Consider the following 57,671-nt stretch of genomic DNA (forward strand, 5'->3'; position numbering starts at 1 on the left):
AACTAAACCTTGGGCTAATGTAAACTTCATGAGTTCAACCCAGAATTGTCTGGTAGCGTGTTTTTTCATAAATTTGTAAAAGGTTAATGATTCTTTTTGAGGAACATACATCCCTGAGAAATACCTTTGGCGAGCGATGTCTCAGTGGATAAACCTGTCGGTAGTGGCCTGGCCTCTACCGATTTTTTTGCGGTAGCGGGCGTTTGCTAGGATTTATACGTCATAAATTTTTGGGTTAAAATTTAATACTCTATAAAGTTGATAGACAAAGTAAGCTATTATTTTTTTGATTCACAAAAATCTATTGTAACCGGCGATAAAAATCAGGCGTTCAGCTGCATCCCCTTCCACTGATGACGATTTGCCCATCCACAATTTCGTAGCTTGATGCAATCGTCCTACACAGTACGTCCAGCTTTTCATAGAGTGTTTCGGTTGAAAAAGTGGCGGTTATTTTACAGGAGCGCAGATTTTGCTCATCAAACACGATGGCAATGCCGTAGTTTTTTTCAAATTCGTGCAGCAGCACCGGCAGTGGTACTTCGTCGTAGCGCTGTTCCATCAGGGGAGCCTGCGTGTCGAGTAAAACCGGATTGGCCACGAGGGTTTTGGATAATGTTTGTTGCTTTTTCTCAAAAATTGCCGCCTGATTGGCCGTCAAAATTACCCCGGCGACTTCCTTATTTTCGGGCTTTCGGTTGGGATCTACGCGATAAACCGACACCTTGCCGGAAAGTACCTGTACCGTCATTTTTTTGTCCTGCTCGTAGGCGCTCACTACAAATCGCGTACCCAGTACTTTGGTTACCATTTCGCCGGTTTGTACCATAAACGGTCGCTGTTGGCGATTGACCGAAAAAATGGCCTCACCCGACAAATACACCTGCCGAAAATTGCCTGTAAACTGAGAAGGATACCTCAAATTACTCTTTGGCAACAGCATGACCTCCGTTCCGTCGCTTAGCCGCAGCCGCAGCGGTTGCTGCGTCGGATTGTGGGTTTCTACCAGCCGATTGTTCAGTGATGTGGCAGGAAAATGACCCGAAAAGTCGGATGTTTGGCGAGGCGACAACCCCCAATACAAGCCTGCGGCAAGTGCAAGCATCGCGGCAAGTCCGGTCAGGTAGCGCACAAGCGGGCGACTGTTGCTGCTGTTGCTGTCATCCTCCGGTGATTCTTCGGTAGTAAATTCACTCGTTGCCCGGCTCAGAAAAGTTTCCACTTCCTGACGAATCTCGCGGACGCTCAGCGGCTCTTCGGCTACGTGTGCCGCCCGAATGAGCTGCTCGGCCCGCTCAAATTCTTCTTTTCGTTCAGGATATTTTTCAAGAAAATTAAGCCAGAAAGTCTCGTGAGACGCCTGCCCCTGCACCCAGGCACGAAAATCTTCGTTCTGCACAAAGTCTTCTATGGTGTAGTCTTCGTAATTTCTCATGGGTTGTGTTTCTTTCTTAGTTTACCTGCCAGTATGATCCATTTCCGGCTTTTTTATACCCCATTTTACCAACTATAAAAAAAATATAAAAGACTCACAAGCCACTGTTTGCGCAGACTTTGCAGCGATTTTTGCATCAAATTATAGACCGATTGTCGGCCAAGATTCATCACCTCGGCGATTTGTTCAAAGCTTAGATTTTGATAGAACCGAAGGTAAATCAGTTCTTTTTGGCGAGCCGGAAGCTGATTCATGCCCTGTTCGAGTTTTCGCAACTGATAGACTTCATGCTCTTCGTCGATGAGGCGGAGGTCGGACGAGAACTCTACCGAAAAGCAGTAGTCTTCGGATAGGTCATGATTGAAGAAATGGCTTTGCTGTGTTTTTTCGCGCAGGATTTTATTTTTCAAAATTACCAGCAAATAGGAGCGCACATTTTCAACGGGCCGAATGGTATCCTGAATTTTCCAGAGCGTCAAAAATGTTTCCTGAATACAATCTTTCACAAATTCCCGGTCGGAATGCAGCCGCATGCCCCAGTGAAATAAATCAGGATAAAACGCCTGCATGAGACTTGCCAGAGCGTAAATGTCTCCGTTGCGATATTCCTGCCATAACTTTTGTGTTTCCTCCGTTGACAGTCTTTTGGGCATACCGTTTCAATTCTGTGTATAGGTATGAGAGGGATTTTTTGGAAACTTAACCCATGGATTTAAAAATTTTTTCATAAAAAATAGAAATATAAAATGAAATCGGCCCGAATCACAGGGCTGAGTCGGGCCGATCTTTTTAAATGAGAATGATTTTCAGGCAACTACATGCCTGCAATCGTGAAGGAAACTTTGTCTTTTGCTTTCAAAGTTTTGCTCGTCAGGATGATCCGCTGCACGGGGTGGCTGTCCCATTTGGTTTTGAAACTTCGGTATTCCATGCCTTCGGTAGAAGGGAAATCGCTGCTCGCCGTCCATTTTTTAGGATCATAGCGCAGCGCAAATACCTGCTTGCCAGGCGTAGTGATGCGCACGAGTCCGGGGTTGGACACATCCACTTCGCTGATGGTCATAAAAATCTGCTGCAACGATTGGGGCGCCTGCGTGAGGCTATATTCATCGGAAATTTCAACTTGATTTTTTGCACGGTTCAACGTTACCGTTCGGTTCCAGGTGCTTAGTCCGGCCTCGGGCGGGTACGCTTTTGCAATGTTCATGCGCAGCGAAGCCGCCTGATTGGTGATGCTGCTACGTACATCGGTGGCTTCAAAAGTGCGGCCTGCTTTTTGACCTATACCGTTGATAATGGGTAAATTATGATAGTTTGACTGCGTAAACCAGAGCTCGTAACGCTTCGCCGAAAACGTGCGGGCGGTGTAGTTGCCCCGACCGGCGTCAATAATGACCGGCTCGCCTTTGGAGTACAGCAAAAAATCGCCCACATCGTTATGGTTATGGCTTTCGGCATTATGTCCGCCATGCGTGGCCAGAAACAAATCCGTGTCCACATCGCGGGCGGTCAGCACCTGAATATCCGCCAGCCACGCATCCGGCACTTTGTCGTATGCAGGTAGCGGTGCACCAATTTTGCTGGCAGTCAGCAGATTTTCGATGGATCTGAATCGGTGAAAACCCGTGACGGCAGTCGCCCGTTCGGGAAACTTTCCGACGGCCCATTTGGCCATTGTCACCATCCGCTCGTCGCCAAGGGCTTTGCCAAAGCGATAGAGCAACAGGCCATCCGGAATAAGTTTTGGGTCGGCGTCGGCGAAGTTTACGAAGTAATTTCCATCAATATGTACTTTGTAAAAATACGCGCCCATGTTCTGAATGAGCGGGTGGTCGTAAATTGCAATCTTGTTTTTGGTAGCCGCACTGAGTAATTCCAGGCAGTCGAACACACTTGCCCCGGCGGCGGTCCAGTAGCTTGGGCCTTCGTCGCAGCCGCCGTCATCGCCCAGGCTGTTGAGGTAGCGATCCATATTTACCATTGATGTATGAATCATCATCGCGCGGCGGTTGGCGTCTTTTTCCAGTAGAAGCGTAGCCGACATCCAGTTCGACATAATCCACGGATTCCAGTTGTTGACTGGGTTTTTCTGACTGTTCCAGCCGTAGTCATCCCCATGCGTGAGCATCGGGGTAAACAGCCGTTGATTGGTTTCGTGGTAGATTCGTTTGCGAATCAGCGGGTTGATTTTATCCAGTTTTGCGCCCATAAAATAATCGGCCAAACCCAGCACCGCGGCGGTTTCGGCAGCAAACAGATCGACCCGGTGGTTTTGGACATCGGGCAGGCCCGTACCCGAAATATGCGCCGGTACGCCCCAAAAGCTTTCTTCACAAATGGACCAGATTCCGTTGAGAATTGCTTCTGTAAAACGCCCTTTGTCTTCCATACTTTCGGCAAGGAGCAGTTCCATCAGAGTATTTCGTTTGTCAAAAGAAATACCGCTGTGGCGCTCGCGGTCGCCGGAACGAACGTAATCCAGCGAAACCGACGCCGAAATAGGTTCAAAAACATAGCTCAGGCGTTGCTCTCCGGTCTGAATAATTTTTTTAATAATTGAATCCGGCACTGCCGCACGCCATTCTGCTGCCGTAGCAGGGTAGGGCTTGTAGTCTTCCCGGGCCGTGAGTGATTGCTTAACCTGATCCAGCGAATATTTCTGAGCCAGGATGTTGCGCGGGGTGATTTGGGCCTGTGCAAAAGAGCCAAACAGGATCAGCAGGAGTAGAATTGAATACTTTTTCATTAAAAATCAGGGGTTAGGAAAAGGAGTTTTTATTGAAAATGACGAACTGAAATTCTGGATTAAGAGGCTTATAATTCCAGTAAAATATCAGTTACATTAGAAAGTAATTTCACTAAAAAAGCTACCCAAAAATCCAGAACACTGGTTTTGAGTAGCTTTTATTAAATCAGGAAAGTGCTATTCCCAGCCGGGGTTTTGTTTGATGGCTGGATTTTGCGCCAAAGGACCGAGCGGAATGGGCCACAGGTAATGCTTTGCTTCGTCGAATACAGGATTATCCCAGTCTGTGCCTTTGTATACGTCGATATACTCCTTACCTGAGACAGGGTCGATAGAAGATTGCATGGTTGTTGGGCTAAACCGGGCCTTGTTGGCCTCACTCCACCGCATGCCGTAATCTTTCTTCACCAGCTTTTTACCCATTTTCCAGCGTTGCAGGTCCTGATAGCGTAGTCCTTCGACGGCCATCTCGATCCGGCGTTCGCGGCGAATCTCAGCAATGAGCGGTGAAATACCATCTTCTACATAACGGGGATCCACAGGGATATTGCCCAGGATCATGGGAGGCATAGCTACGCGGTCGCGCAACCTATTGATTGACATATCCAAATCAGCCTGAGAGATGGTTCCCAGTTCGGCCATTGCTTCTGCATAAATCAGCATGCCCTCCGCTAAACGCAAAATGACGGCAGGCGATTCACCTTGATTGAAGGCTTTACCAATTAGATCATCTGCGTTATAATTTTTGATAATGTGATAGCCCGTTGACGTTTTTACGCCACCTCCTGGAAAACCTTCCAGTCGAGGGTAGGTGCGTCCATCATTCTGGTCAAAACGATACTTTGCGGTTTCAGCAGGATTCAATACGGTTTGACTGAGACGTGGGTCACGATTTTCAAATACATCTTCCAATTTCTCGTCGCCCTTATATAAAGGTGAAAGTGAAATGGGCAGCCCGTCAGTACATAGGTAATCGTCTACAAGACTTTTGGTAGCTCCGCCGGAATATTCGCGGAAATAGCTCTGCACGTGGTTGTTCAAAACGCCATTTTTATATCTCCGCCAGGCGATTACCTCCGGATTTCCCGTCAGATCCAGCGCTCGATGATACGCATTATAGTCATTCTGAGGATCACCGGTTTTGTACAAACGATATGGTCCTTTTTCTATTAATTCTTTTGAAGCTTTGGCGGCTTCTTCCAGCCACATCTTCGAGTCGCCGATGTTATGATACTTATTAAAAGTACCTTCAAACAGACAGATGCGTGCCTTTACGAGCAAAGCCGCCCAGCGATTCAAGCGGCCGGGTGCATTGCCATCGCCCCAGTTGGCGGGAAGGTTTTCAGTAGCAAAGGTCAGGTCGGCCAGTACTTTTTGCATAGCTTCCGCACGAGGGGTGCGGGCGGCAAAAAGCTCTTCGGAGTCGACGTTCAGTTCACGATCTACCCAGGGCACATCGCCGAACTTGGTAACTTTTTCTCCATAAAACCATCCCCGCATCAATCGGGCTTCGGCAATGTACTTATTCTTGGTTGCCTGCGGAATAGCCGCCTTGTCGTAGTTGGCCAAACCCACGTTAATGGCCCGCACGAAGTTCCAGCCGCTGTAAGAAAACCACTGCTCGCCGGAGTTTGGCTGATGCTTGCCTGCCCGGACCTGCTGGAAACGATTGTGGCGGGGATGTCGCGGAGCGAGGTTATCTGTAAATTCATCCTGACTCCAAATGGTGCCAAAGTGACTATTGAAGCCGTCGGCATGCCCATGCAAGATAGGCACATTTATATCATCCCGAATGATGTTATACAAGCTATTGTTGTATACGGCCAGGTCATTTTCTGTATTCCAGAAGGTTTCGTTCGTAATTCGATCCAGCGGGTATCTTTCCAAAAACTCATCATTGCAGCCGCTTACCAAAAAGGTAATTACCAGTGCGAAACTGAATTTTAATAGGTTCGTTTTCATAGAGTATTTTAGTTATTTATTGATTCAGTTATCTTCCAATAAAAGTCTGATAGCCAATCATATATATTTAAAATGACACATTAATTCCCACGGTGCCAATCCGCTGCATGGGGTACTCAATTACCTGAGTTTGGATGGTTTCAGGGTCCAGTGGTTTACGGATTTTGGAGAACTCAAACAGGTTCATTCCCGCAACAAATACCTGGGCTCTGCTCATACCAATTTTACTGAGCAGGCTCGTTGGCAAATCATAGCTCAGGGTGATGTTCTTGGCCCGCAGATAGGCCGCATTTTGTACGTAACGAGATTGCGGCTGAACATTTTTCTTGTCATTGGTCGAGATGTGGGCTGCCGGGAAATACGCATTAGGATTCTCCGGTGTCCAGGTATCTGTAATATAGTAGCGCTCTACGTGCCCTGCATTGTAGGGGTAAAACCAGGTCCAGTTGCCATTATCAGGCAGGTAATCAACCTGGCCAATGCCCTGGAAGAAGGCCGTGAGCCGGAAATCCTTGTAAGACAGGCTTGTGTTGATACCAAAGGTAAACCGTGGAGTTGAATTGCCGATGATTCTCCGATCTCCGGGATCGGCCAACGTGCCAGCACCGGGGGTGATTCTGCCATCGCCATTCAGGTCGGCATATTTAATATCTCCGGCCCGCCAGTTGTTCCCCAGTGCCGACTGATTGGCATGATTGGTTACTTCGTCGGCGGTCTGGAAAATGCCTGCTGTTTCGTATCCCCAAATTTCACCCAATTTCTGGCCTACATAGTAGCGATTGCCGGTGGGCAGCGCTCCTGATGGATTTTCAAACTTGGTAATAGTTGCCTGAGCATCAGCCAAAGCCAGCGTGACGTCATAGTTCCAGTCAGCGTTTATTTTATCACGCCAGGTTAGTGAGAGTTCCCAACCTTTTGTTCGCAAGTCAGCAGCGTTTTCTCTTGGTGCTGATGTGCCCAGAATGTCTGGATACGTAACGTTCATGAGCATGTCCTTGGTGTCACGCGTGTAGAGGTCAAAGGACATATCCAACCGGCTTCTCAGCATTGTAAGGTCGATTCCAATGTTTTGAGAAGTCACAGATTCCCACGTCAAAGAGGGACTGACGAGGCCGGCGGCTGAAACAAACGGGATACGCACATCGGCAAACATATAGGGAGATTGCCCGGTGCCCATAGAAGATACATAGGGATAAAAATCGTTTCCAAGGAGTTGGTTACCCAAAGTTCCATACGATGCCCGAATTTTCAGGTTGTCCAGCCATCCATTGGTTGCTGACATGAATTTTTCATTGCTGATACGCCAGCCTGCCGAAAAAGAAGGAAAGAAACCAAAACGGCTATCTTTTGGAAAACGGGACGTACCATCGTAGCGGCCGTTGGCTTCAAATAGATACCGATCGTCGTAGTTGTAGGTTAAGCGATAGAATACACCGCGCAAGGATACATGTGATTTGGCACCACCGGTTTCCTGCACACCTGTGGTGGCATTAATATCGGTAATAAGAGGTGTGATCAACTGACGTGCCCGGGCAAATACCTGCCGGTTCAGGCCTTGCTCCTGATTAAATCCAACCATTGCCGAAATAGTGTTCTTACCAATCTTTGGCAGATCGTACTGCGCGTAGGCATTCAGAACGTAGTATTGATCATACCGATTTTGGTTTGCAATCCAGTCGTCTCCACTAAACCCGTTACTAATTGGATTTGCCGCTTTCAGGTCATTGGATACAATGTTTATCTTGCTCTGTACATCCTGATACATCTCGTTAAAGATGTTGTAGGAGAAATTTGACACTACCTTAAAACCAGTAAAAGGTGTGAGCGTGAGCCCCTGAGAAAGCCAAACGTCATTTCGGGTGAAGGTTTCCCGTCCACCATCTTCAAGGTATGGGAAGAAGTTTGTTCCCCCAAAATACATCCCGATGTATTGCGCATATTGGTCGCGGTCGCCGGGGGTGTTGTAGTAGGGCAGGTCAGGAAACTGAATGGGCTGAATGGGATTGACCCGGGCAAGAGAATTGATATTCACATCCCAGTTGTAGAAGTGCGGTTTGTCGCTATTCTGTGAGTTAAAGACAACTCTGTTGTCGAGACTTAACCATTTGTTAACCGCAAAATCGGCCTTTGCCAGAAAGTTATAACGCTTAAAGGTTTCGTTATTCGTTCGGAGGTAACCGTCCTTGCTGAAACGACCGAGCGAGACCAAAAACTTTGCCTTATCACTACCACCCGATACAGAAAGATCCTGCTGATTGGTAGGTGCATAATCAGTCATGATTCTGTTCTGATAGTTATTGAAACCATAGTATTGCAGCGCACCATTGACTACGCCCCACTCATTGGCGGGGATGGGGTTTTCAGAGAATTTCTTCACTGCCTCCACAAACGTAGGATCGTACGAAGGGTTGCCGCTTGTACGAATGTTGGCTGCATTCCGGGCCTGCACAAACTCGTACGGATCGGTAACAACGTCCATGTTAAAAATGGGCTTAGCCATGGAAAGCTGAGAGCTGAAATTGACGTTTACTTTACCTGCTTTCCCACTTTTGGTAGTAACGAGTACCACGCCAAAAGCTGCCCGGGCGCCGTACACAGCAGCCGCTGATGCGTCTTTGAGCACACTGATACTTTCGATGTCATTTGGATTGATCCGGTTAATATCCATCGGTACATTGTCTACCAAAATCAGCGGCGAACCACCATTAATCGATTGAAAGCCACGGATGTTGAAAGTTGTTGCCTGAGCCGGATCGCCATTACGGATGCCTATGTTCAGGTTAGGAATCACGCCTTGTAGCCCCTCGCCGGCATTGGCGATTGGTCGATTTTGCAGCCGTTCGGCTCCCGCAACGCCTACCGCACCCGTCAAATTTACTTTTTGCTGAGTACCATAGCCTACAACCACCACCTCACTTAGAACCTTATCTTCAATAGTCAGGCTTACATTGACAATGTCCTGACTACCCACTACTATCTCTTTTGATGCATAGCCTACAAAACTAAAAACAAGGGTGGTGTTATCATTAGGAACGTCTAATTGAAACTGTCCTTCCGAATTAGAGGTCGTTCCACGGGTGGTTCCTTTAATTACGACACTTACTCCGGGAAGACCATCGCCATTTTCGTCACTGACTTTTCCCCGAATCATTCGCTTGGGGTCAGGGGCTGAAAAAACATTGTCCCTATTGGAAGCCTCTGTTTTACTTCTACTAAGCACAATCACCTGACTGGAAGTAGCCTCAAAGCTAATATTCAAAGGGGTGAGCAATTCGGTAAGCACAGCAGAAAAAGACTTGTTTCGGGCCGAAATTGAGACCGTGCGATTGGCCTGAATCAATTTGGAACTAAATACAAATTTTACATCTACCTGCTTTTCAAGTTGGGTCAGGACCTTACTGATCTCAACATTCTGCATTCTCAACGAGATCTTTTGATTGAGAATATTTTGCGCTGCGATTTCGGTTGCGTAGGAACTTCCCAAAACCAAAATCGATAGCATAAACTGAGTGGCTGTCAGACGCATGATCCTTCGAAAATTTTCAAAGTCGTGTACTTGTTTTTTCATAATTTTGATCGTTTTGTTAAGAGTTAGAAATGCTGGCAAAACATCCCTTTCTGATGCTGGTATAGGCACCGGGAAGTTTCGTTTTTAGGAGTCGGTAATGCGGGAACATTACCGGCTCTTTTTGTTTTTTACTACCTGTTCAAGTTAAGTTTTAGATGAAACATTAAACTAGCTTTTACAACCGGTTCCGTGGATAACTATTTGACCATCAATTATTTCGTATTCCGACTCTACGGCTTTGCAGATCACGTCCAATTTTTGATACAGCGAAAGCCCGTTTAAATTGGCAGTAAGCGGACACGAAAACATCAAATCTTCATTGTAAATAATATCGACTCCGTAGGCTTTTTTTAGCAGGAAAAAAACCTCACTTACAGGCCGATCCTCAAATTCAAATTGTTGAAATACCGGATTGGATGTGATGATCGTAGGTTCTTTTACCAGGCTCTTTACCATTCGAATTTCACTGCGGCTAAAAACAATCTGTTGATTAGGCGTTAAGATAACTCCCTGACGTTCTCTGATATTGGTGCGTTTTTTTTGTGGTTTGTTGCCTTCCATTGAAAATACCGATACTCGTCCGGTTTTTACTTTCACCACAATCTCTTTTGATTCATCGTAGGCCCTGATCCAGAAGCTTGTCCCTAATACTTTGGTCACGAGCTCCTGCGTATAGACCCAAAACGGACGTTCCGGATTTTTGGCAACTTCAAAAAAAGCTTCGCCCTGTAAATGTATCTCCCGGAGATTTTTTGCGAAAGGTTCAGGATATCGAATTCGACTTCCTTTTTGAAGATGAATTTTTGATCCGTCTTCAAGATTAATGACAAGAGGTTTTTCCGTAAAATTTGATTTTTCCACCAATCGCCCTTCCTGAAATAAAGGCAGATTAGTTTGTACAGAGCCATCTGTTTTCTGAGGATTAACAGGCGCAGTAAAAAACCAAACGAGACCGCCAAGTACTATAAAAGCAAAAAGAATGGCCGGTACCCTAATGCCAGTAGAATAAACTATGGAGCGCCTGATGGATGAATTTCTTCTTTGAAGTTTTGGAGATGATGCCGATAAACGGCTCATCGTTTGCTGAATTATGCCGTCAATTTCCAGTTTAGTTAAAGAATGTTCTGATACGGAAAGGGCATTGACTATTTCCCTTGCCTGCTGAACCCGCAAGCGAAGATCCTGATTTTTGGCTAACCAATTGTTCCACTCTTCATCACTTTCCCGCGTAGGCTTGAGTACCCACTGCCGGAAGTATTTATCCCACACAAAATCTTCGGAACTGTAGGTTTTGTAATGATCCATTTTCTCTTGCTTGTACCTATAAATGGGGTTAGACACAAGAATAGAATAGATACCATAAAAAATGGAATTATTTTATGATTATTTTAAATCAGGAAAAAAGTATCTTTATAAATGGTTGTAATACAGCATAATACAAGAAAGCAAATGAGATAAAAAAAAGCGTCTTTCCACTGCTTTCTAAGATGCTTTATCGCGATTTGGAGAAGATTGGAAACAGTTTGGGGGGTGATCTGCATAATCTCCGAAATTTGTTCCCGAGATAAATCCTGATAAAATTTCAGGTAAATCACCTCTTTTTGACGAGCGGGGAGCTCATCCAGTTTTTTTCTAATATTTAAACTGAGAAGCTGACTGTTCTCATGATGAATATAGTTTTGTTCAACGGAGAACTCGACATCAAAAGTGATGTCAGTTTCATGCTCAAAACGACCTTGTTTGTGTGAGGCTCTGTGCATCATTCGACGAAGCGAAGCCATCAAATAAGGTCTAACGATGATGTTCGGATTTAAATGATCGCGATGCAGCCATATGTACAGAAATAGATCCTGAATGATGTCTTTGACAAATTCAGGATTTTTTGAAAACTTCTGACCGTATTGGTATAAAGCGTTGATATGGAGCGCCATTAAGCGTTCAAAAGCAGGAGAATTACCCCGCAACATTTGCTTCCAGAGAATTTGATCCTCAGAAGATGTATCGGGAGGTAATCCTGTTTCTTTCATGGTATTCGGGTTTTAGAAGTGGCACTCTCCTTTGGCACGAACTGTTATTTCATTTACTGCATTTTTTAATTAAAGGAATGGAGGAATAACATATACTTTGAAATAAGTAAAATATTAAATAACTATCGGTTAATTAAATCAATGCGCTTCGAGCCAGTTCATGCCAACACCGATGCCCGTTTCCATCCGAACCTCCATCGGCAGGGCGTTTCGCATCAGATCATCTACCCGACTTTTCACGAGGTCAAGTTCGTTGCGGTGCACGTCAAACACGAGTTCGTCATGGACTTGCAGAATCATGCGCGAGCGGAGGTTTTCGGTTACAATAAACTCATGAATATTGATCATTGCCAATTTGATCATGTCTGCCGCAGAACCCTGAATCGGTGCGTTAATGGCATTTCGTTCGGCAAAACCGCGATTCGTCTGATTGCGCGAATTAATGTCCGCCAGGTAGCGGCGACGTCCCAAAATCGTTTCGACGTACTCACGCTGCCGGGCTTCTTCCACGATGCGGTCCATGTATTCTTTCACAGCCGGAAATTCTTCAAAGTATGCCTTAATAATGTCGGAGGCTTCTCCTCGGGGAATACCCAGCCGTTGGGCAAGACCGAAGGCAGAAATGCCATAAATAATCCCGAAATTGACCATTTTAGCCTTGCGTCGCATCTCCGAAGTAACGTCTTCCAGAGGTACTTTAAATACTTTGCTGGCGGTAGTTGCGTGAATGTCGCGGCCCTGATTAAAGGCTTCGATCATGCTGGGGTCGCCGCTGAACGCTGCCATAATTCGTAGTTCGATTTGGGAATAATCGGCCGATAAAATCAAAAATTCTTCTGAACGGGGCACAAATGCCTTCCGGATTTCCCGTCCGCGCGGCGTCCGAATCGGGATATTTTGCAGGTTTGGATTGGTGGAACTCAGACGCCCCGTTGCCGTAACGGCCTGATTATATGAGGTATGAATACGTCCGGTTCGTGGATTAATCAAGAGCGGCAGCGCATCTACGTAGGTAGATTTTAGTTTTTGTAATTCTCTGTAATCCAGGATTTTCCGGGCAATATCGTGTTCAGTTTCCAGCGCCGACAAAATATCTTCACCCGTAGCGTACTGTCCGGTTTTGGTTTTCTTTGGATTTTTAATCAGGTTCATTTTTTCAAACAAAACTTCCCCTAACTGCTTGGGAGAGTTGAGGTTGAAAGAAACGCCGGCCTGCGCAAAAATATCGTTTTCCAAACTCCGAATATCATTTTCCAGCACACCCGACATTTGAGCCAATGCCTCCGTATCGAGCCGTACGCCCTCGCTTTCCATGGCTGCCAGTACTTTTACAAGCGGCATTTCAACCCCTTCAAAAAGCTTGGTTGCGTTTTTGGTGGCAAGTTCGGGGAGTAAAATCTGATGAAGTTGGAGCGTAATGTCAGCGTCTTCGGCGGCATATTCTTTAATTTCTTCCACGGCTACTTCACGCATGTTGCCTTGTTTGGAGCCTTTTTTACCAATCAGCTCTTCAATCGAAACCGGCTCGTAGCGCAAATAATGCGCCGCCAAACGATCCATTCCGTGGCGCATTTCGGGTTCGAGCAGGTAGTGCGCCAGCATGGTATCAGACAATGGCCCGCGTACGTCAATGCCGTAGTTGCGCATGATGAGCAGGTCATATTTGATGTTTTGCCCGATTTTGAGAATCTCCTCATTTTCAAATACCTTCCTGAACCGCTCAACAATCGCCTGTGCTGCCTCAGCGTCAGCGGGAACAGGTACATAAAATGCTTCGGTTGGCCGATACGCAAAGGCAATGCCCACGAGTTCGGCACTGAGCGCATCGAGCGAGGTAGTTTCGGTATCGAAGCAAATAGCCTCCTGTTGCAAAAGGTAATCGGCCAGGCTGTCCATAAGTTCGGGCGTGTCCACAACCTGATAGCTGTGGTAGGTCGTAGCAATGTTCCGAATAGGGCCGGTGGTTAGTTGGGCATCTATTTCCGGTTCAAAATCCGGGTGTGCAGCCACCGTCGGCAAACTTGCCTGAGTTGCGGTTTTGATGCCGCCGCCAAACAAATCGAGCTGTCCCTGCGCTTGTGACGTCGCCTGTTTGGCCGACTCCGCTACGGGTTCTTCTCCCAAAACCCGTTTACGTAAAGTTCTGAATTCCAGCTCATCAAAAAGTTCGCTCACTTTTTCACGATCCGGTGCTTCGTAAAGAAGTGCGTCGGCATTAAAGTCAATGGGTACTTCCAGATGAATCGTGGCGAGTTGTTTGCACAGCAGCGCCTGTTCCGCATTTTCACGAATTCTCTCCCCGAGTTTTCCGGGAATTTCGGCGGCATGTTCAATCATATTTTCGATGCTGCCGTACTGCGCAATTAATTTCTGTGCGGTTTTTTCACCTACGCCCGGCACGCCCGGGATGTTGTCCACCGCATCGCCCATCAGTCCCAGAATATCAATCAGCTGATCAATGCGTTCGATTTTCCATTTGTCCAGAATTTCGGGAACGCCCAGCTTTTCGACGCCTTTTCCCATAAAGGCCGGCTTGTACATATAGATGTGTTCTTCCACGAGCTGCCCATAGTCCTTGTCGGGAGTCATCATAAAAACCTCGAAGCCTTCGCGTGCTGCCCGCTTGGCGAGCGTTCCGATGATATCATCGGCTTCGTAGCCATCGAGGTGCATGCACGGAATATTCATAGCTTCCACAAGTTTCTTTACGTACGGAATCGCTACCGTAATATCCTCCGGCTGCGCCTCCCGCTGCGCTTTGTAGGCCTCAAACTGCACATGCCTGAACGTTGGTTTTGAGGTATCAAAAGCAATGCCGATATGGGTGGGTTTTTCTTTTTGTAAAACTTCCAGAAGTGTATTGGTAAAACCAAAAACAGCGCTCGTGTTGAGACCGGTTGAGGTAATACGAGGTGTTTTTATAAAGGCAAAATGGGCCCGGTAAATGAGCGCCATAGCATCCAGTAAAAATAATTTGCGGGTAGGTCTTGACATAGTCGAAATGAGATAGAACAAACAGCACCGTAGGGCTGCTTCTGCGTAGTTTAATTGTCAAAGATAATGCCTCCGTCCCAAAACCCGCAGCAAGGTGAAGAATTTGACGCAAATCAATTTGGTTATTCTCGTTACATTTTTTGCGAATGTCTCATCAAATCAGGATATTCGGGCGAATTTTATGATATGACAGCAGTGAAGACAAAAAAAATGACAAAACAACTACTTTTAGGTAGCCTGGTGGCTATTTTGTTTGCCTGTATGAGCGCCTGCGAAGGACCGCAGGGACCTGTTGGCCCGGCAGGTGATCCTGGCTCACAAGGCCCGGCCGGCGAACAGGGGCCCACCGGAGCTACCGGAACGGCCAACGTGATTTATTCACCATGGGCACGGGCAGGTTCCTGGACTGCAACAGATTTATACGGTGTAAATCGCTTTTATGTAGATATTTCGGCGCCTCGTTTGTCGCAGGAGGTTCTTGACCGTGGAGCAATTTTGGTGTACGTAAAATTAACAACCGAAAATAATCAGGTACGGCAATTACCCGTAACGGTTTATGCGCAGTTTACCGAAGAGCTTCTTGATTTTTCACTCGTGGTAAATAGAATCCGCGTTTGGTCGACGCCGATTAAACCACCGATTGCCCCTTCCCCAAACAATGAGTTTCGCTACGTACTCATTCCGGGAGGATTGGCCGGGCGAATCAACTACGAAAAGTTAAGCTACGAGGAAGCAAAAGAAATGTTTGGATTTGAGGATTAATCCTACGCATAAAAGCCCGTAAAGATTTTGGATCCTTACGGGCTTTATTTTTGTTAAAAGACGAAATTAGGATTTGATTTCTTTCAAATCATTCAGCCAAACCGTTCCTCCCGGAAACGTAAAACTCAAACGTCTTTCAATTCCGCTCTGTGATTGTTGTACTCCTGTCAACGGATAACCCGTTGTGTCATAGATCGTTCTTTTTCCTTCGTGTTCAATCACCAGTCTTTTTTCGGCGGCGTAGTACGAGTATCTTGAATCATTCTGACTTCCTTTAAAGGTCGCAGCAACTCCTTCTTTATCTGTTGTGTGGGTACGTTCTGTTTCTTCTTTTGGCAATGAGGAAATCAGTTGTGCCAATTCGGTACAAAGTGCGTTTACTTTGTTTTTTAAGCCTGAATTAAACATATCGCCAATCATAACCATGCCATTTTGCCATTGTCCCATTCCGCCAAGTTCGGGGATTGAGAACTGCACCTGACGACCACCGGAAAGTTGTAATCCGTTAAGCAAAGTCGAAATTGTGGTTTCGCTTACGCCATGTTTTGCGGCCATAGTTCTGATTATTTCTTCTTTTGTTTGTTCCATTGTAAACCTGTGTATTTGTTTTATAAACAGGAAAATAGAAAATAATCGTGCCTGACAGCCTCTTGTGGATGTGTTGGTCAGTATTGACAGGTAAGTGGTGAAAATCAGGAAAAGGAATCAGCCGCAAAACGACGCCGGGCCTTATTCGCGATAGCCGATGTAAAATAGAAATGCCTGATCGTCAGGATTATTGTAGTTGACAAACAACACCGGGGAGGTTGTATCCTTTACTTTTTTGCCTTCAAACTTCGGCCACGTACGAACCGTCACGTGACCAATTTTTTGATCCTGATAAAAAAGTACCAATGAGTCAGATTTTGGTTCGACCTGTACTTTTGAAAGCGACATCGTACGTTTGTTGGGAATAAAATCGGTACGCGTGAGTTGGTAACTGCCGTCGCTTTCTTTACGAATCGTTAGGGTTGGTAGTTGCCGATCGTCCGAGATTGCCACACAGCTTGGATCCAATATTCCGTTGGTTCGGTAGGTTCCGGCAAGACCTCCTGAATCAGGCAGAGGTTGGTCCTGCGTGCAGCCTGAGAACAAAAGTACTGCCAATAAAACACTGCTGTACAAGTTTTTCATGAGTAAATAAGGTTACAAGGTTATGTTACTCAGGATACAGCCCGTGACAGAATGGTTGGAATCCGGCCTTAGAATTCTCCGAATTGGCTATACATTTCTTTCAGTTTTGGGTCGCGTTCGTTGCTCCGAATATCTTTCCGAATGGATGTAACGCCCTGAATGTCCGTCAGCAATCCGAGTACCTGATACGCACCAAAACGTACGAAGTACGAAGGACTGTTGCGCGCGAGACTTTCGAGTACCGGAATACTGCGGCGTTGGATTTCGGAGGGCGATTTGATAAGATATTTTCCAAAAACCTGCAAGAAATTATAGCGATCCGAAGGATTCATCTTGTCCATTTTTTCCAAAAACCACTCATAACGATCAGGAGATGCGATGCTTGCGTAGTAGTTTCCAACGGCGGCCACAATGGCATCGTTGGGTGAGTTCTCAAAGCGGGCTGCGATGTCGTTGGCATCGCCGGGCTTGCCAATTAAGTATGAATCGAGAGCCACCGAAACGACAAGGTACGATGTGTCGTTGAGCGCTTCGCGGAAGAGCGGGTCGTTGGAATTATCACCAAAGGATGCCAACGTCAGGATTGCTTCTGCCCGAACCTGCGAGTTCGGATCAATACGTGCCCGGCTTTGAATGGCGCGTTCGGCTTCTACAAATTCGAGCCCGTCGTATTCTGCAAAGTTAGAAACCGCCATTTGCCTGATTTTCCAGAAAGGATCCGTCATTGCTGTCAGCATCAGGTGCCGGGTGGTGGAGTCGATGAGCTTTCCTTCCAACTGGGTCATTGCCTCATATTTTGATAAAAAAGTGGAGGCATTATAAAACTGAAAAATAGCTTCCTGACGACTTTTGGGGTGGTCAATTGTGCCAAGCAGCTGACTTTCCGCATCAAAAATCACGAGGTCAGGGCGGTATTTTGCCGGAAATTCGAGCGTTTGCCGGGCCTTATTTATCACCACATCGTAGCGGGTTTTAATGCTATCCACCCAAATATCTACTTTCAGCGGAAGGCGATAAACCGTAGTTGCAAGCGTATCCTGAAGCTGTGAGATTTTGAGCCGTACTTTCTGATTGGCAGCCGAAAATTCCTGCTCTACTTTCAAAACGGGATGGCCGCGTTGCATAAACCATTGATCAAAAAACCAGTTCAGATCTTCGCCGGTAACTTTTTCAAAAGCCATGCGCAGATCATTTATTTCGGCGGTAGCAAAGCGGTGTTCTTTCAGGTAGTTTTTCAAAGCCAGAAAAAAAGCATCGTCGCCCACATAGTTGCGCAGCATGTGCAAAATCCGTCCGCCTTTGGAGTAGGAATGACTGTCGAACATATCTTCCCGATCTTTATAAAAATACCGGATCATCGGCACCATTTTCTGATCGGCTTCGCCCAAATATTGTTTCAATTCCTGTAAGTTTTGCCAATCGGCTTCATCTTTTCCAGAATAGTACTCGGCCCAAAGATATTCTGAGTAATTTGCAAAAGATTCATTCAGAGGGAGTTGTCCCCATTCTTCGCAGGTGACCAAATTCCCAAACCAATGATGAGCCAACTCGTGGGCAATTACTGCATCTGAATTTCCGTCTACAAGCGTGCGGGTGTCGGCCTGTACGCCTTCCTCGTGTATGGTAGCCGTTGTGTTCTCCATAGCGCCTGCTACAAAATCGCGTACGCTGATTTGAGCATACTTTTCCCAGGGAAATTCAACTCCGAAAATATTGGAAAAAAAGGCGATCATTTCGGGCGTGCGGCCAAAGATAGCTTTTGCATCCGCTGCATATTTTGGCTCTACATAGTAGCTCAGTTCCAGGCCGTTGGGCATCATTTCGCGCGTAACGGCAAAGTCACCCACAGCAAGCATCGCCAGGTAAGGCGCATGCGGCAGCGACTGTTTCCAGTGATCGGTGCGGGAGCCATCGCCATTGTCAACGGACCCTATCATCAGGCCATTTGATAAAGTTTTGAACGTAGAATCTACGGTAATATAAAAATCATGAATAAACTTCTCATTGGGGCTATCGACGGTAGGAAACCAGCACGAATTGGACTCGGTTTCGCCCTGCGTCCAGATTTGCCGGGGTTTGCCTTCGTCCAGTCCGTCGGCATTTATAAAATACAACCCTTTGTCGTTCGGGTGGTCATCCGGCTCGCCACGGGGAAGTTCGTTTGGTTTGGCTACGTAGTCAATTTGTACGTACAGCGTTTCTTTTCGGGTATACGCCCTGCGAAGCTGAATGTTAAGTTTCCGTCGGTCATAGGTATATTCGAGCACATCCTGAATGGGTTCACGGATGGTCTGATTCGTCAAAGAATCGTATCTAACGAGCGTGTCTATTTGATAAATAGCCTGAATATCAAAACCTTTGGCATCCAGTTCCAGTCTGTTTTGGGGATAAAAATAAGGCTTGAACGTCAATACCGCCGTACCGAGAACGTGCTGCCGGAGCCAGTCAAAACGCAGGTTGAGTTTTGTATGAAGAATATCGTTTTTGAGCGTGCGGGCAGGACGGTAAGGCCCTTGCGTACTAACCGAACCCTCGACCCGCCGAACGGTGTCAGCAGGAAATTCCGAAGGGAAAGGAGTCGTTGCCTGTGCCGCTGTGGTCAGGCAGACGAACAGCAGGCAGGTAACCGATTTTATTTTTGTTGATGTAAGAAAACTAGTCATAGAGTAAACATACTTTTCCGGTTAGAGGAAGAAACTCAGCATACTATTTACCTCATCCTCCGGAATTATTTGATTAAAATAACACTCAAAAATACAAAGGAAAGCTGAGTAATTTTTTATCTACACAAGCAGAGAGGTATTGGTGGTTTTTGCAGCCCGTCGGGCCGGTATAAATGAAACCTTAATTGTTATCAAAATAATAATCAGAGTGGTTACCAATAAATCTTTCCACACAAGTTTTACGGGATAGGCATCAATCAATGAACTAACGGTTCCCATGGAAACGAATCCGTACTTTTGCTGCAACCAGCAAATGACAATGCCCAACCCTAAACCCAGCGTGGAGCCGGAAAGCGCAACGATACCACCGATTGTCAGAAAAATCTGTCTGACCTGCGAAGCCGTAGCGCCCATCGCATAAAGCATTCGGATGTCTTCCTTTTTTTCAATGGCCAGCATACTCAACGAAAAGAAAATGTTGATGGCAGCCACCAGAATAATGAACGACAAAGTGACAGTAACGAAAAGTTTTTCTACGCGAATGGCGCGCAGCAAATCGGCGTTCAGTTCATCACGGTTTTGCACGACGAGCGTGGGGCCCAACAACCGGGTAAGGGCCTGCTGTACCCGATTGGCAGAAGCAGTAGGAGCAATCTGAATTTCCAGAGCTGTGCGTTCGTTGCCATATTGCAAAAGCGGGGCAACCACCGACAAGGGCGCCAACACAAAATCATCGTAGCGGCTTTCAATAAAAAAAGTGCCGCCGGGACGGATCGAAGCCTGATTAAAGGCTTCGGAGGACGTAAGATTCAGCGTTCGGCGGTCGTTGCGGGGGTACCACAATTCGAGCGGAACCAACAGGTCATTCATTGAGATCAACAGGGCATTCCGAACACCCTCCGAAATAACGGCGTAGGGCGTGCCATTTTCGCCAAGCAGCTGAAGACGGCCTTCGATCATAGCGGTGTCGAGTTGTCCGCGTTGTTCAAAAGTACTGTCCACGCCTTTCAGCCTGACCACCATTTGGTTGTCGCGGTAGCGGGCCAAAGCATTGTCTTCGATTACCTGCGTGACGGTAGAAATGCCTTCAATCGTCTGAATTTGCCTGACCAGAGAATCCGACACGGCAAACCGCCGTCCCTCGCGGGGCGTGATTTTGATGTCGGCATCGAAGGTTTTGAAAATTTGGCGGTTGAGTTCCTCCATGCCATTAAAGACCGACAGCACCACGACCATCGCCATAGTGCCTACGCCCACGCCCAACATCGCAATAAGAGCAATGATGCTGATAAAGCTACGTTTGTTGTGCGAAATGAAGTAACGGCTTGCGATCCGAAAAGGTAAATTCATGTTCCTCTAACGAATGGCTTACCTGGTTTCGTCTTCTTCGGTTTCGTCGGCAGGCGGGATCACCAAATCTGCGAAAAGCGCATCCATTTTGGCGGCATATTCAGCGGTGTCGTCAAGATAAAATTGCAGCTCGGGAACAATCCGTAACTGATGCCGAACGCGTTCAGCCAATTTCTGACGAATAAAGCGGGTATTTTCTTCGACCGCTTCGTGTAGTATTTTTTTATTTTTATCAGGTAAAAAACTGAGATACGCGCGGGCAATTCCCAGGTCAGGCGTCATCCGAACGGCCGTGACCGTCACAAACGCTCCATTGATAATGTGCCGGGCTTCGCGTTGAAATATCTCTCCCAGGTCTTTCTGGATTTGGCGGCCTACTTTTTGTTGTCTTTTTGATTCCATGCTACTTTCTTTTCAAAGAAAATGAACCTTGTACTTTTCAAGCGAAAGTGTCACGATTCTATTTTCTCTTCCCCTAATCGGGATGATTCATACAAATATCCGTACTTATTTTGTTTTTGTGGAAAAGGGCAATGTAATTTCGTAAAACTATTTGCCTTTACCAGTTAACCTTCATTTGCTTTGCTGAGTTTCTTTCGAGTCAATGCCACCTATCAGAATATCAGCCTTGTGCTATTTTTTGTGCTCCTTCGTTTACCATTTCTATGGAACGAAGTGCCGCTGCTTATTCCAGAACTGAGCTGGATGCTGGTAGGCGAGCAAATGAACCGGGGCTTCATGCTCTACCGCGATATTTGGGACAATATGAGCCCTTTTTCCGGGTTGGTTTACTGGTTGATCGACTCGCTGTTTGGCCGCTCGCAGGTAGTATTTCAGGCAGTTGCGGCTGGGTTGTCCATTTTTCAAATCCTGTATTTCAACTACGTATGTCTGTCACGCGATGTGTTTTCGGAGCGCACCTACATTCCCGGAATGATCTACGCGTTGTTTCTAAATCTTTCTTTTGACCTCGCCACGCTTTCGCCAATGCTCATGGCGTCTACATTTTTGCTGCTGGCGTGGGGAGCCTTGATCAAAATTCTGGAACGGCGGCAGGTTACCAACGAAATTTTTGAGCTTGGTATTTATATCGGAATCGCCACCTTGTTTTATCTGCCCGCCGCTCTTTTTATGGTTTGGGCGTTTGTGTCGCTGCTTTTTTACACAGGTGCCACGCTTCGGCAGCACGTCATGGGCTTTTTTGGGTCTATATTTCCGTTGCTAATGGTCGTGCTGTTTTTTTACCTCAACGACGGAGTCGAAAGTTTAAACCGCAACCTGCTCACCTCTGTTTTTCAGGTTCGTCAATACGATCTTAATGATTTTTCATCGCTGATTATTTCTCTTCTTTTACCACTGTTATTGGGCGGACTGGGATTTTTCAGGATGCTGACAAGTTCAAGGCTTGTGACGTATCAGTCTCGTATTCAGCAGAGTATGGCCGCATGGTTCATCGTGGCAGTGCTCATGATCCCGCTCATGCCGTATCTGGCTCCCATGCAGTTTATTGTTTTTGTACCAGTCGCCGCTTTTTTTGCGACCTATTATTTTCAAAGTTATAAAAAGCGCTGGCTGGCTGAGCTCTTGTTTTTATTTGTGTTGGGCGGCATCACACTCATTCAGTATCAGGGTTTGCTGGCGCTTGATCCTTACCTGACCCTGGGCCGCCTGGAAAACCTGCGAGCCAAAGCCGCCGCACTTCCTCCCGAAATTAGTCAGAAAAGGATTTTGGTGATTGGGGAAGATAAAGGAGAATACCTCAATAATTTTACCGCCACTCCGTACCTCAACTGGGATTTGGCACGCTATGACCTCGAAAATCTGGATAATTTTGATAGCGTGATTCACATCTATGACAACTTTCGGCAGGATCCTCCGGACTATATTATTGACAAAAAGAATATAATGCCCCGGCTTTTTGCCAGGGTTCCGGCCTTAAAGAAACGCTATAAACTCAGCCGCTGGAAAGGTATTTATGAAAAAATTGGCTAGTTCAGCAGGCAATTTTACTTACACGTGTCTGATGTCGTCCGCCTTCAAAATCGGTCGTTAAGAACGTCTTTACGCAGTCAATAGCCGTTGCGAGTTCAATAAAACGGACCGGCAAACAGATGATGTTGGCGTTGTTGTGTTGTCTTGACAATTCGGCCAAAACCGCCTGCCATACCAACGCCGCCCGAATGCCCTGATGCTTGTTGGCCGTGATACACACCCCCTGACCACTGCCGCAAAGCAATACGCCCAATTCGAATTCGCCGGATTCAACGGCCAATGAAACCGGATGCGCAAAGTCTGGATAATCGGCTGAATCAGCGCTATGTGTGCCAAAATCTTTTACTTCGTAGCCATTTTCCCGAAGCCACGCGACGATCGGTTCTTTGTAGGGAAACCCGGCATGATCTGCTCCGATTGCAATTTTTCTCATTGTTTTTTTGTTAAGTACTACTGCCCTGATAACAACAACCGGGCGATTATCGTTAGTATTGTCCCTTCTGAGGGTAACATCCGCAAAGGTAATAGCTAACATTTTAGTACTCCTAAATTTATTACAAGATGAGAGAAGATATAAAACAAAATCTGGAAGCAGAAGCACTGGATATTTCCTTAATAAACCCGGCAATGCCGGAAGACGACGCCCGCATCAAAGAGGCTTTTCAGGATCGTGACTGGAACGAAATCAAAAGTGCTGATTCGTGGGTGATTTTTAAAGTGATGGCGGAGTTTGTAGAAGGCTTTGATAAACTGGCCAAAATCGGTCCCTGCGTGTCTATTTTTGGTTCGGCACGCACCAAAGCAGATAATCCGTACTACCTGATTGCGGAGGAAATTGCCGCAAAACTCGTCCGTCATGGCTATGGCGTCATCACGGGCGGCGGGCCGGGAATCATGGAAGCGGGAAACAAAGGCGCCTACGATCAGGGCGGCAAGTCGGTGGGTCTGAATATCAAACTGCCTTTTGAGCAGCACAGCAACATCTATATTGATCCCGACAAAAACATCAACTTTGATTTCTTTTTTGTTCGTAAAGTAATGTTCGTAAAATATTCGCAGGGCTTCATTGTCCTCCCCGGCGGTTTCGGAACGCTTGACGAACTTTTTGAAGCACTCACCCTGATTCAGACCAAAAAAATTGGCCGTTTCCCGATCATACTCGTAGGCCGTACGTATTGGTCAGGTTTGATGGACTGGATCAAAAGTACCATGATGGAGGGTGAGAATAACATCAATCCCGAAGACCTCAAATTGTTCAGTATTGTCGATACGCCTGATGAAGCCGTGCGGGTTATTGATGAGTTTTACTCTAAATACCTGCTGAAACCAAATTTTTAATTCAGGTAAGAGTTTATTGAATTAAGTAGAAATTCCCCTCACTCCGCTGGGGATTTTTTTTGTCCTAAAACGAAAGGTAAGGCGCAATCTTACGCAGTGTGTTTTCATCCAAAATATGAATCGCTTTCATGGATTCAGGCGATGCAAAGGGGCCGTGCTGCTCACGGTAGCGCACAATAACTTCACAAAGTTTACGATTGCGCAGGTATGGATGACGCGCCAATTCGGCGGCGCTTGCCTTATTAATCGGGATCTGCCTTGGCGGACTGACCACGCGGGCAAGGCGACGAAGTTCGGAAAGAGAAAGAGAGTCCATACCATATAGTTCAGAATATTGAGAAGTTGCATGAAATCCGCCCAAAGCATCCCGGAATTTTATGATTCGAGCGGCTCGTGTAGGGCCAATTCCTTTCAGCTGAGAGAGTTGAGCTGTATCTGCCTGATTAATATCGAACGGAATCAGATTTCCTTTCTTTTTGACAAATGCAGGTTCTGCCTTTGGTTCTGAACGAACCTCGCCTTCGCTTGAAGAGCCAAAAGTGCTCAAATCTATTTCCGAAGTAGGAATGCTGATGTAGGGTTTCAGTTGCGAATACAGCGCAGGAGGGAAATCATAGATACGCTGTACATCTTCCGGACGCTTGAATTTCCCGCCTTTTTTGCGATAGTTGTCCATCCGTAACGCCAGAAATCGCGGAATTCCCAAGTCCATCAAAGCTTCAACTGATGCCTGATTTGGGTCAAAAAATGTAAGATGAATTGCTTTTTCCGGTGAATTGGAATTGGGTTGGCTGACTCCATAGGATTTGCCTTTGGCTGCCATAGGTTCAGGCAGCAAGGCCGCGGCGCTGTCGAGGCTCTGAATAGAAAAAGGAACTGACGCATCCTGAAAACGGGCAAGGATCAGGTGCTTGACTCCCAACGGCAGCAGTAAACAAAACATACTGACGACGATCAGCAAGAGCGCACCACGGGATTCTTTGGGAGAAATGCCGAAAAAATCTTCCAGCAGGAGGAGAACTTTACGTACCATAAAAGGAGGGGTAAGGCCGGGGAATAAATCAGAACCTTTGTAACGATGTATAAAAATACTTCACAAAAATACGGGTTGCGGACAAATTGCCTAATTTTGCGACGGTTTTGGGCTCAAAAGGTTGCTCTGAACCCTCTTTTTTTTACTGATTACTAGAATTTTATACGTATGAGCCAGGATTCTGCTTCCTCCACCGCCCGTCCCGCTGTCGGTACATCCCTACAAGATATTATTGGCCACGCCAAAGAATACGGATTTGTGTTTCCTTCTTCCGAAATTTATGACGGCCTGCAAGCTGTGTATGACTACGGCCAAAATGGGGTTGAATTAAAAAATAACCTCAAAAATGCCTGGTGGAAAGCAATGACACAACTTCATGACTCGATTGTCGGAATTGATGCAGCCATTTTTATGCACCCCCTCACCTGGAAAGCCTCCGGGCACGTGGATGGGTTTAATGACCCGATGATCGATAACAAGGATTCCAAAAAGCGTTACCGGGCCGATCAGCTGCTGGAAGGGAAGGCTGAGCAATATGCCGCCGAAGGTAATCCCGAGCAGGGGCAGGCCCTCCTGACCGAAATGGGCCGGCTGCTGAGTGCCGAAGATTTGGCCGGCGTACGTGAGCTGATTATTGCCGAAGGAATCAAATGCCCCGTGTCGGGTACGGCCAATTGGACCGAAGTGCGGCAGTTTAACCTGATGTTTAGTACCCAAATCGGCTCTGTAGCCGAAGATGCCAACATGATTTATCTGCGGCCCGAAACGGCGCAGGGGATTTTTGTCAATTTTCTGAATGTTCAGAAAAGCGGACGCATGAAGGTTCCCTTCGGGATTGCTCAAATCGGCAAAGCATTCCGAAATGAAATTGTGGCCCGTCAGTTTATATTCCGTATGCGGGAATTTGAACAAATGGAAATGCAGTTTTTTGTACGCCCCGGTACCGAAATGACCTGGTACGAGGCCTGGAAAGAAACCCGCATGAAGTTCCATAAATCGATTGGCCTGCCGGCTGAAAAACTCAAATATCACGATCACGACAAACTGGCGCATTATGCCAATGCCGCCGTTGATATTGAATACGAGTTTCCGTTTGGGTTTAGAGAAATTGAAGGAATTCACTCACGCACGGATTTTGACCTGCGCAATCATCAGGAACTTTCCAAAAAGAAACAGCAATACTTTGACGCAGATCTTGACGAAAACGGCAAGCCTTATGGCAATTACATTCCGTACGTCGTAGAAACTTCCGTAGGTGCTGACCGTTTGTTTCTGGCAGCGTTCTGCAATGCCTACACCCGCGAAACTACCGGCGAGGGTGATTCGCTGAAAGAACGTACGTATCTGAAACTGCATCCGGCTTTGGCGCCTTTCAAAGCCGCTGTGTTGCCTTTGGTCAAAAAGGATGGACTAGCTGAAAAAGCGCAGGCAATTGCAGCTTCACTCAAATCTTCGTTCCGTACGGTATACGATGATGGTGCGGCGATCGGAAAACGCTATACCCGACAGGATTTGATCGGAACGCCGTTCTGTATTGCGGTAGATTACCAAACGATGGAGGACGATACGGTCACGATTCGGTACCGCGATACGATGGAACAGGAGCGGGTTTCGATTAGTGAATTAAAGGAAAAAATTGGTTACGCAGTTTCGGTAGAACGAATTCTGGAAGCGATCTAAAAGACGCCCAAATTTACTACTTTCCTTTACTGGTGGTTAGACAAAAACAGAACGTTGTTTTTGTCTAATCACCATTTTTTTGTAAAAACAGGTTCATTTTTAAACCTGTAAATCGGATTTTTATAAAAAAATTTAAGAATTAACTAAAATTTTTAAGATAGATTATAACCATATTTTATTCTGAAAAAGTGCCTCTTTGTAGTATTATATTATCACTTATTTATAAATAATAACACAAAGAATTGCATATTTTCCATTATTGCGTAATAATATTTTGTTGAAAATTTAATTTGTGCTTTTTTTAGAACTTCAAAACTGGAAGATGCCAAAGCACGAACTGCTACGGAGCAAAATTCAGCCAATCAATTTCATTTTAACTTAACCAATCCTTCTTACTAACATGAAAAGAGTAGAAGCAATTATTCGAAAAACCAAGTTTACCGAAATGCAGGCCGCTCTGCACGAGGCTGGTATTGACTTTATGAGTTATTGGGAGGTTCGTGGCGTTGGAAAAGCAGTGGAAGAAAGATCCTACCGGGGCATCGTGTACGATACAAGTATCATTGAGCGAATTATGGTTACATTTTATTGCCAGGATCAATTCCTCGATCCTGCGATTAAGGCTATTCTTTCATCTGCAAAAACCGGAGAAATTGGTGATGGAAAAATCTTCGTGTCGGATGTCGAAAGAGCAATCAAGATTCGGAATGGCGAAGAAGGCACCGACGCCCTCAACTAATTTATCAATACGTTTCACCTCTCACTAATCTCTATCAAAAGAATACACTATGGAAGAGCTTTCTACAACAGTAAGTGACCTGGCGATGTCGGTCGACAATATATGGGTTTTGATTGCCACCTGCCTGGTTATGTTTATGCAGGCTGGATTTGCGTTGGTGGAAGTGGGTTTTACCCGCGCTAAAAATGCCGCCAATATTTTGATGAAAAATTTGATGGACTTTGCCATTGGCTCGCTTGCCTTTTGGTTTATAGGATACAGCATCATGTTTGGCGAAGATATTGCAGGATTTATGGGTCAAATCACCCTTTTCTTCGGTCCTGACGAGGTAGATGGTCTGCCTCAAATTACGAAACTGATGTTTCAAACGGTTTTTGCCGCTACGGCCGCAACGATCGTTTCGGGAGCAATGGCCGAGCGTACCCGCTTTGGTGCGTATTTGATTTACAGCCTTGTGATTACGCTGGTTATCTATCCGATCTCCGGTCACTGGACGTGGGGCGGCGGCTGGCTTTCTGAGCTAGGGTTTATTGATTTTGCCGGTTCTACCGTTGTTCACTCCGTTGGCGGCTGGGCGGCTTTGATTGGTGCAGCTCTGCTTGGCCCACGGGTAGGCAAGTACGTCAACGGACAGGCAAAAGCTATTCCGGGACACAACCTCGTTTTGGGTGCTTTGGGGGTGTTTATTCTTTGGTTGGGTTGGTTTGGATTTAACCCCGGCTCTCAATTGGCAGCAGCCGGAAAAGACAACGCAATTGCTATTTCACACATTTTTGCAACCACCAACCTGGCCGCTGCCGCAGGGGCAGTAGCTTCCATGATTATTTCCTGGATGCGTTACAAGCGTCCATCTCTGAGCATTACGCTCAACGGAGCACTGGCAGGACTCGTTGGTATCACGGCGGGTTGTGCCGCGGTTTCTTTGGGAAGTGCCGCAATTATTGGAGCAATCTCCGGTGTAGCCTTGGTTTTCTCTCTTGAATTTATTGAAAACAAACTCAAAATTGATGATCCCGTGGGTGCAATCTCGGTGCATGGCGTATGCGGTGCGTTGGGTACCTTGCTGGTCGGTGTTTTTGCGACCGAAGGCGGACTTCTCAATGGCGGCGGTTTTGCGCAGTTGGGTGTTCAGGCAATTGGCGTATTCTCTACCATGGGATGGGTAGTTGCTACCTCGTTCATTCTGTTTTTTGCAATCAAGAAGACCGTCGGTCTACGCGAATCGAAGCGGGTGGAAGAAGAAGGATTGGATATTTACGAGCACGGCGAGTCGGTTTACAATTCAATCTAATGTTTGATTGAGTAAAGCACTTTACTCACGTTTGAAAACTTGCGAGGGCTTTTGGAAACCGTTTCCAAAAGCCCTTTTTTAGTGAAGTGCATTTCCAATAAGTTATCTGCTTTGTTTTACTAAAAAATCATTCTTTGTAAAACACCCGGCGGACACGTTCACTAACACCCGTAAGCAGCTCGTACGGAATGGTTTTTATTCGAGCGGCCAGTTCGGTAATAGGAACTTCCCTGCCAAAAACAATAACTTCGTCGCCTTCTTCGGCGGGTGCATGCGTCACATCAATCATGGTCATATCCATGCAAATGTTGCCAACCGTAGGGCATAAAACACCATTGACACTTACCAATCCCACGCCATTCCCGAACCGTCGATCATAGCCATCCGCATAGCCCAAAGCCAGCGTAGCAATGCTCGCCTCCTGAAACAATTGCCCCCGCCGCCCGTACCCAACGGTATCTCCGGCTTTTACGTGTTTAATCTGAGAAATTGTTGTTTTAAGCGTACCGACTGTTTGTAAAAACCGTTGCTCCATGCGCGTCGCCTCCACGCCGTAGAGGCCGATGCCGATGCGGACCATGTCGAGGCGGTATTCGGGAAAACGGACAATGCCGGCAGAATTAAGAATGTGTTTGAGCGTTTGGTAGCCAAGTACCTGTTCAATCTGATGGGCGCTATGGATAAATCGCTCGTATTGCAGGCGCGAAAATGGCGTGTGTTCGCCTTCGTCAGCCCCGACCAAATGGCTAAAAACACTGTTTACCCGCAACTCAGGGTGTTCATGGAGTTGTTGCAACAGCCACGGAAGCTCAGCTTCCGGGAATCCCAGCCGGTGCATGCCCGTATCGATTTTCAGGTGAACTCCCGGCCCGTGGCCAGCATTTGAGCGGGCATGTATGTACTGAATCCATTCGGTTAGTATTTTTTTACTAAATAACTCAGGTTCAAGCGTGTATTCCCACAATACATCGAAAGCAGATGGCGAGGGATTCATGACCATGATTGGTACTTCAATGCCACTTTGCCGCAAAGCAACGCCTTCGTCTGCGTAGGCGACGGCCAGATAATCGACCCGGTTGAATTGCAGCAAACGTGCTACTTCTACACTACCACTGCCATACGCAAAAGCCTTCACCATCACCATCAGGCGGGTGTTGGCACCCACTTTGTTGCGGTAGTAGTTGAGGTTATGCGTGAGCGCATCCAAATTAATTTCGAGCACAGTACCATGCGCTTTCTGTTGCAGCCGGTGTACGATTTTCTCAAAAGAAAAGGAACGCGCACCTTTGACAAGTACCACGCTATTGCTGAGAAGCGGCAACGAGAATTGATTCAGAAAGTGCCCGGTATCCGAAAAAAAGTACGACTTTACCTCCGTAAACAGGGAGCGGTGACGGGTTATTTCGGGGCCAATGCCAACCAGTATATCCATTTTTTTTTCATGAATCAGCGCAGCAATTGATGCGTAAAGTTCTTCCGCTGGCTGCCCCGACTGCAACACATCCGAAAGTATAACCGCCCGCATGCCGCGATTTTCTTGTTGGCTCAAAAAATTTAGAGCAATGGTAAGGCCTTGTAAATCATTGTTGTAGGTGTCATCTATGACTTGGCAATTATGAATGCCTTCTTTGATTTGCAACCGCATGGAAACCGGCAGGATTTTGGCGAGACGTTCCTGAATGATCTGCGGAGAAAGGCCGTGGTCGAGCAAAAAAACCAGGCAATGCGTAAGATTTTCGAGCGTTGCCTCATTTCGATAGCTTGTTTCAAACTGATGGTTTCCCAGACTTCCTGAAAGCTGTATGAGCGTCCGGGTGTCTTCACTAAGCCACTGTACCTGAATATCCGCGTGGCTCTGCGTACTCCACGCCAGCAGCTGCATGGCAGGATTGACGGGCCGCAGAATAAGGCTAATTTCCTGATCTATTTCCTGAAAATCTTTTCGATAAATCAGTTTTTTGACTTTGGTGAAAAGCCGGAGTTTCTCCGTAATTTTTTGTTTTCTACTCCGAAATCCTTCGTCATGTGCCGGGCCAATGTTAGTAAAAATACCGACGGTTGGCGCTATGATTGGCTGCAAATGTTCCATCTCGTGCGGACGCGAAAGACCCGCTTCAAACAATGCCACGGTGTGCGTCTCGTTCATGTTCCAGACCGACAACGGCACACCGATTTGTGAATTATAGCTTTTGGGACTAGCTACCACGCGGTCGGGATTGGCCAAAAACTGCGCCAGCCACTCTTTCACGATTGTTTTGCCATTACTGCCCGTAATCCCAACCACCGGAATGCTAAACTTTTGGCGGTGCTGAGCGGCTACAAATTGCAGTGCCCGAAGGCTGTTGGCCACCACCCATACCGTGGCGTCGGTCCAGGCGTTGAGCTGAGCGGTAAGCGAAGGTGTCAGCGCTGCTTTTTCGACCACAAATTCACGGCCACCCTGTGCGTACACATCGGTCAGAAAGCGGTGCCCGTCGTGGTGTTCGCCCCGAAGAGCAAAAAACAAACTCTTGTCAGCAAAGGTGAGCTGACGGCTGTCGGTAAGTAAATAGTGCGCTTCCGTGCGAATTTCGGAAACGGGAATTTCGATTAAACTCATGAAATAAAAATTGGCATTTGGCAAAGGTAAACAAGTTTTCCGGGCAGTTTATAACCACTTTTTCCAACGAAAGTAAACGATCATTCCAAAGGTAATCAGCACCATAATGCCCCAGGTGGCATAGTAGCCGTTGGGGTTTTCCAGCTCGGGCATGTACCGAAAATTCATGCCATAGACGCCTACAATGAAGGTAAGTGGCATAAAAATAGCGGAGAAAATTGTCAACGTTTTCATGACCGAGTTCATCCGGTTGCTCACTGCTGAGAGTTGCACTTCTACCAAACTCGCCACCAATTCGCGGTAGGTGTCAAGGTTGTCTACCAGCTGAATGGTATGATCCAGGATGTCGCGGAAGTATGGAAAAACCCGTTTGGATACCAAAGGTGCATCGGGTCTGATGAGCGTGGAAACCATTTCGCGCAGGGGCCAAATGTATTTTCTGATAAAAGTTACTTCTCTTTTAAGTGTATACAGCGCTTCAAGTGAACCGGAAATTTTGTTCCCAATTACGGTGTCTTCCATGTCTTCCAGCTGATCGCCCAGTCGTTCGAGGGTTATAAAGTAGTGGTCAACGATTACGTCCATCAGGGCGTATAGCAGATAGTCGGCCCCGTGACGGCGGGTTTTTCCAACGGAGGCTTTGAGCCGCTCAATGACCGGTAAAAAAATATCACCGGAATGCTCTTCCTGAAAAGAAATCAGATAATCTCTTCCCAAAATCAGGGAAATATGCTCACCCCAGGCAGATTTTTGCGCGTCCTCATGCCCATGAATCATTTTGAGCGTGACGTACAAATGTCCGTCTTCGTAGGTTTCAATCTTTGGTTTTTGCAAGGTATTCATGACATCTTCCAGCAGCAGCGGATGCAGATGATACAGGCGTCCAAGGCTTTCGATTACATTGGATTCGTGAATTCCGGTAACGTTAAGCCAGGTTACATGTGGTTGCGCTCCTTCTACTTTGTGAATCGTACAGGCCTCCAAAGTGGAAGCAACCTCTTCCTGATAGAAAGATTCGTTGTACTCGATTCGCTTGATGAGCGTTTTGAAGTTGGTTTGCTCACCCACGTAGGTAAGCGTACCGGGAGAAGTCAGGAGCGTTTTACGCTGTTTGCGGTGATCGTTTTTTGGCATAAGGCAAAACCGGAATTAGTGAGTGTTCACAAACGGGGCAGTAAGTTCCGGCTTTAACCTTTTCAAAACCACACGTCCGGCTGTTTTTTTAATTTACCGGACGCGTGGCCTTACAATTTAATCATTGATATGATAGATCAATAAAGGAATATGTGTGTCAATGATCATCTTTTTAGTCAGGCTTGGATTGGTAAAAAATCCTTCAAGAAAGCCTCGTTCACGAGCGGCCATTACCAGCAAATCAGCCTTTATTTCATCGCAATAATTTTCTATTCCCTGAATTACGGAATCAGAATTTCTAGTTACAAAATCATCTTCCGTCAACGGAAATTCGGCCATGATTTGTGACTTGTACTGATCGTCCGATTGAATATCGGGCTGCGCATCCGAGTTTATTTTCAAAAACGTAACCCGTCCACCAAGCGACTTAAATAAAGGCAAGGCTTTCCGTAAAATATCATTTTCATCGTACTCCAATTGAGTGGCATACACGATTTCGTGAAATGTTTTGGGCGTAGCCTGCGGCGGAATAATAAGCACCGGACACGGCGCATCAAGCCCGATGCGTGTGGCCGAACTGCCAATGAGTTTGTCCAGAAAACCGCCGGTACCGGTTCTGCCCAAAACCACAAGCGTGGGTTTGAATTGCTCAATTGCCTCAAATACAGCGGGATGAATTCCGCCAATCGTCCAGATTCCATCCGCCTGATAGCCCTGCTCTTCGGCCGCAGTAACGTACTGTTCCAGCCGCTCCCGAAAACTTTCTTCGAGGTCCGGCGAGAGTGGAATCATGCCCGCACCCGACGGAACCGTCAGGTCGGGAACGGGTGGTTGATACGCATGCAAAATCAGCAGCTGCGTAGTTTCCTTATCAGCCAGCAGTTTTGCCGCTGCCAGGGCGCGGTCAGCGTTGTCGGAAAAGTCTATGGGAACGAGTATTTTTTTCATAAATTTTGAGAGTGATAAATCAGCTACAAGGTAGCAAAAACTACCGGGGATTTGGATTATGAAATTGTGAAAAAAATCATCCCTGCACCTTGATTGTCGTCAGGATTCGGAAAGAATAGTGGGCCCTGTGAGCGCTATTTCGTATGAATTCTCCACAAAGTATTTCCCTCGTCGTCGGCTACCAGCAGTGCACCATCCTGCAAAACGGTTACGCCCACCGGACGGCCATATACCTCACGTTTTTCCCGATTGGCGATAAATCCGGTCAGAAAATCTTCGCTTTTTCCGGTAGGTTTTCCGTTAGCAAAAGGAACAAAAACCACCTTGTAACCTACCATGTCGGAGTGGTTCCAGGAACCGTGCTGTCCTATAAAAGCACCGTTGTGGTATTTGGCAGGAAACGCTTTCTGATCATAAAAAGCCAAACCCAATGAAGCCGTATGCGAGCCCAGTGGTACCTCGGGCACGATGGTTTTTTCTACCAGATCGGGGCGTTCTCCTTTGAGGCGCGGGTCTTCGTGGTTGCCAAAGTAAGCATAGGGCCAGCCATAAAACCCACCTTTTTTTACACTTGTGAGGTAATCGGGAACGAGTTCGTCGCCTAATTTATCGCGTTCATTCACGGCTGTCCAGAGCGTATTGGTGCCGGGTGCCCAGTCCATTCCGACAGGATTTCGCAGACCGCTTGCATAAATTTCTTCGCCCGATCCGTCCGGATTAATCACCAGCACATTGGCTCGTCTTTTTTCTTCGTCCATGCCGTGTTCGGCTACGTTGCTGGCAGAACCGACCGATATATAAATCTTGCTGCCATCGGCATTGGCCAGCAGGTTGCGTGTCCAGTGGTTATTATAGCCACCAGCGGGCAAATCCAGAATTTTTTCACCTTTGGATTCAAGTTTGCGTTGCCCTTCCTTATACGGATACCGCAGTACAGCATCGGTGTTGGCGATGTAGAAATAATTGTTTAGCACCAGCATTCCCAAAGGCTGATTGAGATCTTCTGCAAAAACCTCCCGTACGTCGGGTTTGCCATCGTTGTTGGTATCACGCAGGAGGGTAATCCGATCCGCACTTTTTTTGGTATTCGATTCAGCCACAAACAGATCGCCGTTGGGTGCCTGATAAATCCAGCGGGGATGATCCAGGTCTTTTGCAAACAGCGTGACGGTAAATCCGTCCGGGGCAGTAGGTTTCTGATTTTCTTCCCAGCCAATCGTTTTGCTTTCTTTTCGCACCGATTCGGTGGCGTAGGGAGGTGGTAACGTAAGAGAGGCTACTTCCGTCTGCACGTTTATGGAGTCCTGGGAAGCCGCCTCTTTCTTTTCTTTGGAGTCGCAGCTGAACAGAGTGGCAGAAAGTAGAATTGCTATGGTGTAGCGCCATTCAGGAAATTTTTTCATGGGTTCCATGGGTTTGGTTAGACATGATGAATCGTTTTAACGAAGGATTTTCGTTGTATCCGAATCCGAAAAAGAATAATGCCAGTACCTTGAAACCGGGTAAGAAAAACAAAAAAAAAGACGAACCGAAGTCCGCCTTTTGCACTAATTTTTTGAGGATTAATTTCAAAAATCTATTCTTTCGTAAACTCACCAACCCCTTTAATTTCTACCTCATCGCTAACCGTGGCGGACGAAGTGCCAACCCCGAAATCAATCCGATTGATGGTTCCGGTAACTTTGAAAGCTGCCATAGGTTTTTTAGTCCGGGGGTTTTCGCGGGTGCCCATCAGAGTCATGTCCATGGTGACGGGTTTTGTTACGCCGTGCATGGTAAGATCACCGGCGAGGCTGTATTTTTTGTCAGCAACTTTTTTTACAGACTTACTTTTAAAAGTCATCGTTGGGTGCGTGGCGGCATCAAAGAAGTCAGCACTTTTCAGGTGCGTATCGCGTCGTTCGTTGTCGGTATCAATGCTTGCAATGTCGGCAGTAAGTACGAGCGAAGCGTCCGAAAAATCTTCTTTGGCGGACGTTAACACGACATCAAAATTCTTAAAGTTGCCATCCACTTCTGATATCATCAGGTGAGTAACCGTGAAGCCCAGCTTGGAGTGCGATTTGTCCATTTTCCAGGTTTGGGCAAAAGCCCCGAACGAGCCCGCCAGCAAAGCGAGAGACAGGAGTGTTTTTTTCATGTTCATCATGGAGAAGCGTTTGGTTTTGGATTGAATTTATTTCCGCTGCAAATATCAAAAAATGGAGGCAATGGTTTTTATTTATTAGACCAATCAGGCAATCTACCCGATACTTTCAGTCGTTTTCAGTTTCAATGCCAGAGTTTCCCTGCACAAATCTGAGATTCCGTTTCAGTCCTTCGAGTTTTGTACGTTTGACGGGCGAGCGTCTGAAAATTTCTTTGAAAACGTCTTCCGTAATTTCTTCCCAATCTTTATTTGTAAAGGCTGCCAAAGCAGGAGAAAGAGCGAATTCGGGCGTAGTGTGCGGCTGGGAGAAACGATTCCAGGGACAAACGTCCTGGCAAATATCACAGCCAAAAATCCAGTTTTCAAATTTTCCCTGCACTTCTTTCGGAATCGCTTCTTTAAGTTCAATGGTAAAATAGCTGATGCATTTACTCCCATCAACCACATAAGGTTCCACAATTGCGTCGGTCGGGCAGGCGTCTATGCAGCGGGTGCAGGTGCCGCAATAGTCGGTCATTGGCCCATCTGCGGCAAGTTCAAGATCAAGGATGAGCTCGCCGATGAAGAAAAAACTACCCATCTGACGGTTGAGCAGATTGGAGTGTTTGCCAATCCAACCCAGGCCGCTACGGGCCGCCCACACTTTGTCCATGACCGGCGCGGAATCTACAAACGCACGTCCCTGAACCTCGCCAATCTCGGTATGTATAAAAGTCAGAAGTGATTTGAGCTTATCTTTTAGTACAAAATGGTAGTCAGTTCCGTAGGCATATTTTGATAGTTTATAGGCTTCCGAATCCTCAGAAAGTCGCTGTTCGGGATAGTAGTTAAGCAAAACCGAAACGACCGATTGCGCGCCTTCCATCAATTTTCGGGGGTCGAGCCGCTTGTCAAAATGATTGGCCATCCAGGCCATTTGTCCGTGCTGATTCTTGTTTAGCCACTTTTCGAGCCGCGGAGCTTCTGCTTCCAGAAACTGAGCGTTGGAAATCCCGCAAAAATCAAAGCCTAAGGCGGCTGCTTTTTCCTTAATTAAGATGGCGCGCTCTTGCGCTATTTTATCGGTTTGGGTCATAACTAAATGCAAAAAGATGTAGACTTCTACGCAAAAAAAATTGCGACAATCCCAGAGAATGGTAGTTTTGTGAAATACTTGACACCCACGGGACATGCAATCCTACGAGGCCCTTCGGATTCTGCTTGACGGAATGTTGTACATGATGGCTCTTTTTTCAGTAATGAGCTTTCTGCAACAACGGAAAGCGATTTACTGGCAATATGCCGTTTATATTGTCTGCATCACTTTTACCTTCAATCTGAACGATCAGGACTATCTGAAAGTCAACTACTTACCGGGCACCAACTTTCTGATTTCATTACTCGAATCGGTTGCGTTTGCAATGTACATCAGTTTTGCCATTCAGCTGATGAATATTCAGGAAAACGACCCGGTAAGCTACCGGATTCTGCGGTACATGATTTTGGTGCTGATCCTGGAAACTGTCGTTGACTGCTTTTTATTTTCCTTTGAGTTTAGCCCCGAAATCATCAGTGGCAGCTACACATTTTTCCGGTTTATCCTGGCGGGTACGGCATTGGTCGTCCTTCCCCGGATTTTCAGATTGCGGCAGGCGGTGGTTTCCTACTTCATCATCGGAACCTTTCTGTTCGTTATCGGATGCCTGCTTGCTTTGTGGATCAACTATATACCCGCAATTTTTACCCGATCTCCGGATAGTCCGTTCAGTTTTCCGATTACTTACATGGAATTGGGCGTAGTTGCCGAAGTACTTTGCTTTACGCTCGGGATGTCGCTTCAAAACCGGGAAAACGAATTGGAAAAAATAAAGGTACAGGGGCAGCTTATTGTACAACTTCGGGAAAATGATCAGAAACAACAGAAGTTGTTGAAAATCAGGGACGAAATTGCCCGCGATTTACACGATGAATTAGGCGCAGACCTGGCAAGTATCAGCATGATGTGCCACGCGGCTGAGCAGCAATTGACGCTTAACCCGGAATTGGCCCGAAAGTCGATTCGGCAAATGGGCGAAACCGCTCGTAAAGTGATTCGGGTGATGCGCGAAATCGTTTGGAGCCTTCATTCAGCGCACGATTCGGCCGGGCAATTTGTTCATCGCATACGCGAAACCGCACAAGGGTTGTTTGATCCCAATACGACTACGCTCCACTTTGACGTCGGGCTAACCGACGCCACGATTCCATCCGTGATGCGGCGGGATCTGTTCCTGATTTATAAAGAACTGCTGCATAATGCACTCCGGCATTCGTCGGCAGCGAACGTGTATATTTCCTTCGAAATTCGTGAGCAACAGATCTTTCTGAGCGTTCGGGACGATGGTCAGGGGTTTGATCCGGAAGTTGGCTACCACGGCAATGGACTGGCGAGCATTCGGCAGCGTGCCGCTTCGCTCAACGGTCATTTGGCAATTACGAGTCATGCGTCTCAGGGAACGCGCGCAACGCTGAATTGTCCTTTGCCTGCCTAAAAAGCAACAAAATAGTAGTTTCCGAACTGTGTCAATCTGGCAGAAAAAAAGTACTGGCAAGTTTCTTTTATAGGTTAAATATAAGAATATAAATTTATCTTGATCATTGTTTTATAACGTCTTGATTACTAGTAAAATAAAATAGATAAAACTTTACTTTTCACTGAAATATTTTACATTTTATATAGATTTTGACTGACTTATGGCAGAAAATACCGAACCACAGGAAGAATTGACACAGGAACCTTCTGTACAAACTGACAATTTGGAAAACGAGCAGGCCGAGGCGGTTGCAGCGGAAGAAGTTCCCGAAATGAGTGCCGAAGAACAATTGAAAATTGAATTGGCCGAGTTAAAAGATAAATACCTGCGTTTGTATGCGGACTTTGAAAATTTCCGCCGCCGGACCTCCAAAGAAAAACTCGAATTGCTGAGCTCCGCCAATGCCGAGCTGATGAAAACGGTGTTGCCCGTTGTAGATGATTTTGAGCGCGCGATGCAATCATTTGAACTAACGACCGAAGTGGAACCGCTGAAAGAAGGCGTACTGCTGATTTATAACAAATTTTATAAGGCGCTCGAATCCAAAGGATTAAAACCAATGGAGTCCAAAGGCGAAGTTTTTGATGCTGAACTTCACGAATCCATTACGCAGTTTCCGGCACCAAGTGAAGATTTGAAAGGGAAAGTGGTTGACGAAATTGAGAAAGGGTATTTCCTGAATGAAAAGGTAATTCGCTACGCAAAAGTTGTTGTGGGCGCCTGATCACGCTTCTGAACCACACCTACCAAAACAAACGATCACGAAAGATCATCACGGTTGATCATTTACATACATGGCACAAAAAAGAGATTACTACGAAGTACTGGGCGTGGATCGCAAAGCCCCGGCAGAGGAAATTAAGAAAGCCTACCGAAAGCTGGCAATTAAATTCCACCCCGATAAAAATCCGGACGATCCTACGTCGGAAGATAAGTTCAAGGAAGCTGCCGAGGCATATAGCATTCTGAGCGATGAAGACAAGCGTCGCCGCTACGATCAGTACGGGCATGCCGGTGTTGGCAATGGCTCTGCGGGTGCTGGCGCAGGCGGGTTTGGCGGCGGCTTCTCGATGGAAGATATTTTCTCCCAATTTGGCGATATTTTTGGCGATAGCAGTCCCTTCGGCGATGTGTTTGGCGGAGCTCGTGCGAGTGGTGGGCGACGCATGCGGAAAGGTTCTGACCTTCGTATCAAGCTTAAACTTGACCTGAACGAAATTGCCAATGGTGTTGAGAAAAAAATTAAGGTTAAGCGCCACGTAGCCTGTACGACCTGTACGGGCAGCGGGGCCAAAAACGGCACGGCTCTTTCAACCTGTACAAGCTGTAACGGTTCGGGGCAGGTGCGGAAGGTAGTCAATACGATGCTGGGCCAAATGGTGTCGAGCAGCACGTGTCCGACCTGTAATGGCGATGGAAAAATAGTTACTGAGCGCTGCGATGTATGCGCGGGAGAAGGTCGCCTGATGCAGGATGATCTTATCACGCTCAATATTCCGGGAGGTGTAGGCGAAGGCATGCAGCTTTCGATGTCGGGCAAGGGCAATGTTCCTCAGCGCGGTGGTGTAGCCGGAGACCTGCTGATTGTGATTGAGGAGGAAGAAGATGACCTGCTCAAAAGAGACGGCAACAACGTGGTGTTTGATATGCACCTGAGTTTTATTGATGCAGCGTTGGGTACTTCTATGGAAATTCCGACGATCGACGGCAAGGCACGTATTACGGTAGAACCCGGTACACAGGCGGGCAAAATTCTGCGCCTGAAAGGTAAAGGAATCAAAGATCTGAATGGCTACGGCCGGGGGGATCAGCTCGTGCATGTAAATGTGTGGACCCCGCAGCAACTGTCTTCTGATGAACGCGCAACGCTCGAATCTTTGAGGCATTCGCCCAATTTCCAGCCAAAACCCGGCAAGAATGAAAAGGGTTTTTTTGATAAAATGAAAGATTTTTTCCATTGAGAAAATCCCGTATAGGTTGTTTTTAATTCTCGTTGGATTTTTACAACTACTAAAAAAGGGCCTTCGGTTTTATCCGAAAGGCCCTTTTTTGATACCCAAGATATTTAAGCAATACCTAAAAATCGACTACTACTGCTGCATCACGTTGAAACCGGCGATGTGTTTCTGAAATAGCGCATCGTATTTGGCAGCGGCTTCTTCTTTGCCTGATTCGCGGCAGGCGCTAACCACCGTTTGCAGAATGTACAGGTCAATGTTGTTGTCGCGCTGATTGGTCACTCCGTGCTCTTTGGCAAAATTCAGGTTTTCGTCCGAGCGCTTGGCCATCGTATCAGCAATGTCGAGGGCTTTTTTCTCCTCACCCAACTGGAAAAGCGGGCGGATGTAATTGGCCGAAATCTGATCGTACGGAATGCTTTTGTCGGGCATAACGGTCAGTACCTTGTTCAGAGCCAGTTTTGCCTTATCCATTTTTTGTTCGGCAATCAACTGACCCACAAGACGAAGGAATGCGATCCGGGCGGTGAAAACCGGCGAACCCAGGAACGTATTGTCGTAGTAGGTATTCGGATTGTCCAGCTCGCGCCAGGCCATTTTGGTCATCAGGTTGTTGTACATGACGTCCGAATTGACATATCCGTCTGAGGCATTGGGAACGTACACCGGCAACAAACGGTACGCATAACCTTCTACCTGCATGTACTCTTTGAGGTTCAGGTAGTTGGAGCCGGCAAGTGTCGAAGAAAAATAAATCGGACGTTTCCAGTTGTTAGTAGCGATGATGTCGAGCATGATCAAATCTGATTTATACAGATCATTCTTCCCGATGGTCCAGCTGATCGAATCGCGCAGGAAGGGAGCAATGTCGGGTTTCAGCAGATTCATTTTCTGAACACTCTCCACATCCACCGGCAAGAACAGCACCGACGAAGGCAGAATGGACGTCATATCTCCGCTTGTCAACGGCACCTGAATCGCCCGGTTTTCGGTTTTTACCAGTCCCAGATATTCTTTCAAATTGATTCCGTTTTTCACTCCCGGAATTTCGTAGAAAGGTACGATGTCATTTTTTCCGAAAATGTAATTATCATGTTCGAGTGAAATCGGCAGCGGCTCAGACTCGTAGGTTTTGCGCTTCATCTGATCAATGTACCAATCCGTACCCAACAGACTTAGGTTACAAACCCGTACATCCGTCCGGAAACCTTCTACTTCCTGAACGTACCAAAGCGGGAAGGTGTCATTATCTCCACCCGTGAACAAAATCGCATTTGGTGCGCAGGTATTCAGCAGGTTACGGGCAAAATCTACCGAGTGATAGCGGTTGCTGCGGTCGTGGTTGTCCCAGCCTTTGAAGCCCATCATCGCAGGAACGACCAGCCCCAGAGCCGTAGCGAGCCCGGCGCGTGCGGTGGCATTTTTGAGGATACCTGCTAGCCCATCGGCAATGGCGATGACACCAAAACCAATCCAGATGCAAAAAATGTAGAACGAACCTACGTAAATATAGTCTCGCTCGCGGGGTTCGGTAGGTGGGGAGTTGAGGTAAACCACAAGCGCCACGCCTGTCAGGAAAAAGAGTAGCCCAAGCACCAGCAAGTCGCGTCGCCGACGGAAATATTGAATCACGATTCCGATCAGACCCAGGATAAAGGGCAGCATATAATAGTTGTCGTGCGCTTTGTTATTGGCAACAATGGACGGAAAATCTTTGGAACCATCAAACGGTAGCAGGTTACCAGCGCCTTCTTCGTCGCTTTCACGTCCCACAAAATTCCACATGAAATAACGCCAGTACATATGCCCAATTTGGTAGCTGAACATAAACCCGAGGTTGTCGCCCATCGAAGGTTTCTGGCCTTCGGGAAGGCTTGTCATTTGGCGGTAAAGCTGCGGGTGGTTGCTCTGCGTGCTGTACATCCGGGGAAGCAGCATGTTGGCATTCGCTTCGTATTCGTATTCCGGGCGGTAGTCATAGACCACATACTTGCCGTTTTGTTTGCGGTACATAGGCTCACCTCGATTTTGCTTCACAGGACGCGACACAAACGTGGGACCATACAGCAGCGGTCGGCTACCGTACTGCTCGCGTTTGAGGTACGACACAAAGCTTAGAATGCCATCGGGGTTGTTTTCGTTGATAGGCGGGTTGTAATTGGCCCGTACCAACACCATGAGGTAGCAGGAGTAGCCAATCAATACAAAGGCCAACGATACAAGAGCAGTGTTGAGCGTTGCGTTTTGTTTCTGATGTGAGTAACGAATTCCGTATATCAACGCACCCAAAAACAGGATGATAAAGAAAATAGTACCGCTTGCGTAGGGAAGTCCGAGGGTGTTGACGAAGAAAATCTCAAATTTGCCGGCCATGCTGGGTAAACCCGGAATAATACCCGAATTAATAATCACCAAAACAACGCCACCGCCAATAAACGCCAGCAGACCACCCAGGAAGGTAATTTTGTTGAACTTTTTGTAGTAGTATACGAGCGCCAAACCCGGAATAGTCACAAGGTTGAGCAAGTGAACCCCAATGGAAAGACCCACGAGGTAAGCAATAAAAATCAGCCAGCGATTTTCGGCCGCCGGGTCCTGAATACGCTCCCATTTGAAAACGGCCCATATGACAATGGCAGTAAAAAACGACGACATACCGTAAACTTCCGCTTCCACGGCCGAAAACCAGAAGGAGTCGGACCAGGTGTAGGCCAAAGCACCGACCAATCCGGCGCCAATTAGCAGAATTGAATCAGCAATAGAAAGGTTTTCTTCTGATTTGCCAATCAGTTTCAGTCCCAGCAGAGTGATGGTCCAGAAAAGAAAAAGGATGGTAAAGGCGCTGCTCAGCACCGAAACCATGTTGACCCAATACGCTACCTGGGTGAGGTCGCCGAAGGCAAGCATGGAAAAAATCCGGCCAATCAAAAGGAAAAAGGGTGCGCCGGGTGGGTGAGGTACCTGCAGCTTAAAGGCACAGGCAATAAATTCGCCACAATCCCAGAAACTGGCCGTACGCTCAACGGTGAGGGCGTAGGTCAGAAATGCAATCGCAAATACAATCCAACCGGTGAGGTTGTTGAAGCGGTTGAAACGGGTCATTGGTAGGTGTTAATTTAGGATAAATAGTTGGAGCAAAACCTTCCGAACGCCAGACGTAGCAGACAGGTGCTCTTTGATATGGTGCCAAAATTAGTAAAATAACCCCAACGGCAAGTTTTTGAGGGTCTTAAAAAGTGTTAAAGCTGCCGATGAGTACTTCGGCCCTTTCGGAAAGAAGTGTATTTCAAGGAGTGAGGTTTGAATCTTCTTCTGCATCTACACAATTCTCCGGTGCATTTGAAAGCAAAAACTTTGCCGCTTTGGTGCGTTGGGGTGTGGGTAGGCCTGAGGGGACTCAGGCCACGGAAGTAGAGTATGAAAAGTTAACCAGAAAGATAAAATGAAAGCAACCGATAAAACTATAAGTGTGCTACGGGCAGAATATCTATCTGGTTATGTAGTACGGTTATATTTTGATGATGATACCGTGCAGGATGTAGATTTTACTGCACCTTTTGCACGGCTCAAAGGTTACTATTCCCGATTTAGAGAACTGGAAGAGTTTAAGAAATTTGAAATTGACAATGGAACCTTGGTTTGGGGGGAAAACTGGGATGTTATTTTTCCGGTATGCAACCTGTATAGGAATAAGTTCCCGATATAAATACAAAACAAGAAACAAAAAAGGCAAAACCACCCACCACAAGCCTCAACCCGCTGATAAGTAATTTTGCCTTTTTTGAAAGCTGGCGTAGGTATCTTTACGCTTTATAAAAAATCCACTTGGCGAGTTCCTTATAGGTAACTTTCTTGCCATACATCAGGATTCCGACGCGGTAAATGCGGGCTGCCAGCCAGGTGGTGCCCATGAAACCAAGCACCAAAAGCACCATCGAAAGGGCTAATTCCCAAATCGGTACGCCAAAAGGAATGCGCACCATCATGACAATCGGCGAGGTAAACGGAATGATGGATGTCCAGAAGGCAAGGCTGCCGTCGGGGTCGCGGAGGGCCATTTGGGCAAAAACAAAGGAGAAAACAATGGGCAAGGTAATGGGCATCATAAATTGCTGCGTGTCGGCGTCGTTGTCAACGGCCGCACCAACGGCCCCAAACAAGGCACTGTACAGCAGGTAACCACCCAAATAGTAAAACAAAAAACAGGCAATGATGTAGGGAATATTCAAACTGCCCACAGCTTCCAGCACTTCCGTTACCGGATTATTATCTGCACCCGACATCGCCGTTGTGGCGGGATTCATGCCCGCGCCGGGCATTCCTTTCTGTACCTGTTCCATTTGGGCCTGCATTTTTTCGGGATCATCGCCCATTTTACTGCCAAAGATTGCACCGGCGGCAGAAGTCAACAGGACGGTCAGCACGATCCAAAGGACAAATTGCGTCAGACCGACGAGCGCTACGCCAATGATTTTGCCCATCATGAGCTGATAGGGTTTCACCGACGAGATGATTACTTCCACAATCCGGCTGGTTTTTTCTTCGGTTACGCCGCGCATCACCTGCGTGCCGTAAACAAAAACGGAAATGTAAATCAGAAAGGCGCAAATGCCGCCAATGGCCGTGGCTGCACCGGAACTGCTGCTTTTTTCACCTTCTTCGTTGAGGCTAATCGTTTCAGAACTGACATTGACGCGGGCGTCTTCCAGCACTTTGCGCGTAATGCCTGCTTCGGTTAGTTTTATATTTTCAATCTGCCGTTCAATAGTTTTTTCAATATCACTTTTCAGGTCCAGGCTGACGTTCTTGGCCGCATAAATCCGTACGCCTTTGGGATTGTCGAGCACGTTTTCGGGAATAAAAACCAGCGCATTGGCATCTCCTCTTTGAAACTGAGCCTTGGCGGTATCGAGCGTTTGCTGTATGGATACAAAGCGTAACTCTTCGGTATTTTTAAATTGATTGGCAAACAGACCGCTCTCGTCCAGCACCTGCACGGTTTTGGTGTCGGTGCTACCCACCGCAATCCAGATTACGGCGGCATAAAAACCTACGAAAAGGAGAGGAGCCAGGAAAGTCATGATAATGAATGACTTTTTCTTCACCCGGACCAGGTATTCGCGCTGTAAAACAAGTAGTATATTTTTCATTGATAAATGTCTTTTTTCGGATGGAAAGCGTTGAATTTATAAATCAGAAAACAGGAACAAACCTGATTCAACTTTCAGGGACTTCATTGACCGCCCGCATGAAAATATCGCTCATGGTAGGAATATTCTCTCCAAACGAATGAATCTCTACCTGAGCGATAAGCTCCTGAATGAGATGATTGGCAGAAGTTCCGGGCGGCAGGCTGATGTCGGCCCGTGAAAAGCCGGTCGGCAGCTGTCGGGCATTCTGAACTGTGTACTGACTCGTCAGCCCGTTCAATTCGCCGCTATATTCTACAAAAAATGTATTCGTTTTAAACTGTTCCTTAATCACTTCCTTGGGTCCGTCCAGCACTTTTTTGGATCGGTGAATGAGCGCAATATTGTCGCATAATTCTTCCACGGTTTCCATGCGGTGCGTCGAAAAAATGATGGTGCTTCCTTTTTGGCGCAGTTCCAGAATCTCGTCCCGAATCAAGTTAGCGTTGATGGGATCAAAACCTGAAAAAGGCTCGTCCAGAATGATGAGGTCGGGCTGATGCAGAACCGTAGATACAAACTGCACTTTTTGCTGCATGCCTTTGGATAGGTCCGCCACGTTTTTGTCCCACCAGGTTTTTATATCAAATTTTGTAAACCAGATTTTCAGCTTATCCATGGCTTCACTTTTCGACAAGCCTTTGAGCTGAGCCAGGTACAGCAATTGCTCGCCTACTTTCATTTTTTTGTACAGGCCGCGCTCTTCGGGCAGGTAGCCAATGCGCCGGATGTGATTCTCGTGGAGGGGTTGCCCATCAAAAATTATAGTACCACCGTCCGGTCCGGTGATTTGATTGATGATCCGAATCAACGACGTTTTACCAGCTCCGTTAGGCCCCAACAGTCCAAAAATACATCCTTTGGGAATGCTGATGCTGACATCGTCGAGGGCCCGGTGCCCGGAATAATCTTTAATAATGTGATGAGTTTCAAGTATATTCATACGAAAAGGCGGTTAAGTTTTTTAGTTGTGAGAAATGAGCTACGCAACCCTACCAGGTGCTTTCTGAACTCAAAGGTGCGAAAGAAAGCAGCTGGATACAATGGCTAATCGGACGAATAATCGCCGCACGGGATAAATGGTTAATAACAAAAAGCGAGCGGAAGGATCCGCTCGCCCGAAAAATAGCAGCATAAATTTAAAATACAGCGGCTCAGGAATACTTTGGCCGCACCTGATACAAAATCCAGCCACCAATCAGGAAGCTGAGTACTAAGCCAATAAAGTTCAGCGAGATCAAACTTACCGCCAAATTGACCAGAAAGGCATAGTACATCAGGGTCCAGCCTTTGATGCTTCGTGCGCGAAGGGGCTGAAACGCCAGGATATAAATAACGGCGTTGATACCTACACCAATAATTCCCACCCACATTTGCCAGGTGGAGCCGTAGCTGTTGGTTCCGATGGAAATAAACGTAGCCAATGAACCCAGGCCAAGCAGGCTAAGAAAAGCCAAAACACCCAAAAATGCACCAATAAGCGCGCCCCAGGGGGCAAGAGTTACCAAAAATTCGGTCAGGCCTTCGGGGAAGGCCGGAAATTTGGAAAATACGTTTCGTACTTCGTTTTCAAGCGGTAAGGGTTGTTCCATACAAGCTGAGCTGTTTTAAGGTTAAAGGATTGAAAGGAATTTTTATGAAAACTAAAATAATTACGGCATACAATCAATACCAGCCTGATAATCTGTGGGTAAGTGGTTGGTTTGACTGAGTGGCCCGCTCGGCTGAGTACCTGATTGCCCGCCTGTGTTTCCATTTTTTTTAGTATGTTTAGAAATCTGTTAATACCAGGAGTCAATCGCTTTACTTAACCAAAAACTCGTAACCCTTTTTATGAAAAAACTCGCACTGCATTGGCAAATTCTGATTGGTATGGTGGCCGGGGTACTGGCCGGATATATTTTATCGGAGTTTGCGTGGGGAAAAGACTTTGTGCTTGCCTGGATCAAGCCCTGGGGCACAATTTTCATTAACCTGCTAAAACTCATTGCCATTCCGCTCATTGTGGCTTCGCTCATCAAGGGTGTGTCTGACCTGGACGACATTCGGCAATTGTCGCGCCTTGGTACCCGCACGTTGGGTTTATACATTTTGACCACGCTTTTGGCAGTTGTTATTGGTTTGGTAATTGTTAATATTATTAATCCCGGCAGTTTTATTAAAGAATCCACCCGCACCGAGCTTATGAATAGCTTTGGAGCCAATGCGGATCAAAATGTCAGCAAAGCGGGCGAAAGTCAGGGGCGCGGGCCGTTGAGCGCACTGGTAGATATTGTGCCTGATAATATTATCGGTGCTGCGAGTTCTAATGGCAACATGTTGCAGGTCATTTTCTTCGTGGTGTTTTTTGGCATCGGACTCATTCTGATTCAGCCCGAAAAGTCTGATCCTGTTAAGCGTTTTTTTGATGGGGTCAATGAAGTGGTACTCAAAATGATTGATCTCATCATGCTGGCCGCTCCGTTTGGGGTCTTTTCGCTGTTGGCCGCTTTGGTGGTAGAGTCGCCTTCGCCGGATGTTTTTCAGGCATTGGGGGCCTATGCACTCACGGTGGTGCTTGGCTTGGGTCTATTGGTCTTTGGGTTTTATCCCACCCTGGTGCGGATTTTTGCGGGCATTTCGTACGGCGATTTCTTTCGGGGCATTGCTCCCGCGCAATTGCTGGCCTTTTCAACGAGTTCGAGTGCTGCCACGCTGCCCGTCACGATGGAGCGGGTAGAAGAGCACATGGGTGTCGAAAAAGAAGTTGCCTCTTTTGTGTGTCCCGTTGGCGCAACGATCAACATGGACGGCACGAGTTTGTATCAGGCCGTGGCTGCCGTGTTTATCTCTCAGGCCTTTGGCGACGATGTTACGCTGGGCGAGCAGCTGACGATTGTCCTTACCGCAACCCTGGCTTCTATCGGCTCGGCAGCGGTGCCGGGCGCGGGCATTTTGATGCTCGTGATTGTGCTAGAATCCATCGGGGTAAATCCCGCCGGCATCGCCTTGATTTTTGCCATTGACCGTCCGCTCGATATGTGCCGCACGGTCGTGAACATAACGAGTGACGCAACGGTGGCGATTTTAGTGGGGAAAAGTTTAGGAAAATTAAACCCCCCGAAACCCAAAAACTGGGATGATCATCTGCATGAATAGGATAAAAGAAATACAAAATCAGATCTTTATTTGAAAGGAAAGAAATCCTGAAAAATTTTATTGGGGTATGCAGCATGGGCCACCATCTGCATACCTTTTTTTTATAAGTTTACTTCTTGGAATAAACTTTAAAAGCCCCTGTCTCACTCATTTTATCTTGCTTTCATTTTGTATGAAAAAAAACAGTTTACTACTGAATTGGGTACTCGTTTCTCTGGCAGCCGTGGCCACGTTGCTAAATGAATATGAAATTTTACTGTTGCCCGGTCCGGTGTTGCTGGGGCTTCGCTGGGCAGCCCTGGCCGGACTGCTGGCCTATGCAATTATCCGCAAAAATCTGACTACCTCCATTTTAGTAGCTATGCTGGTGGGTACCGAAATCGGCTACGACTTTCCTGAATTTGCTCAGAACCTGCGCTTTCTTCGGCAGATTTTCCTCAAAATGATCAAAACCATCATTGCTCCCCTGTTGTTTGCGACCCTAGTAGCGGGCATTGCCGGGCACTCGGACCTCAAACAGGTCGGTCGGATGGGCTGGAAATCCTTGTTGTATTTTGAGGTTGTTACTACGGTTGCCTTGTTTATCGGGCTGTTTTTTGCCAATTGGTTCAAGCCCGGCGAAGGCATTCTGGCACCTGCCAATTTCAGTGGCGAACTCCCTCCCGTCGAGCAGCAGGGCTGGCAGGACATTATTTTGCACACGTTCCCCGAAAATATCGCCAAATCCATCTACCACGGCGACGTGCTTCAGGTCGTGGTTTTCAGCATCATATTTGGCGTGGCGCTTGCCATGTTGCCCACGGTAAAAAAAGAGAAATTTGTGGGTGGCGTAGAGCTTCTGGCCGAGGTAATGTTCAAATTTACCAAGATCATCATGCTCTTTGCGCCGATTGGCGTAGGGGCGGCTATTGCCGAAACGGTCGGTCATATGGGGATTGACGTTCTGCGAAATCTGGCCATGCTGCTCGTTACGCTTTACTGCGCATTGCTGGCGTTTTTGTTGTTTGTGCTAGTGCCGGTGGCACTCTTTGCCCGCATCCCCTTGCTGAAATTCGCCAAGACGATTGCCGAACCCGTATCCATTGCTTTTGCCACCACGAGTTCAGAGTCAGCTTTGCCGAAAGCGATGGAAAAAATGGAAAAATTTGGCGTGCCGCGTCAGATCGTTTCCTTTGTGATGCCCACCGGATACAGCTTTAACCTCGATGGCTCCACGCTGTACCTGTCATTGGCGACTATCTTCGTAGCGCAGGCCGCCGGCGTTGATTTTCCGATTGGTCAGCAAATTGCGATGGTTTTTTTGCTGATGCTTACCAGCAAAGGCGTAGCCGGAATCCCCCGCGCCACGTTGGTCATTCTGCTGGGTGCTGTGGCAAATTTTGGTCTGCCCGAATGGCCCGTTCTGCTGATTATGGGCATCGACGAACTCATGGATATGGCACGAACCTCCGTCAACGTGATTGGGAATTGCCTGGCAACTGCCGTGGTTGGCCGTTGGGAAGGAGAACTGGACGACGCCAAAATGCACGCCTCGGATCAGGTGGCGGTGTAGGGACAAATAAATTTAGGTTATTAAGTAATCGTGCAAAATTAGATTATATTCTAAATATATAAACTCTCAAATGCTCCGTAGGAGCATTCCATGCCGGGCTAACCGTTTGTAGTCAATTTGTTGATAATGAGTATAACTAGCTCCGTTAGGAGCGAACCATCAGCAGCACCCACGGGCCGCTCCTAACGGAGCTCATGAGAGATTAAATGGACATTATTCTACTAACGGTAAGCCTCTACGAGGCATAAGTAGTACTATTATTCAAGAGATGCCCATTAAAAAATTATACTCTAAACTAAATTTGCTTAATTACTTACTGTTTTGAGCCTTTGTTGGTATTTTTCACTGAAAGCATTCTTCCTAATTGCGGAGTTTGTTTGGTGAGAATACCAGCAAAGGCTGGAAAAAAATAGCAGAGTAATCTTCAACATTTCCGGAAACAAGCACCGGCTGATAGTAGCCATCAATTATCACTTCAAGGTTGTGCGGGTGTGTTTTATTGGGACTCATGCCGAATATGACAAAGTGGATGCTACTACTGTAAACCTTTACTAGTTGTAACAAAATTGTAACTAAGGATTGTATGATAACTGTCGAAGCTATTAAGAATGAGGAGCAGTATATCCGGGCTATGAAAAGGATGCAGGATATTTTCCTGGCAGCGCCTAATACTCCGGAGGGCGAAGAGCTGGAGGTGTTGGTGACTCTAATCGGAAAATATGAGAGTGAACACTACCCCGTTGAGCTGCCGGATCCCATTGAGGCAATAAAAGAACGGATGGAGGATCTGTCTTTGAAGGACAAAGACCTTGTGCCATTTATAGGTAATAAAACTTCTGTGAGCCAGATACTTAACAGGAAAAGAGCATTGACGATTGAGATGATTCGGGCGCTTTCGACTAACCTTGGCTTATCTGTTGAGCTTTTAATCCAACCCTATGAGCTGAATGGAAAACAGACGCATCAGCCGGCATAGTGAGAGTGTTCAATAAAGTGTGTCAATTTTGAATAGGGTTAACCGTGCAAAAAAAACTTCAAATTTTGAATGTGTGGCCTTTCATAAATTTAAGACAAGTATTCAAAATGAATCGTTACCAATTCCGCCTCCTTTTCATTAGAAATCAAACCAACTAAACCTGATTTTATATTTTTGAGCCATTTTTGGTGAGAAAATATAAAAAATGGCTCAATTAAGATAATTAAATAATGTTGCAAATAATTAATTATCAGTACAATAAAAAACTAATGGCTGGGCGATGTTCCGCTAATAACCTAAATGCTATTTACAGGCCTTTACTCTAACTAATCTTCTCCTTCACAATCGAAAACGCCAGGTCATATTGTTTTTGAACTTTGGCAAGAGACTTCTTTACGTTTGCGAGCGAAGCCGGATAATCCGAATGAATGCGCATGAGCTGTTCGGTGATTTGGGCACCTGTACTTTGCTCAATTTCGAAGGTCCAGTCAAACAACCCCAAATCATAGTACATCTGACCTTTGATGGTGTCCTGCGGTTGACGCAGGTAAAAGGCCGGGGTGCCATTAACTGCCGCGATGATGGGAGAGTGGCATTCAAAACTAAGCACGGTATGTGCTTTTGCGTAGAGGGAAGCCGCCTCGTCGGGATACCAATAGTCATGTTTTACGACAAAAGGTTTTACATCATCAGGCAACGGATCAATCAATAATTCGTCGATAATATCTACCTGATAGGTCATTTCGGGGCAAGCCACAATTTTATTTTTGGTGGTCCGTACCCACGCAATCATCGCCTCGCGGAGTTTGGCATGATCTACTTCTTTCTTGGCATCATTCAGCGTATCAACCTGCTTGATATATTCATCGCTCCACCCCGATTTATTTGCATTGAATTTGTAGTAGGGTGTTACGCGAAGCCGGGGAATCACACAAATAAATTTGCGGTTTTCCAGCCCATGTGTATCCATAAATTGTTGGGCTTTGGCTTTATCCTGAATTTCAAGATCGAAGGTAGCATCCGGTGCAAACGCAATGTGCTCTCCGGTAATGCCGGCTTTTTTAAGCACCTCGATGGATGCCGTTTCGCGGGTAAATATAAATTTGGCCTGTGGCAAAAGTATTTGCAGCGAAGGCGATACATTCCCGATCGTGACGCCAAAAATCCCGAAAGGCTTGCCTGTTTGGCGATGCCACGCTTCCAGATAGTCCTGCGCAACTACCGAAGGACCCGAACCGTGTATAAAAAAATCTACCTCACGAAACGCCTGTTTTACCTCCTCGCTTTGGGACTCAAAGGCTTTGTTTACGCTTCCGTGAATAATGTTAAGTCCAGGATAATGCTTTACGAGCATATCCTCTACGCCCTGATTTTTACTTTTTTTCCAAAGAATCAGTCGGGCATTGGGCAATCGTTTTTTTAATAATCCAATGAGTCCAGGTGTGTGGGCAATGTCGCCAATATTTACAGGTTGCCAGCCCGACGTAATCATAATCAACGGATTGTCTTTCCGAACGGCACCTTCAATTTGGCGGGCCATTGCATCAAATGTGCTCAGGAAAGCAGCCGAAAGAAGGCCAGTTTGGCTAATAAATTTTCTTCGATTCATAACGTTGATACTCAGGATGATTTAGAAAGAATTTTGCCAAGCTGATCCATCGTGGCTTTTTGGCGTTGGGCTACGAAAGTCATTGCTTTTTGTACCTTTTGCTTCGCTGCGGGATATTCTTTGACAATTGTCGTCAGTGTAGATTGCAGGGCAGAGGCAGGTGCTTCATCAATGTCGAACAGCCATTCGGGCAGGCCTATATCCTGAAACATCCAGCCCTTGCGGCCGTGTGCTACGGGGCGTGCGTGCATGATCGGCACACCCGTCGCAAGACCCATGATGAGCGAGTGCGGCTCCATTCCAAAAATTGTATGCGCGCGGGCGTAGACCGACATCGCTTCATCGGCGTTCCAGAACGTTTCCCGAAAAACCGTTTTACTTTTTATATCGTCTTCCAGCGTGTCATACAGCATCGTTTTTCCATAAACCGTTTCTTTGAGTGCTTCGGGGGCAATCAGTACTTTATGGCCGGTGGTGCGTACCCAATGCGTAATCAGAGCCTTGACTTTATCCAGGCGTTTCTGATCTTCTGCTTTTTTCTCCGGAGTTTGCGCCGGATTCATTAGGTTGCCTTGTCCGGTACTTCCCAAATGCGGCGTGTTGGTTCGCAAAACGACCACCAGAAATTTCTGTTCTTCCAGGGCGTTGGCTTTCAAATACGCCAGGCCTTTTTCTTCATCCCGCACATCAATGCCAAAACATCCGTCGGGTGCAAATTCCATCACGGGAGCTTTGAAACCCAATTCTTTAATATGCTTGACCGATTCGCTATCGCGGCAGTAGATAAAAGCTGCCCGGCTGAGCACATCCCGAAATAGCAGGTCAGAAGGGGGCGCAAATTTGTCGAATGAATGCCCGTACAAACCAAAAGGAATGCCTTTTTCGTGGCAATACAAAAAAGGCGTAAGACTCGACATAACAGATCCCCAGTCATAATTGAACAGGCCGTAGTTCATGCTCATGCCCGAATTATGAATATAAAAATCGGCGCTCTCAAATGCTTTCATCACCTCTGCACTCGTGTTTTGCCCGGCAAATTCTCCCTGAACAATTGTTACTTTGGGGAAATTGCGCCGGATAAGCTCCTCCGTAACCGGGCGCGGCGACGCATGCCACAGGATAATTTTGGCTTGTGGCAGGTGCCGTTCCAGAATCCGCAGGGTGCCGGGCGTGTGGCCAATGTCGCCGATGTTTTTGTCATTCCAGGACGACCGCAGCAAGATGGTTGGATTGGGTTTTTCAGCCACTGCCGACGACAGCGTTGGAGGCAATGGACTGTTGATAGACAGCGAGGCAGCTGTGACAGCAGAGGCTTTTATGAACGAACGGCGACTTTGCATACGTTTTGGTTACTGAATGTCGAAAAAGTAAGGTACCTATTTTGCTCCGGGATACCCAGGATTTTGTTCAAGAACTGCTTCCCGATTGGCATCAATGGCTTTTTGTGGGATTGGCCATAGCTCATGGTAGGGCTGCATCGTCGCTTTGGCGTCCCAGTTGTAGCGGGTGGCGCGTTCGTACAGTTTCCCCAGCCGCACCAACGTCCGGCGGCGTGCTTCCTCTACGGTTAGCTCGCGGGCACGCTCATCCAGCAGATAGTCCAGGCTTACATCAGCAGCTTCTACGGGTTTTGCATTGGCGCGGCTGCGTACGACGTTGAGGTCGGCGGCTGCAAGCGCCATATTTCCTTTATGAATATGCGCTTCGGCCCGGAGTAAATAAGTTTCAGCTAACCGCATTCTGACTTGGTCGTTGTTGGTACGGCCCGAAAGAGGCGCCGGAAGCTGACCCTCAATTTTACGGATCATAGGATAAAACCAGCGGAGCGTATCCACGGCAATAGTGGTAGGCGTGCCGTCGGGACGGGCAATAACCGCCCGGCCATTGGCTACCGTGTAGCGAGCCTGTTGGCCAAAAAACTCCGAAGTTTTGTCATTGTAAATCCATACCCGGCGAATGTTATGGTGCGAATTACGCATGTCATTTTTAAAATTATCTTTCCAGATGTCATAGAAAAAATAGTTGGTGGGCCGGTTGCCACCCTGACTACGTCCGATGCTGTCGCTCACCAGAATACGCTTGTTGTCCGGGGAGCGGATGTTTTCAAATTGTGGGCCCCACCATCGCAAATCGTGATTTTGACCTTCGGCGCCGCCTACGGTTAAGAACTCATACTGAACGGCCCAAATCGTTTCCAGATTTCCGGAGCCTCGGTTTTGCTGATTGGTCCAGAAAAGATCCGAAAATGCGTCGCCCGGACGACTTGTATCGCCAAAGCGTTTGGTCATGAGCTGATACGCACCCGCAGAGCCGTCGAGTACCTGTGTGGCAGCGGCAATGGCTTTGTCGTAAAAGGAGGCATCTTTGGTCGCCTGACCCAGGCTGATGTATACTTCCGACAAAAGATGCAGGGCGGCGGCTCTGAAAATCCGGCCATCTTTGGTCGGGTCTGAACCCACAAGTGGTAAATTCTGAGAGGCAAATTCAAGATCAGCCTGAATAAATTGAAGCACTTCGGTGCGGCTTGCGCGGGTAAAATCAAAGCGTGGGGCGGTTAGTTCCTGATCGACGATGGGCACACCGCCGAAAAGATTCACGAGTACGTTGTAGGTAAATGCTCTGAAAAAGCGAGCTTCTGCTACCACCTGATTTTTCTCTTCGGCCGTCCAGTTAATCTCTGGATTTTCGGCTCTTGTAATAATCAGATTCGCATTTTTTAACATGGACGCATACGCCCAATCCCAATAATAACCGACAATTTGATCGTTGGGAAGCACCAGTCGATAATCTTTCATAAACCGTCCGTCGGCAACGCCGCTTGTGCTTACATCCGTCCCCGTACCCATTTGATCGGGACGGTCGAGGGTTCTTTCATCGCGGGCATTTTTGTGAAGAGCTACCAAAATGGATTCAAAGCCCGCTTTGTTACTCAAAAGATTTTCCGGACTGAATCGGTCCAGCGGTTTTTCGTCTAAAAATGATTCCTGACAACCGCTCAGAACGAGGAGCAAGCCGGCAAAACACAGCTGAATTAGTACTTTTATGTTTGATTTCATGATCTTGTTTTTTATGGTTAAATCAACCTGAAATTTTATAAACCCAAAGATATACCTACGACCCACGAGCGCATCAGCGGACCATTCGTAACGTTCCGGCCACCTGATCCGTGCTCTGGATCCCAGCCGTCCCAACCGGTCCAGGTATGCAGGTTTTTGCCGCTTACATACACTTTAAGCTGATTGAGGCGGGTTTTTTTGAGCAAACTTTCGGGTAGTTCGTAGGCCAAACTCACATCCTGCAGGCGCACAAACGTGCGGCTTTGATAAAAGCCATAGCCAAGCAGGTTGGGATAGCCGATACTTGGCCGATCCGTCAGCGGATTTTCGGGGGTCCAGTAAGGAAGGTCCATCAGGTTTACCCGATCAAAAAAGTTATTGCCGTGGTTCAGCAGGCTGTTGCCACTATATCCGCCGATACGGGCATTGAGGAATACTGAGAGCGAAAATCCACCATACGCCAGTCGGTTGGTAAGTCCGGTTGAGAAATCGGGTTGTGAGGAATGCAGCACCTGCCGATCTTCCGGTCCGATTTTGCCATCGCCGTTGATGTCTTTAAATTTCACATAGCCTGGCTTCGCACTTGGATCAATCACGTTTTCTTCGCCTTCCTGCCAGATTCCGTCCCACACATAGTTGAAGTTTGTTCCCTGCGGGTGGCCAATGAACCGATTGCTGGCTATGTCATCATCTTCGATACCATCGCCGTTCAGATCGTTGCCCGACAAACTCGTGATTTTGTTGCGATTTAGCGTAAAAACAAAGTTACTTGTCCAGCTGAATTTTTGGTGTGTATAGTTAGTCGTATTGAGTGTAACTTCAACTCCCCGGTTGCTTGTAGCGCCAATATTTGTAAAGAAGATTTCATAGCCCGTCATATTTGGTATGCGGAGATCAAGCAGCAAATCCGAGGTATTCATGGAATAATATTCTACCGAACCCGATACTTTGTTTTGAAACAAACTGAAATCTAATCCATAATTAGAAGCAACCGTAGTTTCCCAGCCGAGCAGGCGGTTCGCCATTGAGGTAGGAGTAATACCAATGCTCGTCACGCCATTATCACCAAATACGTACTGATTGCCGCTTTGGGTCATGTTGCTGAGTGATGAGTACGGGTTGATGCCCCGGTTGCCATTTTTGCCATAGGAATATCTGACTTTCAGGTAATTAACCCAGGAAATGTCACTCATGAATTTCTCATCCGAAACCATCCACCCCAAACCTACCGAAGGGAAATTTCCGAATTTACGCCCAGATCCAAAAGCCGAGTAGCCATCACGACGGATCGTGAAATTGAAGAGGTATTTGTCCAGCAAGCGGTACCCAACACGCCCCATGTACGACGTTGCCTGCGACTGCGTAGCCGTGGTGCTAATCAGTTGATTTTCACCAATACCTAAACCATTATAGGATAGTACATCACTGAAAATGTTATTGCTCGACAGCGAAGAACCGCTTTCTTTGGTACGCTCAAAACTCTGTAAAAGAGTTAAATCAAAGGCGTGATTCTCGCCAAAATTTTTGTTGTATTTTACAATGTTTTCCACCGTCAGGTAGTGGTGCTTGCGGGTAGCTTTGCTGCCATTGGCGAGCCGGAAATTGTTGTCGCGGGGCTCATTGATCGAGGGAGTGAAGTTGGCATCTTCATTGAACCGGAGATTATTTCCCATGTTGAGACGATAGGTCAAACCCGGAATCGGCAACTTAATATCCATATACGCATTATTGAAAAGCGTGTTGGAAAGGCTCAGGTGGTCGTTTCGTACGGTATTAAAAATAGGGTTTGGCGCAATACCGTCATCCATTGGCAGGCTTTTCAACTCTCCATCGTCGTAGTAAAGCGAAGAATAAGGGCTTAGGTAACTGGCGGTCTCAAAATTGGCCCGAATACCCGAGTAATCTTTGATGGTAAAACCTGTATTTGTTCCGATTGATAGCCAGTCAGTTAAGGTGATGTCCAGATTGAGACGTGAGGAAAACCGGCTGAAATTATCGCCCATTACCCGGCCCTTCATGTTGGTATATGAACCTGATACATAATAATTTACACGTTCT

At 46.9% G+C, this 57,671-nt stretch carries 44 protein-coding genes (2 of these 44 running past the window's edge); 14 read left to right on the forward strand and 30 right to left on the reverse strand.

Annotation, left to right across the window (positions count from 1 at the left end):
• The 9 genes from EZE20_RS02985 to polA all read right to left on the reverse strand — a co-directional run.
• On the reverse strand, positions 1–69 hold the start of the coding sequence (locus tag EZE20_RS02985) for a TonB-dependent receptor (RefSeq protein WP_132114358.1). It extends 3,333 nt beyond the left edge of the window; only the first 69 of its 3,402 coding nucleotides appear in the window; its start codon is at positions 67–69; its stop codon lies beyond the left edge, outside the window.
• A 262-nt stretch (positions 70–331) separates the two neighbouring features.
• The gene (locus EZE20_RS02990) at positions 332–1,435 is read right to left on the reverse strand and encodes a FecR family protein (protein ID WP_132114360.1); all 1,104 of its coding nucleotides are present in this window, start codon (positions 1,433–1,435) and stop codon (positions 332–334) included.
• A gap of 65 nt (positions 1,436–1,500) precedes the next feature.
• Positions 1,501–2,088 carry an RNA polymerase sigma factor gene (locus EZE20_RS02995; RefSeq protein WP_132114362.1) on the reverse strand — a complete coding sequence of 196 codons (588 nt, stop codon included), beginning with the start codon at positions 2,086–2,088 and terminating at the stop codon, positions 1,501–1,503.
• Positions 2,089–2,249: 161 nt separating this feature from the next.
• Positions 2,250–4,181 (reverse strand): heparinase II/III domain-containing protein, encoded by a 1,932-nt coding sequence (locus tag EZE20_RS03000; RefSeq protein ID WP_132114364.1) that lies wholly within the window; start codon positions 4,179–4,181, stop codon positions 2,250–2,252.
• Positions 4,182–4,358: 177 nt separating this feature from the next.
• Positions 4,359–6,143 (reverse strand): RagB/SusD family nutrient uptake outer membrane protein, encoded by a 1,785-nt coding sequence (locus EZE20_RS03005; protein ID WP_132114366.1) that lies wholly within the window; start codon positions 6,141–6,143, stop codon positions 4,359–4,361.
• Positions 6,144–6,210: 67 nt separating this feature from the next.
• Positions 6,211–9,711, reverse strand: coding sequence for a TonB-dependent receptor (locus tag EZE20_RS03010; RefSeq protein WP_132114368.1), 3,501 nt, complete (start codon positions 9,709–9,711; stop codon positions 6,211–6,213).
• Between the two features lie 168 nt (positions 9,712–9,879).
• Positions 9,880–11,016 carry a FecR family protein gene (locus tag EZE20_RS03015; protein WP_132114370.1) on the reverse strand — a complete coding sequence of 379 codons (1,137 nt, stop codon included), beginning with the start codon at positions 11,014–11,016 and terminating at the stop codon, positions 9,880–9,882.
• An 83-nt stretch (positions 11,017–11,099) separates the two neighbouring features.
• Positions 11,100–11,738: an RNA polymerase sigma factor gene (locus EZE20_RS03020; RefSeq protein ID WP_132114372.1), complete on the reverse strand. Its 639-nt coding sequence runs from the start codon at positions 11,736–11,738 to the stop codon at positions 11,100–11,102.
• A gap of 138 nt (positions 11,739–11,876) precedes the next feature.
• Positions 11,877–14,732 (reverse strand): DNA polymerase I, encoded by a 2,856-nt coding sequence (gene polA / locus EZE20_RS03025; RefSeq protein WP_132114374.1) that lies wholly within the window; start codon positions 14,730–14,732, stop codon positions 11,877–11,879.
• Positions 14,733–14,942: 210 nt separating this feature from the next.
• Here polA and EZE20_RS03035 point away from each other — a divergent pair, with 210 nt between their 5' ends.
• The gene (locus EZE20_RS03035; RefSeq protein WP_165933397.1) at positions 14,943–15,494 is read left to right on the forward strand and encodes a collagen-like protein; all 552 of its coding nucleotides are present in this window, start codon (positions 14,943–14,945) and stop codon (positions 15,492–15,494) included.
• A gap of 66 nt (positions 15,495–15,560) precedes the next feature.
• Here EZE20_RS03035 and EZE20_RS03040 read toward each other — a convergent pair whose 3' ends face one another.
• The 5 genes from EZE20_RS03040 to rbfA all read right to left on the reverse strand — a co-directional run bounded on the left by EZE20_RS03040 (position 15,561) and on the right by rbfA (position 21,082).
• Positions 15,561–16,082 (reverse strand): SHOCT domain-containing protein, encoded by a 522-nt coding sequence (locus EZE20_RS03040; RefSeq protein WP_132114380.1) that lies wholly within the window; start codon positions 16,080–16,082, stop codon positions 15,561–15,563.
• Positions 16,083–16,223: 141 nt separating this feature from the next.
• Positions 16,224–16,667: a hypothetical protein gene (locus EZE20_RS03045; RefSeq protein WP_132114382.1), complete on the reverse strand. Its 444-nt coding sequence runs from the start codon at positions 16,665–16,667 to the stop codon at positions 16,224–16,226.
• A gap of 68 nt (positions 16,668–16,735) precedes the next feature.
• Positions 16,736–19,330, reverse strand: a complete 2,595-nt coding sequence (locus EZE20_RS03050) for a M1 family metallopeptidase (RefSeq protein WP_132114384.1) — start codon at positions 19,328–19,330, stop codon at positions 16,736–16,738.
• Between the two features lie 120 nt (positions 19,331–19,450).
• Entirely contained in the window at positions 19,451–20,680 is a 1,230-nt protein-coding gene (locus EZE20_RS03055) for an FtsX-like permease family protein (RefSeq protein WP_132114386.1), read from the reverse strand.
• Between the two features lie 18 nt (positions 20,681–20,698).
• Positions 20,699–21,082 (reverse strand): 30S ribosome-binding factor RbfA, encoded by a 384-nt coding sequence (rbfA, locus tag EZE20_RS03060; protein WP_132114388.1) that lies wholly within the window; start codon positions 21,080–21,082, stop codon positions 20,699–20,701.
• Between the two features lie 180 nt (positions 21,083–21,262).
• On the opposite strand from rbfA, the gene EZE20_RS03065 reads away from it, so the two are divergent.
• Positions 21,263–22,672, forward strand: coding sequence for a hypothetical protein (locus EZE20_RS03065; protein ID WP_132114390.1), 1,410 nt, complete (start codon positions 21,263–21,265; stop codon positions 22,670–22,672).
• A 1-nt stretch (position 22,673) separates the two neighbouring features.
• Here the strand turns inward: EZE20_RS03065 and rpiB are convergent, their stop codons facing one another.
• Positions 22,674–23,105: a ribose 5-phosphate isomerase B gene (rpiB, locus tag EZE20_RS03070; protein WP_132114392.1), complete on the reverse strand. Its 432-nt coding sequence runs from the start codon at positions 23,103–23,105 to the stop codon at positions 22,674–22,676.
• 194 nt (positions 23,106–23,299) lie between these two features.
• On the opposite strand from rpiB, the gene EZE20_RS03075 reads away from it, so the two are divergent.
• Complete coding sequence (locus EZE20_RS03075) at positions 23,300–24,010, forward strand: LOG family protein (protein WP_228713541.1); 711 nt, start codon at positions 23,300–23,302, stop codon at positions 24,008–24,010.
• Positions 24,011–24,074: 64 nt separating this feature from the next.
• On the opposite strand, the gene EZE20_RS03080 is transcribed toward EZE20_RS03075, so the two are convergent.
• Entirely contained in the window at positions 24,075–25,043 is a 969-nt protein-coding gene (locus EZE20_RS03080; protein ID WP_132114396.1) for a ComEA family DNA-binding protein, read from the reverse strand.
• 168 nt (positions 25,044–25,211) lie between these two features.
• Here EZE20_RS03080 and EZE20_RS03085 point away from each other — a divergent pair, with 168 nt between their 5' ends.
• The 3 genes from EZE20_RS03085 (at position 25,212) to EZE20_RS03095 (ending at position 28,753) form a co-directional block, all read left to right on the forward strand.
• The gene (locus EZE20_RS03085) at positions 25,212–26,723 is read left to right on the forward strand and encodes a glycine--tRNA ligase (protein WP_132114398.1); all 1,512 of its coding nucleotides are present in this window, start codon (positions 25,212–25,214) and stop codon (positions 26,721–26,723) included.
• A 400-nt stretch (positions 26,724–27,123) separates the two neighbouring features.
• Complete coding sequence (locus EZE20_RS03090; RefSeq protein ID WP_132114400.1) at positions 27,124–27,462, forward strand: P-II family nitrogen regulator; 339 nt, start codon at positions 27,124–27,126, stop codon at positions 27,460–27,462.
• 49 nt (positions 27,463–27,511) lie between these two features.
• Complete coding sequence (locus EZE20_RS03095) at positions 27,512–28,753, forward strand: ammonium transporter (RefSeq protein ID WP_132114402.1); 1,242 nt, start codon at positions 27,512–27,514, stop codon at positions 28,751–28,753.
• A 127-nt stretch (positions 28,754–28,880) separates the two neighbouring features.
• On the opposite strand, the gene EZE20_RS03100 is transcribed toward EZE20_RS03095, so the two are convergent.
• The 6 genes from EZE20_RS03100 to queG all read right to left on the reverse strand — a co-directional run bounded on the left by EZE20_RS03100 (position 28,881) and on the right by queG (position 36,658).
• Entirely contained in the window at positions 28,881–31,352 is a 2,472-nt protein-coding gene (locus EZE20_RS03100; RefSeq protein WP_132114404.1) for a bifunctional UDP-N-acetylmuramoyl-tripeptide:D-alanyl-D-alanine ligase/alanine racemase, read from the reverse strand.
• 48 nt (positions 31,353–31,400) lie between these two features.
• A complete protein-coding gene (gene corA / locus EZE20_RS03105; RefSeq protein ID WP_132114406.1) occupies positions 31,401–32,486 on the reverse strand; it encodes a magnesium/cobalt transporter CorA in 1,086 nt (361 codons plus the stop codon).
• A gap of 117 nt (positions 32,487–32,603) precedes the next feature.
• The gene (locus EZE20_RS03110) at positions 32,604–33,434 is read right to left on the reverse strand and encodes a universal stress protein (protein ID WP_132114408.1); all 831 of its coding nucleotides are present in this window, start codon (positions 33,432–33,434) and stop codon (positions 32,604–32,606) included.
• Positions 33,435–33,568: 134 nt separating this feature from the next.
• Positions 33,569–34,837 (reverse strand): PQQ-dependent sugar dehydrogenase, encoded by a 1,269-nt coding sequence (locus EZE20_RS03115; RefSeq protein ID WP_132114410.1) that lies wholly within the window; start codon positions 34,835–34,837, stop codon positions 33,569–33,571.
• Between the two features lie 173 nt (positions 34,838–35,010).
• Positions 35,011–35,574 carry a YceI family protein gene (locus tag EZE20_RS03120; protein WP_132114412.1) on the reverse strand — a complete coding sequence of 188 codons (564 nt, stop codon included), beginning with the start codon at positions 35,572–35,574 and terminating at the stop codon, positions 35,011–35,013.
• Positions 35,575–35,689: 115 nt separating this feature from the next.
• Positions 35,690–36,658 carry a tRNA epoxyqueuosine(34) reductase QueG gene (gene queG / locus EZE20_RS03125; protein ID WP_132114414.1) on the reverse strand — a complete coding sequence of 323 codons (969 nt, stop codon included), beginning with the start codon at positions 36,656–36,658 and terminating at the stop codon, positions 35,690–35,692.
• 94 nt (positions 36,659–36,752) lie between these two features.
• Between queG and EZE20_RS03130 the strand changes: the two genes are divergently transcribed.
• The 3 genes from EZE20_RS03130 (at position 36,753) to dnaJ (ending at position 40,096) form a co-directional block, all read left to right on the forward strand.
• Positions 36,753–38,093 carry a sensor histidine kinase gene (locus EZE20_RS03130; protein WP_132114416.1) on the forward strand — a complete coding sequence of 447 codons (1,341 nt, stop codon included), beginning with the start codon at positions 36,753–36,755 and terminating at the stop codon, positions 38,091–38,093.
• A gap of 202 nt (positions 38,094–38,295) precedes the next feature.
• On the forward strand, positions 38,296–38,859 hold the full coding sequence (locus EZE20_RS03135) for a nucleotide exchange factor GrpE (RefSeq protein ID WP_132114418.1): 564 nt from the start codon (positions 38,296–38,298) through the stop codon (positions 38,857–38,859).
• Between the two features lie 70 nt (positions 38,860–38,929).
• Positions 38,930–40,096 (forward strand): molecular chaperone DnaJ, encoded by a 1,167-nt coding sequence (gene dnaJ / locus EZE20_RS03140; RefSeq protein ID WP_132114420.1) that lies wholly within the window; start codon positions 38,930–38,932, stop codon positions 40,094–40,096.
• Positions 40,097–40,225: 129 nt separating this feature from the next.
• Here the strand turns inward: dnaJ and EZE20_RS03145 are convergent, their stop codons facing one another.
• Positions 40,226–43,195, reverse strand: coding sequence for a glycosyltransferase family 117 protein (locus EZE20_RS03145; RefSeq protein ID WP_132114422.1), 2,970 nt, complete (start codon positions 43,193–43,195; stop codon positions 40,226–40,228).
• Between the two features lie 340 nt (positions 43,196–43,535).
• Here EZE20_RS03145 and EZE20_RS03150 point away from each other — a divergent pair, with 340 nt between their 5' ends.
• Positions 43,536–43,799, forward strand: coding sequence for a DUF2442 domain-containing protein (locus tag EZE20_RS03150; protein WP_132114424.1), 264 nt, complete (start codon positions 43,536–43,538; stop codon positions 43,797–43,799).
• 97 nt (positions 43,800–43,896) lie between these two features.
• Here the strand turns inward: EZE20_RS03150 and EZE20_RS03155 are convergent, their stop codons facing one another.
• From EZE20_RS03155 to EZE20_RS03165, 3 genes are all read right to left on the reverse strand, one after another.
• Positions 43,897–45,243: an ABC transporter permease gene (locus EZE20_RS03155; protein WP_132114426.1), complete on the reverse strand. Its 1,347-nt coding sequence runs from the start codon at positions 45,241–45,243 to the stop codon at positions 43,897–43,899.
• A gap of 67 nt (positions 45,244–45,310) precedes the next feature.
• The gene (locus tag EZE20_RS03160; protein WP_132114428.1) at positions 45,311–46,225 is read right to left on the reverse strand and encodes an ABC transporter ATP-binding protein; all 915 of its coding nucleotides are present in this window, start codon (positions 46,223–46,225) and stop codon (positions 45,311–45,313) included.
• 211 nt (positions 46,226–46,436) lie between these two features.
• Positions 46,437–46,874, reverse strand: coding sequence for a hypothetical protein (locus tag EZE20_RS03165; protein ID WP_132114430.1), 438 nt, complete (start codon positions 46,872–46,874; stop codon positions 46,437–46,439).
• A gap of 241 nt (positions 46,875–47,115) precedes the next feature.
• Between EZE20_RS03165 and EZE20_RS03170 the strand changes: the two genes are divergently transcribed.
• The 4 genes from EZE20_RS03170 (at position 47,116) to EZE20_RS03185 (ending at position 50,948) form a co-directional block, all read left to right on the forward strand.
• Complete coding sequence (locus tag EZE20_RS03170; protein ID WP_132114432.1) at positions 47,116–48,420, forward strand: dicarboxylate/amino acid:cation symporter; 1,305 nt, start codon at positions 47,116–47,118, stop codon at positions 48,418–48,420.
• A 172-nt stretch (positions 48,421–48,592) separates the two neighbouring features.
• Positions 48,593–49,972 carry a dicarboxylate/amino acid:cation symporter gene (locus EZE20_RS03175; RefSeq protein ID WP_132114434.1) on the forward strand — a complete coding sequence of 460 codons (1,380 nt, stop codon included), beginning with the start codon at positions 48,593–48,595 and terminating at the stop codon, positions 49,970–49,972.
• Positions 49,973–50,434: 462 nt separating this feature from the next.
• Positions 50,435–50,527 carry a type II toxin-antitoxin system HigB family toxin gene (locus EZE20_RS03180; RefSeq protein WP_262709637.1) on the forward strand — a complete coding sequence of 31 codons (93 nt, stop codon included), beginning with the start codon at positions 50,435–50,437 and terminating at the stop codon, positions 50,525–50,527.
• A 28-nt stretch (positions 50,528–50,555) separates the two neighbouring features.
• Entirely contained in the window at positions 50,556–50,948 is a 393-nt protein-coding gene (locus EZE20_RS03185; protein WP_132114436.1) for a helix-turn-helix domain-containing protein, read from the forward strand.
• Between the two features lie 322 nt (positions 50,949–51,270).
• Here the strand turns inward: EZE20_RS03185 and EZE20_RS03190 are convergent, their stop codons facing one another.
• The 4 genes in view from EZE20_RS03190 to EZE20_RS03205 are tightly spaced (at most 36 nt apart) and all read right to left on the reverse strand, a layout consistent with a single transcriptional unit that may run on beyond the window.
• Positions 51,271–52,557 carry a polysaccharide pyruvyl transferase family protein gene (locus tag EZE20_RS03190; protein WP_132114438.1) on the reverse strand — a complete coding sequence of 429 codons (1,287 nt, stop codon included), beginning with the start codon at positions 52,555–52,557 and terminating at the stop codon, positions 51,271–51,273.
• Between the two features lie 11 nt (positions 52,558–52,568).
• Positions 52,569–53,897 (reverse strand): polysaccharide pyruvyl transferase family protein, encoded by a 1,329-nt coding sequence (locus EZE20_RS03195; RefSeq protein ID WP_132114440.1) that lies wholly within the window; start codon positions 53,895–53,897, stop codon positions 52,569–52,571.
• A gap of 36 nt (positions 53,898–53,933) precedes the next feature.
• The gene (locus EZE20_RS03200) at positions 53,934–55,613 is read right to left on the reverse strand and encodes a RagB/SusD family nutrient uptake outer membrane protein (protein WP_132114442.1); all 1,680 of its coding nucleotides are present in this window, start codon (positions 55,611–55,613) and stop codon (positions 53,934–53,936) included.
• A gap of 35 nt (positions 55,614–55,648) precedes the next feature.
• A protein-coding gene (locus tag EZE20_RS03205) for a SusC/RagA family TonB-linked outer membrane protein (protein WP_132114444.1) crosses the window boundary here: on the reverse strand, positions 55,649–57,671 show its 3' portion. It continues 1,352 nt past the right edge of the window; only the last 2,023 of its 3,375 coding nucleotides appear in the window; the start codon falls outside the window, past its right edge — the gene reads right to left on this strand; its stop codon occupies positions 55,649–55,651.

The organism is Arundinibacter roseus (assembly GCF_004348825.1).
Lineage (GTDB): Bacteria > Bacteroidota > Bacteroidia > Cytophagales > Spirosomataceae > Arundinibacter > Arundinibacter roseus.

Excerpts from the sequence above, each read along its gene's own strand:
- EZE20_RS02990 (WP_132114360.1), bottom strand. The coding sequence starts at position 1,435 with ATGAGAAATTACGAAGACTACACCATAGAAGACTTTGTGCAGAACGAA.
- EZE20_RS02995 (WP_132114362.1), bottom strand. The coding sequence starts at position 2,088 with ATGCCCAAAAGACTGTCAACGGAGGAAACACAAAAGTTATGGCAGGAA.
- EZE20_RS03000 (WP_132114364.1), bottom strand. The coding sequence starts at position 4,181 with ATGAAAAAGTATTCAATTCTACTCCTGCTGATCCTGTTTGGCTCTTTT.
- EZE20_RS03005 (WP_132114366.1), bottom strand. The coding sequence starts at position 6,143 with ATGAAAACGAACCTATTAAAATTCAGTTTCGCACTGGTAATTACCTTT.
- EZE20_RS03010 (WP_132114368.1), bottom strand. The coding sequence starts at position 9,711 with ATGAAAAAACAAGTACACGACTTTGAAAATTTTCGAAGGATCATGCGT.
- EZE20_RS03015 (WP_132114370.1), bottom strand. The coding sequence starts at position 11,016 with ATGGATCATTACAAAACCTACAGTTCCGAAGATTTTGTGTGGGATAAA.
- EZE20_RS03020 (WP_132114372.1), bottom strand. The coding sequence starts at position 11,738 with ATGAAAGAAACAGGATTACCTCCCGATACATCTTCTGAGGATCAAATT.
- polA (WP_132114374.1), bottom strand. The coding sequence starts at position 14,732 with ATGTCAAGACCTACCCGCAAATTATTTTTACTGGATGCTATGGCGCTC.
- EZE20_RS03035 (WP_165933397.1), top strand. The coding sequence starts at position 14,943 with ATGACAAAACAACTACTTTTAGGTAGCCTGGTGGCTATTTTGTTTGCC.
- EZE20_RS03040 (WP_132114380.1), bottom strand. The coding sequence starts at position 16,082 with ATGGAACAAACAAAAGAAGAAATAATCAGAACTATGGCCGCAAAACAT.
- EZE20_RS03045 (WP_132114382.1), bottom strand. The coding sequence starts at position 16,667 with ATGAAAAACTTGTACAGCAGTGTTTTATTGGCAGTACTTTTGTTCTCA.
- EZE20_RS03050 (WP_132114384.1), bottom strand. The coding sequence starts at position 19,330 with ATGACTAGTTTTCTTACATCAACAAAAATAAAATCGGTTACCTGCCTG.
- EZE20_RS03055 (WP_132114386.1), bottom strand. The coding sequence starts at position 20,680 with ATGAATTTACCTTTTCGGATCGCAAGCCGTTACTTCATTTCGCACAAC.
- rbfA (WP_132114388.1), bottom strand. The coding sequence starts at position 21,082 with ATGGAATCAAAAAGACAACAAAAAGTAGGCCGCCAAATCCAGAAAGAC.
- rpiB (WP_132114392.1), bottom strand. The coding sequence starts at position 23,105 with ATGAGAAAAATTGCAATCGGAGCAGATCATGCCGGGTTTCCCTACAAA.
- EZE20_RS03075 (WP_228713541.1), top strand. The coding sequence starts at position 23,300 with ATGCCGGAAGACGACGCCCGCATCAAAGAGGCTTTTCAGGATCGTGAC.
- EZE20_RS03080 (WP_132114396.1), bottom strand. The coding sequence starts at position 25,043 with ATGGTACGTAAAGTTCTCCTCCTGCTGGAAGATTTTTTCGGCATTTCT.
- EZE20_RS03085 (WP_132114398.1), top strand. The coding sequence starts at position 25,212 with ATGAGCCAGGATTCTGCTTCCTCCACCGCCCGTCCCGCTGTCGGTACA.
- EZE20_RS03090 (WP_132114400.1), top strand. The coding sequence starts at position 27,124 with ATGAAAAGAGTAGAAGCAATTATTCGAAAAACCAAGTTTACCGAAATG.
- EZE20_RS03095 (WP_132114402.1), top strand. The coding sequence starts at position 27,512 with ATGGAAGAGCTTTCTACAACAGTAAGTGACCTGGCGATGTCGGTCGAC.
- EZE20_RS03100 (WP_132114404.1), bottom strand. The coding sequence starts at position 31,352 with ATGAGTTTAATCGAAATTCCCGTTTCCGAAATTCGCACGGAAGCGCAC.
- corA (WP_132114406.1), bottom strand. The coding sequence starts at position 32,486 with ATGCCAAAAAACGATCACCGCAAACAGCGTAAAACGCTCCTGACTTCT.
- EZE20_RS03110 (WP_132114408.1), bottom strand. The coding sequence starts at position 33,434 with ATGAAAAAAATACTCGTTCCCATAGACTTTTCCGACAACGCTGACCGC.
- EZE20_RS03115 (WP_132114410.1), bottom strand. The coding sequence starts at position 34,837 with ATGAAAAAATTTCCTGAATGGCGCTACACCATAGCAATTCTACTTTCT.
- EZE20_RS03120 (WP_132114412.1), bottom strand. The coding sequence starts at position 35,574 with ATGAAAAAAACACTCCTGTCTCTCGCTTTGCTGGCGGGCTCGTTCGGG.
- queG (WP_132114414.1), bottom strand. The coding sequence starts at position 36,658 with ATGACCCAAACCGATAAAATAGCGCAAGAGCGCGCCATCTTAATTAAG.
- EZE20_RS03130 (WP_132114416.1), top strand. The coding sequence starts at position 36,753 with ATGCAATCCTACGAGGCCCTTCGGATTCTGCTTGACGGAATGTTGTAC.
- EZE20_RS03135 (WP_132114418.1), top strand. The coding sequence starts at position 38,296 with ATGGCAGAAAATACCGAACCACAGGAAGAATTGACACAGGAACCTTCT.
- dnaJ (WP_132114420.1), top strand. The coding sequence starts at position 38,930 with ATGGCACAAAAAAGAGATTACTACGAAGTACTGGGCGTGGATCGCAAA.
- EZE20_RS03145 (WP_132114422.1), bottom strand. The coding sequence starts at position 43,195 with ATGACCCGTTTCAACCGCTTCAACAACCTCACCGGTTGGATTGTATTT.
- EZE20_RS03150 (WP_132114424.1), top strand. The coding sequence starts at position 43,536 with ATGAAAGCAACCGATAAAACTATAAGTGTGCTACGGGCAGAATATCTA.
- EZE20_RS03155 (WP_132114426.1), bottom strand. The coding sequence starts at position 45,243 with ATGAAAAATATACTACTTGTTTTACAGCGCGAATACCTGGTCCGGGTG.
- EZE20_RS03160 (WP_132114428.1), bottom strand. The coding sequence starts at position 46,225 with ATGAATATACTTGAAACTCATCACATTATTAAAGATTATTCCGGGCAC.
- EZE20_RS03165 (WP_132114430.1), bottom strand. The coding sequence starts at position 46,874 with ATGGAACAACCCTTACCGCTTGAAAACGAAGTACGAAACGTATTTTCC.
- EZE20_RS03170 (WP_132114432.1), top strand. The coding sequence starts at position 47,116 with ATGAAAAAACTCGCACTGCATTGGCAAATTCTGATTGGTATGGTGGCC.
- EZE20_RS03175 (WP_132114434.1), top strand. The coding sequence starts at position 48,593 with ATGAAAAAAAACAGTTTACTACTGAATTGGGTACTCGTTTCTCTGGCA.
- EZE20_RS03185 (WP_132114436.1), top strand. The coding sequence starts at position 50,556 with ATGATAACTGTCGAAGCTATTAAGAATGAGGAGCAGTATATCCGGGCT.
- EZE20_RS03190 (WP_132114438.1), bottom strand. The coding sequence starts at position 52,557 with ATGAATCGAAGAAAATTTATTAGCCAAACTGGCCTTCTTTCGGCTGCT.
- EZE20_RS03195 (WP_132114440.1), bottom strand. The coding sequence starts at position 53,897 with ATGCAAAGTCGCCGTTCGTTCATAAAAGCCTCTGCTGTCACAGCTGCC.
- EZE20_RS03200 (WP_132114442.1), bottom strand. The coding sequence starts at position 55,613 with ATGAAATCAAACATAAAAGTACTAATTCAGCTGTGTTTTGCCGGCTTG.